At 59.8% G+C, this 57,477-nt stretch carries 52 protein-coding genes and 1 pseudogene; 37 read left to right on the top strand and 16 right to left on the bottom strand.

Annotated elements, in window-relative coordinates:
* Positions 1-116: 116 nt before the first annotated feature.
* The 6 genes and pseudogenes from E1K68_RS14535 (at position 117) to E1K68_RS14515 (ending at position 4,282) form a co-directional block, all read left to right on the top strand.
* Positions 117-1,484: an epoxide hydrolase family protein gene (locus E1K68_RS14535; protein ID WP_212614309.1), complete on the top strand. Its 1,368-nt coding sequence runs from the start codon at positions 117-119 to the stop codon at positions 1,482-1,484.
* Between the two features lie 62 nt (positions 1,485-1,546).
* The gene (locus tag E1K68_RS14530) at positions 1,547-2,620 is read left to right on the top strand and encodes an alpha/beta hydrolase (protein WP_212614308.1); all 1,074 of its coding nucleotides are present in this window, start codon (positions 1,547-1,549) and stop codon (positions 2,618-2,620) included.
* Positions 2,621-2,644: 24 nt separating this feature from the next.
* Complete coding sequence (locus tag E1K68_RS14525) at positions 2,645-3,139, top strand: cytochrome P460 family protein (protein ID WP_120248040.1); 495 nt, start codon at positions 2,645-2,647, stop codon at positions 3,137-3,139.
* 25 nt (positions 3,140-3,164) lie between these two features.
* Positions 3,165-3,941, top strand: coding sequence for an alpha/beta hydrolase (locus E1K68_RS14520; protein WP_212614307.1), 777 nt, complete (start codon positions 3,165-3,167; stop codon positions 3,939-3,941).
* Between the two features lie 12 nt (positions 3,942-3,953).
* Positions 3,954-4,031: pseudogene (locus tag E1K68_RS27840) on the top strand (creatininase family protein); the annotation flags it as partial.
* Positions 4,032-4,114: 83 nt separating this feature from the next.
* Positions 4,115-4,282 (top strand): aldehyde dehydrogenase family protein, encoded by a 168-nt coding sequence (locus tag E1K68_RS14515; RefSeq protein WP_346344353.1) that lies wholly within the window; start codon positions 4,115-4,117, stop codon positions 4,280-4,282.
* Positions 4,283-4,381: 99 nt separating this feature from the next.
* On the opposite strand, the gene E1K68_RS14510 is transcribed toward E1K68_RS14515, so the two are convergent.
* Positions 4,382-5,593: a cytochrome c biogenesis protein DipZ gene (locus E1K68_RS14510; protein ID WP_212614306.1), complete on the bottom strand. Its 1,212-nt coding sequence runs from the start codon at positions 5,591-5,593 to the stop codon at positions 4,382-4,384.
* A gap of 30 nt (positions 5,594-5,623) precedes the next feature.
* Positions 5,624-5,884, bottom strand: coding sequence for a DUF2790 domain-containing protein (locus E1K68_RS14505; protein WP_034135643.1), 261 nt, complete (start codon positions 5,882-5,884; stop codon positions 5,624-5,626).
* A 304-nt stretch (positions 5,885-6,188) separates the two neighbouring features.
* On the opposite strand from E1K68_RS14505, the gene E1K68_RS14500 reads away from it, so the two are divergent.
* From E1K68_RS14500 to E1K68_RS14490, 3 genes are read left to right on the top strand one after another with little or no spacing between them, the layout of a single operon-like run.
* Positions 6,189-6,929, top strand: a complete 741-nt coding sequence (locus E1K68_RS14500) for a response regulator (protein ID WP_014718447.1) — start codon at positions 6,189-6,191, stop codon at positions 6,927-6,929.
* Positions 6,926-8,233 carry a HAMP domain-containing sensor histidine kinase gene (locus E1K68_RS14495; RefSeq protein WP_212614305.1) on the top strand — a complete coding sequence of 436 codons (1,308 nt, stop codon included), beginning with the start codon at positions 6,926-6,928 and terminating at the stop codon, positions 8,231-8,233. The genes E1K68_RS14500 and E1K68_RS14495 overlap by 4 nt, the downstream gene beginning before the upstream one ends.
* Positions 8,234-8,245: 12 nt before the next feature.
* Complete coding sequence (locus E1K68_RS14490; RefSeq protein ID WP_309298518.1) at positions 8,246-8,401, top strand: DUF1810 family protein; 156 nt, start codon at positions 8,246-8,248, stop codon at positions 8,399-8,401.
* Here E1K68_RS14490 and E1K68_RS14485 read toward each other — a convergent pair.
* The 3 genes from E1K68_RS14485 to E1K68_RS14475 all read right to left on the bottom strand — a co-directional run bounded on the left by E1K68_RS14485 (position 8,392) and on the right by E1K68_RS14475 (position 11,361).
* Positions 8,392-9,444, bottom strand: a complete 1,053-nt coding sequence (locus E1K68_RS14485; protein ID WP_212614304.1) for an AraC family transcriptional regulator — start codon at positions 9,442-9,444, stop codon at positions 8,392-8,394. The two genes, E1K68_RS14490 and E1K68_RS14485, sit on opposite strands and share 10 nt — an antisense overlap.
* A 3-nt stretch (positions 9,445-9,447) precedes the next feature.
* Positions 9,448-10,446 carry an AraC family transcriptional regulator gene (locus E1K68_RS14480; protein ID WP_244858811.1) on the bottom strand — a complete coding sequence of 333 codons (999 nt, stop codon included), beginning with the start codon at positions 10,444-10,446 and terminating at the stop codon, positions 9,448-9,450.
* A 303-nt stretch (positions 10,447-10,749) separates the two neighbouring features.
* Entirely contained in the window at positions 10,750-11,361 is a 612-nt protein-coding gene (locus E1K68_RS14475; protein ID WP_212614302.1) for a helix-turn-helix domain-containing protein, read from the bottom strand.
* A 119-nt stretch (positions 11,362-11,480) separates the two neighbouring features.
* On the opposite strand from E1K68_RS14475, the gene E1K68_RS14470 reads away from it, so the two are divergent.
* The 3 genes from E1K68_RS14470 to E1K68_RS14460 are packed head-to-tail and all read left to right on the top strand — an operon-like array spanning position 11,481 to position 17,204.
* Positions 11,481-12,632, top strand: a complete 1,152-nt coding sequence (locus E1K68_RS14470) for a MexC family multidrug efflux RND transporter periplasmic adaptor subunit (RefSeq protein WP_212614301.1) — start codon at positions 11,481-11,483, stop codon at positions 12,630-12,632.
* Positions 12,633-12,659: 27 nt separating this feature from the next.
* Positions 12,660-15,791, top strand: a complete 3,132-nt coding sequence (locus E1K68_RS14465; protein WP_054918955.1) for an efflux RND transporter permease subunit — start codon at positions 12,660-12,662, stop codon at positions 15,789-15,791.
* Between the two features lie 3 nt (positions 15,792-15,794).
* On the top strand, positions 15,795-17,204 hold the full coding sequence (locus E1K68_RS14460) for an efflux transporter outer membrane subunit (RefSeq protein WP_212614300.1): 1,410 nt from the start codon (positions 15,795-15,797) through the stop codon (positions 17,202-17,204).
* A gap of 98 nt (positions 17,205-17,302) precedes the next feature.
* Here E1K68_RS14460 and E1K68_RS14455 read toward each other — a convergent pair whose 3' ends face one another.
* Both E1K68_RS14455 and E1K68_RS14450 read right to left on the bottom strand, forming a co-directional pair.
* Positions 17,303-17,869, bottom strand: coding sequence for a helix-turn-helix domain-containing protein (locus E1K68_RS14455; protein ID WP_212614299.1), 567 nt, complete (start codon positions 17,867-17,869; stop codon positions 17,303-17,305).
* Between the two features lie 207 nt (positions 17,870-18,076).
* A complete protein-coding gene (locus E1K68_RS14450; RefSeq protein ID WP_212614298.1) occupies positions 18,077-18,658 on the bottom strand; it encodes a TetR/AcrR family transcriptional regulator in 582 nt (193 codons plus the stop codon).
* A gap of 405 nt (positions 18,659-19,063) precedes the next feature.
* Between E1K68_RS14450 and E1K68_RS14445 the strand changes: the two genes are divergently transcribed.
* The 12 genes from E1K68_RS14445 to E1K68_RS14390 all read left to right on the top strand — a co-directional run bounded on the left by E1K68_RS14445 (position 19,064) and on the right by E1K68_RS14390 (position 35,467).
* On the top strand, positions 19,064-20,488 hold the full coding sequence (locus tag E1K68_RS14445) for a DUF1329 domain-containing protein (RefSeq protein WP_212614297.1): 1,425 nt from the start codon (positions 19,064-19,066) through the stop codon (positions 20,486-20,488).
* Positions 20,489-20,509: 21 nt separating this feature from the next.
* A complete protein-coding gene (locus tag E1K68_RS14440) occupies positions 20,510-22,153 on the top strand; it encodes a DUF1302 domain-containing protein (protein ID WP_346344350.1) in 1,644 nt (547 codons plus the stop codon).
* An 8-nt stretch (positions 22,154-22,161) separates the two neighbouring features.
* Positions 22,162-24,564, top strand: coding sequence for an efflux RND transporter permease subunit (locus E1K68_RS14435; RefSeq protein WP_212614295.1), 2,403 nt, complete (start codon positions 22,162-22,164; stop codon positions 24,562-24,564).
* 10 nt (positions 24,565-24,574) lie between these two features.
* Positions 24,575-25,519, top strand: a complete 945-nt coding sequence (locus tag E1K68_RS14430; protein ID WP_212614294.1) for a YCF48-related protein — start codon at positions 24,575-24,577, stop codon at positions 25,517-25,519.
* A 243-nt stretch (positions 25,520-25,762) separates the two neighbouring features.
* Complete coding sequence (locus E1K68_RS14425) at positions 25,763-27,046, top strand: acyl-CoA dehydrogenase family protein (protein WP_200647855.1); 1,284 nt, start codon at positions 25,763-25,765, stop codon at positions 27,044-27,046.
* 54 nt (positions 27,047-27,100) lie between these two features.
* Positions 27,101-28,234, top strand: a complete 1,134-nt coding sequence (locus tag E1K68_RS14420) for a DUF5938 domain-containing protein (protein ID WP_212614293.1) — start codon at positions 27,101-27,103, stop codon at positions 28,232-28,234.
* 10 nt (positions 28,235-28,244) lie between these two features.
* A complete protein-coding gene (locus tag E1K68_RS14415; protein ID WP_212614292.1) occupies positions 28,245-29,804 on the top strand; it encodes an AMP-binding protein in 1,560 nt (519 codons plus the stop codon).
* Between the two features lie 13 nt (positions 29,805-29,817).
* Positions 29,818-31,056, top strand: coding sequence for a thiolase family protein (locus tag E1K68_RS14410; RefSeq protein WP_212614291.1), 1,239 nt, complete (start codon positions 29,818-29,820; stop codon positions 31,054-31,056).
* Between the two features lie 11 nt (positions 31,057-31,067).
* Positions 31,068-32,435: an FAD-dependent oxidoreductase gene (locus E1K68_RS14405; protein WP_054896439.1), complete on the top strand. Its 1,368-nt coding sequence runs from the start codon at positions 31,068-31,070 to the stop codon at positions 32,433-32,435.
* A gap of 191 nt (positions 32,436-32,626) precedes the next feature.
* On the top strand, positions 32,627-34,099 hold the full coding sequence (locus E1K68_RS14400; RefSeq protein ID WP_212614290.1) for an FAD-dependent oxidoreductase: 1,473 nt from the start codon (positions 32,627-32,629) through the stop codon (positions 34,097-34,099).
* A 9-nt stretch (positions 34,100-34,108) separates the two neighbouring features.
* Positions 34,109-34,765, top strand: a complete 657-nt coding sequence (locus E1K68_RS14395) for a c-type cytochrome (protein ID WP_212614289.1) — start codon at positions 34,109-34,111, stop codon at positions 34,763-34,765.
* A gap of 39 nt (positions 34,766-34,804) precedes the next feature.
* Positions 34,805-35,467: a hypothetical protein gene (locus E1K68_RS14390; RefSeq protein WP_200647853.1), complete on the top strand. Its 663-nt coding sequence runs from the start codon at positions 34,805-34,807 to the stop codon at positions 35,465-35,467.
* Positions 35,468-35,554: 87 nt separating this feature from the next.
* Here E1K68_RS14390 and E1K68_RS14385 read toward each other — a convergent pair whose 3' ends face one another.
* The 6 genes from E1K68_RS14385 to E1K68_RS14360 form a co-directional block, all read right to left on the bottom strand.
* On the bottom strand, positions 35,555-36,211 hold the full coding sequence (locus tag E1K68_RS14385) for a c-type cytochrome (RefSeq protein WP_212614288.1): 657 nt from the start codon (positions 36,209-36,211) through the stop codon (positions 35,555-35,557).
* The gene (locus E1K68_RS14380) at positions 36,211-37,689 is read right to left on the bottom strand and encodes an FAD-dependent oxidoreductase (RefSeq protein ID WP_212614287.1); all 1,479 of its coding nucleotides are present in this window, start codon (positions 37,687-37,689) and stop codon (positions 36,211-36,213) included. The genes E1K68_RS14385 and E1K68_RS14380 overlap by 1 nt, the downstream gene beginning before the upstream one ends.
* A gap of 186 nt (positions 37,690-37,875) precedes the next feature.
* Entirely contained in the window at positions 37,876-38,538 is a 663-nt protein-coding gene (locus tag E1K68_RS14375) for a TetR/AcrR family transcriptional regulator (RefSeq protein WP_198715793.1), read from the bottom strand.
* A 90-nt stretch (positions 38,539-38,628) separates the two neighbouring features.
* Positions 38,629-39,045, bottom strand: coding sequence for a RidA family protein (locus E1K68_RS14370; RefSeq protein WP_212614286.1), 417 nt, complete (start codon positions 39,043-39,045; stop codon positions 38,629-38,631).
* Between the two features lie 13 nt (positions 39,046-39,058).
* Positions 39,059-39,892 (bottom strand): phytanoyl-CoA dioxygenase family protein, encoded by an 834-nt coding sequence (locus tag E1K68_RS14365; RefSeq protein WP_212614285.1) that lies wholly within the window; start codon positions 39,890-39,892, stop codon positions 39,059-39,061.
* 613 nt (positions 39,893-40,505) lie between these two features.
* Complete coding sequence (locus E1K68_RS14360) at positions 40,506-40,676, bottom strand: hypothetical protein (RefSeq protein WP_003191211.1); 171 nt, start codon at positions 40,674-40,676, stop codon at positions 40,506-40,508.
* A gap of 20 nt (positions 40,677-40,696) precedes the next feature.
* On the opposite strand from E1K68_RS14360, the gene E1K68_RS14355 reads away from it, so the two are divergent.
* Positions 40,697-40,888 (top strand): hypothetical protein, encoded by a 192-nt coding sequence (locus E1K68_RS14355; protein WP_003191212.1) that lies wholly within the window; start codon positions 40,697-40,699, stop codon positions 40,886-40,888.
* Positions 40,889-41,136: 248 nt separating this feature from the next.
* On the opposite strand, the gene E1K68_RS14350 is transcribed toward E1K68_RS14355, so the two are convergent.
* Positions 41,137-42,750, bottom strand: coding sequence for a methyl-accepting chemotaxis protein (locus E1K68_RS14350; protein WP_212614284.1), 1,614 nt, complete (start codon positions 42,748-42,750; stop codon positions 41,137-41,139).
* Positions 42,751-42,908: 158 nt separating this feature from the next.
* Between E1K68_RS14350 and E1K68_RS14345 the strand changes: the two genes are divergently transcribed.
* Positions 42,909-44,120: a multidrug effflux MFS transporter gene (locus E1K68_RS14345; protein ID WP_212614283.1), complete on the top strand. Its 1,212-nt coding sequence runs from the start codon at positions 42,909-42,911 to the stop codon at positions 44,118-44,120.
* A 96-nt stretch (positions 44,121-44,216) separates the two neighbouring features.
* On the opposite strand, the gene E1K68_RS14340 is transcribed toward E1K68_RS14345, so the two are convergent.
* Positions 44,217-45,131, bottom strand: coding sequence for a tyrosine-type recombinase/integrase (locus tag E1K68_RS14340; RefSeq protein WP_003191216.1), 915 nt, complete (start codon positions 45,129-45,131; stop codon positions 44,217-44,219).
* Positions 45,132-45,239: 108 nt separating this feature from the next.
* Positions 45,240-46,052: a hypothetical protein gene (locus E1K68_RS14335; RefSeq protein WP_212614282.1), complete on the bottom strand. Its 813-nt coding sequence runs from the start codon at positions 46,050-46,052 to the stop codon at positions 45,240-45,242.
* Positions 46,053-46,463: 411 nt separating this feature from the next.
* Here E1K68_RS14335 and arnC point away from each other — a divergent pair, with 411 nt between their 5' ends.
* The 11 genes from arnC to E1K68_RS14280 all read left to right on the top strand — a co-directional run.
* Positions 46,464-47,498, top strand: coding sequence for an undecaprenyl-phosphate 4-deoxy-4-formamido-L-arabinose transferase (arnC, locus tag E1K68_RS14330; protein WP_003191219.1), 1,035 nt, complete (start codon positions 46,464-46,466; stop codon positions 47,496-47,498).
* Positions 47,495-49,486 (top strand): bifunctional UDP-4-amino-4-deoxy-L-arabinose formyltransferase/UDP-glucuronic acid oxidase ArnA, encoded by a 1,992-nt coding sequence (gene arnA / locus E1K68_RS14325; RefSeq protein WP_003191221.1) that lies wholly within the window; start codon positions 47,495-47,497, stop codon positions 49,484-49,486. Before arnC ends, arnA begins: the two co-directional genes overlap by 4 nt.
* Positions 49,486-50,370 carry a 4-deoxy-4-formamido-L-arabinose-phosphoundecaprenol deformylase gene (gene arnD / locus E1K68_RS14320; protein WP_003191222.1) on the top strand — a complete coding sequence of 295 codons (885 nt, stop codon included), beginning with the start codon at positions 49,486-49,488 and terminating at the stop codon, positions 50,368-50,370. Before arnA ends, arnD begins: the two co-directional genes overlap by 1 nt.
* Positions 50,367-52,022: a lipid IV(A) 4-amino-4-deoxy-L-arabinosyltransferase gene (arnT, locus tag E1K68_RS14315; RefSeq protein WP_169856899.1), complete on the top strand. Its 1,656-nt coding sequence runs from the start codon at positions 50,367-50,369 to the stop codon at positions 52,020-52,022. Before arnD ends, arnT begins: the two co-directional genes overlap by 4 nt.
* Complete coding sequence (arnE, locus tag E1K68_RS14310) at positions 52,019-52,366, top strand: 4-amino-4-deoxy-L-arabinose-phosphoundecaprenol flippase subunit ArnE (protein WP_034135650.1); 348 nt, start codon at positions 52,019-52,021, stop codon at positions 52,364-52,366. The genes arnT and arnE overlap by 4 nt, the downstream gene beginning before the upstream one ends.
* Positions 52,363-52,776, top strand: coding sequence for a 4-amino-4-deoxy-L-arabinose-phosphoundecaprenol flippase subunit ArnF (gene arnF / locus E1K68_RS14305; RefSeq protein WP_003191227.1), 414 nt, complete (start codon positions 52,363-52,365; stop codon positions 52,774-52,776). The genes arnE and arnF overlap by 4 nt, the downstream gene beginning before the upstream one ends.
* Entirely contained in the window at positions 52,773-54,155 is a 1,383-nt protein-coding gene (locus E1K68_RS14300; protein WP_212614281.1) for a UDP-glucose/GDP-mannose dehydrogenase family protein, read from the top strand. The genes arnF and E1K68_RS14300 overlap by 4 nt, the downstream gene beginning before the upstream one ends.
* A complete protein-coding gene (locus E1K68_RS14295) occupies positions 54,156-55,778 on the top strand; it encodes a glycosyltransferase family 39 protein (protein WP_212614280.1) in 1,623 nt (540 codons plus the stop codon).
* 320 nt (positions 55,779-56,098) lie between these two features.
* A complete protein-coding gene (locus tag E1K68_RS14290; protein WP_268939248.1) occupies positions 56,099-56,287 on the top strand; it encodes a type VI secretion system contractile sheath small subunit in 189 nt (62 codons plus the stop codon).
* 165 nt (positions 56,288-56,452) lie between these two features.
* Positions 56,453-57,163: an HPP family protein gene (locus E1K68_RS14285; protein WP_003191232.1), complete on the top strand. Its 711-nt coding sequence runs from the start codon at positions 56,453-56,455 to the stop codon at positions 57,161-57,163.
* 130 nt (positions 57,164-57,293) lie between these two features.
* A partial coding sequence (locus E1K68_RS14280) for an enoyl-CoA hydratase/isomerase family protein (protein WP_212614279.1) occupies positions 57,294-57,477 on the top strand: 184 nt, incomplete at its 3' end.

The following is a 57,477-nucleotide window of genomic DNA, read 5'->3' as shown; positions in this document are numbered from 1 at the left end:
TTTAAATGAACCCATCGAGAAGGCGCAAACCTTCTCCAATGGATGACTCATTTAACTCGCGGCTATCTCTGCGCGTTTCGCGACGTTGTCGACCAATGACTTATAGGAAATTCAAAATGCCTGTAGCTACGTTCGGTTTCACCTGGCGCCATTGTCTGGCTTCTTCCGTGAGAATGGGCGCTTTGGGGTTGGCCCTGATAGCCGGCAGCGGTGCGGCCGGGGCTGCTGGCCCGGCCGCCGATGCGTCAGTTGCCAGCTCGGCCTCGACCAGTCCCGAATCGATTAGACCTTATCGAATTCACGTCGATGAAGCGCAATTGACCGATCTGAAAAAGCGCATTGCGGCGACCCGCTGGCCGGACAAAGAAACCGTCCATGACGTGTCCCAAGGCGTGCAGTTGGCCCAGGTCCAGGCGCTGGTGAAGTATTGGGGCAGCGGCTATGACTGGCGCAAGGCTGAAGCGAAGCTCAATGCGCTGCCTGAATTCATCACGACTATCGACGGCGTCGATATTCAATTCATCCATGTTCGCTCGCCAAACCCCAACGCGATGCCGCTGCTTCTGACACACGGATGGCCTGGCTCACAGTTTGAGTTCCTGAAGACGATCGGCCCGCTGACGGATCCCGTTGCTTACGGCGGTAGGGTTGAAGATTCGTTCGACGTGATCATTCCATCGATTCCGGGACACGGTTTTTCCGGTAAGCCGACTGAATTGGGTTGGGGGCCGGATCGAGTCGCGAAGGCTTGGGATGTGCTCATCAAGCGTCTGGGTTATACCCACTATGTTTCCCAGGGCGGAGATCACGGTTCGGTCATATCGGATGCATTGGGCCGCCTGAATCCGCCGGGGCTGTTGGGCATTCACTTGAACATGCCGGCCACCATCCCGCCCGAATTGGTCAAGCCGATCAATAGTGGTGACCCGGCCCCTGACGGGCTGACTGAGCCTGAACGCAAGGCGTTTGATTCCTTGAGCACCTTCTTCGGCCGCAATGCAGCATACGGCGCGATGATGGTGACGCGCCCGCAGACTATCGGTTACCTGCTGGCCGATTCGCCTACCGGAACTGCGGCGTGGATGTACGAAAAAATCGCCGCGTGGACGGACAGTGATGGCCAGCCTGAACGGGTATTGACCCGTGACGAGATGCTGGACGATATCAGCCTGTACTGGCTGACGGACGCAGGCGCATCGTCATCGCGTTTCTACTGGGAAAACAACAACAACAATTTCAGCGCTGCCGCGCAGAACACCGCAAGCATCAAGGTGCCGGTGGCGATCACGGTCTTCCCGCACGAGATCTATCAGGCGCCAAAAAGCTGGGCGCAACGCGCTTACCCATCACTTTCCTACTACAACCAGGTCAACAAGGGCGGCCACTTCGCTTCCTGGGAGCAACCTCAATTGTTCAGCGAAGAGTTGCGGGAGGCCTTCCGGCCGCTGCGCGCCAAGCTGAGCGCAACGAAGACAGCCCAGTAGCTCACACGCAATCCAGCCAACACACCGGGCCGCTATTCGGCGGCTCGCTACGGAGAAACACCATGGAGATGACCTTGCTGAACAATCAAAATAAATCCAGCCGCCTGCGGGGTCTTGCCCCATCGCTGTTGGCAGCAGCGGTGCTGCAATTCGCGGCGGTGGCTGTCGGTTTTTCCCAAGCCAGCGCGGCTGATGTGCCCGCGTCCACCATTGGGGCTATCACCCCGGGAGCTCACACCTTTCTCGGTGCTCTTAAGCATGTGAAAGCGGGGCTGCTGGACGTTTCTTACGCGGAACTCGGCCCAGCCGATGGCCCTGTGGTCGTTTTGTTGCACGGCTGGCCCTACGATATCAACGCATACGCTGATGTCGCTCCTGCTTTGGCGGACAAGGGATATCGAGTGTTGATCCCTTCCGCGCGTGGTTATGGCGATACGCATTTTCTCTCGGTCAAGACAGTTCGCAATGGTCAGCCTGCTGCGCTGGCGACCGACCTGATCGACTTCATGGACGCGCTGAAGATCAAGACGGCGGTGCTGGGTGGGTTTGACTGGGGCGCCCGTACTGCAGATATCGTTGCCGCACTGTGGCCGGAAAGAGTGAAAGCCCTGGTCGCTGTGAGCGGTTACCTGATAGGCAGCCAAGAGGCGGGCAAGGTGCCATTGCCGCCAGCCGCCGAACTGCAGTGGTGGTACCAGTTCTACTTCGCGACCGAGCGTGGTCGCCTGGGCTACGAGAAAAACACCCATGACTTCGCCAAGCTCATCTGGAAGCTGGCGTCGCCACAGTGGAATTTCGACGACGCCACTTATGAGCGCAGCGCGGCGTCCTTGCAAAACCCTGATCACGTGGCGGTGTCGATTTTCAACTATCGCTGGCGCCTGGGGTTGGTCAAGGGCGAGGCCAGATACGACGCGCTGGAGAAGAAACTCGCGGCATTTCCATCCATCAGCGTGCCCACCATCACCCTGGAAGGTGATGCGAACGGCGCACCGCACCCACCTGCCGAAGCGTACGCCAAGCGCTTCACTGGCAAGTATGAGTACCGATTGATCACCGGTGGTGTAGGCCACAACTTGCCGCAGGAAGCGCCGAAAGCCTTCGCCCAGGCGGTGATCGACGCCGATCATCTTTGAAAACCGGCTGAGAGGAGGGCGATGATGAAGCTGAAATTTCTGGCCGCGATGTCGGCTGCCATTGCAATCGCAGCGTTGACCGCTACCGGTGTCGCCTCGGGCGACGCCTCACCGATCTATGGCGTGAAATTGCCGGAAAACTACCGCCTATGGCCGCTGATTGCGCCTGCGCAGGAAGCGGCCCCCCTGAACGAACTGCGAGCCGTGCTGGGCAATGACTTGGCCATCAAGGCTTATCAGGATTCAACGCTGCCATTCCCCGACGGCACGGTGCTGGTAAAGCTGGCCTGGAAACATGTGCAGTCCCCGGAATTCGAGCCGGCGTCCATCCCGGGGCCGGCCACGACCGTGCAGGTGATGGTCAAGGACTCGAAAAAATATGCAGCAACCGGTGGTTGGGGATTCGGGCGGTTTATCAACGGTAAACCGGCCGATGAAGCCCAACACGCAACCTGCTTCGCCTGTCACCAGGCGCGTGTGCGCAATCACGACTTTGTCTTCACGCGCTTCGCTCCCTGATTTCCCGTCAAACCCGGAGTTAACAATGAAAAAAGTATTAACCGCACTGGCCGTCGCCGTCAGCCTGAGCATGGCGACACACGCCTGGTCGCAAACTGAAAAACCCACGATTGTGCTCGTACATGGCGCCTTTGCCGATGCGTCGAGTTGGAATGGCGTGGTGACGATTCTCGAGAAGGACGGTTACCCGGTGGTTGCCGCTGCCAACCCATTGCGCGGTGTAAAGAGCGATGGTTCGGCAATCTCGGCATTGCTGACGAGCATTCATTCGCCGGTGGTGTTGGTCGGCCATTCCTATGGCGGCAACGTTATCAGTGATGCGGCCAACGATCATGCAAACGTCAAAGCCCTGGTTTACGTCAGTGCGTTTGCACCTGAGGCCGGGGAAACCGTCGCCGGGCTGGCCGGCAAATTCCCGGGCAGCACGCTGGGCCCAACGCTGGCTGCGCCTGTACCGCTGGCCGATGGGGGCAAGGACTTGTACATCCAGCAGGACAAGTTTCACAACCAGTTCGCCGCTGACGTCCCCGCGAAAGAGGCGGCATTGATGGCCGCCACCCAACGCCCGGTAACGGAAGCGGCGCTCAACGAAGCGTCCGGCAGCCCTGCCTGGAAGCATATTCCGTCCTGGTACATCTACGGCGACAAGGACAAGAACATTCCCCCGCAAGCCATGGCATTCATGGCCAAGCGCGCCGCTGCCAAAGCCGTGGAAGTGGTCAAGGGCGCTTCCCATGTGGTGATGGTTTCGAACCCGGAACCGGTTGCCCGCCTCATCGAAAAAGCCGCTACGGCGAAATGACACGCCAAAGGCGAAGCGGCGTTTCCAGCACTCTACGCCGAGGCGAGTTTTGCACGTCGCACGGCGGGTTTCGTTTTGAAGTTGTGCAACGCTGAAACGCGGGAGAGGGGGGTATTCGACGCGGCCAACGCCTGGGCATACCGGGCGTTGTGCTTATCGCGGGCAACCGGACCGTGCCCAACCTGGCGACCCAGCTGCAGGTCGGCTCGGTGTTGATCAACAGAATTTCGCCAGAGCTGCTGGCGCCGTTCGGCGGGGTAAAGCAGTCCGGTGTCGGCCGGGAGTTTGGAGTCTTTGGGCTGCAAGCATTTCTTGAGGCCAAAAGCATCGTGTCCGATTAGCCTGGGGTGGGTGGGAGAGTGTGGTCGCGCAACCCAGGCCACAGCAGAAAAAGCTAATGGCCCACAGCGCGTTGCCTGTGGGCCATGGATTTTCAAGGGTTACGCGGCTGGAGCTTTCGCCTCCTGCAGCAGTTGCTGAATCATCTTTTCCTGCGTCTCGTAGCGACCTTCTCCGAAGTGGGTGAAACGCACTTGCCCTTTGGCGTCGATCAGGTAGTGCGCGGGCCAGTACTGGTTATCGAAGTTGCGCCAGATCGCGTAGTTGTTATCGATGGCTACCGGGTAAGTGATGCCGAGCTTTTTCACCTGATCCCTGACATTGCTGATGATGCGTTCAAAACCGTATTCCGGGGTGTGGACGCCGATTACCACCAAGCCATCCTTCTCGTACCTCTGCGCCCAGTCCTTCACGTACGGCAGGGTGTGCTGGCAATTGATGCAGTCGTAAGTCCAGAAATCGACGAGCACCACTTTACCTCTGAGCGATTCACTGGTCAGTGCGGGCGAATTGAGCCATTCCACCGCGCCGGACAGCGACGGCATCGGGCCTTGGGCGTTGTCGAGGGTGGGTTCGGCCTTGGCCTTGCTTACCAGGTACTCGACGACTTTGGGGACGCTTTGCATCACGCCTTTTTCCAGCACGCTGACGCCTTCGGACGACGCCCCGGCCAACAGCGTCTTGTCGGCACCGGTAGAAATCGTCAGCGCTGCGGCCAAGACCGCAAAACCGGTGGCGCGCCGCAGCCAACCTGTGACCGGAATCGAGGCCTTCAGGCGATTGACTAAACCGCGTCCGGCGAAAATCAGGGTACCCAACGACAGTGCACTGCCCAGGCCGTAGGCCACCAGCAGCAGGCTGGTTTGCGCATTGGCGCCTTGCAGCATGGCGCCGGTAAGGATCACCCCGAGGATAGGCCCGGCGCACGGCGCCCAGAGCAGGCCCGTGGCGACGCCGATCATCAGCGAACCCAGCGGCCCGGACATTTTGCGCGTCTTGGGGTCAAGGCGATTGCCCAGTAACACGAACGGGCTGGCCAGCCAGCCACTGATTCGCGCCGAGATCAGCGACAAGGCAAACAGCGCCATCACCACCAGTGCCACATGACGCCCGGTGTTGTTGGCCTGAATCACCCATTCACTGCTGACCACGGCCAGGCTGGAAATCAGCGCGAAGGTCAGGACCATGCCACCAAGGGTAAGCAGGATCGATGAGCGTGTGCGGTCGATACCCGCGAACAGAAATGGCACGACCGGCAGGATACAAGGGCTGAGGACGGTCAATAAGCCGCCCAGGAATGCGATGAGGAACATAAGGGTCTCCTGATGAAATGTGGGCCGGGCTCAGTTATCGCTGTGGCACTCGGCAAATTTGCGGTAGTTCAGGATCTCGGTCTTGCCCTGCGAGTTCAGGTAGGTCAGTTGGGCATCGACAATGCCGCAGGCCGCCCCGGCATCCTGTGTCAATGCCACCACTTTCTGGATGTCCAAGTGCGTGCCGTAGGTGTAAATCTGCGGCGTGACGTCGGCTTCGGCGCGGGCCGAGAAGGTGCAGATATTCAGGGCGGCAAACAGGCAAGTGGCATAGAGGGTATTGGTGTTCATGGTCGTTTCCTCAAGGCTTCAAGGGTTGGGTCGTTCAGTTGAGCCGAGGCGCTTGGGTTGGCCTCGATGTGGCTCATTAGAAGCCCGCGAGGTATCTCGCCTGTGTCAAAAACAGGCGCAGATAAATCGGTTCGTATCAGGACCCCGCCCCGATACACAGCCATACAAAACCTAGGAAATTGTTGTTTTTGCCTCTGCATGTATCCTTTGCCAGAGCAGATACACTGCAATACAAACCGCCGCGGGCGAACGGACTCAGCCTCTATAGACTGAGCCGCAATTCCCATTGACAGAGGCTTGGCCCATGGAACACGTTGATCACATCCTCATCGTGGACGATGACCGTGAGATTCGAGAGATGGTAGGCAACTACCTGAAGAAGAACGGCCTGCGCACGACCGTGGTTGCCGATGGCCGCCAGATGCGCTCGTTTCTCGAGGCCACGCCGGTAGACCTGATCGTGCTTGACATCATGATGCCCGGCGACGATGGCCTGGTGCTCTGCCGCGACATTCGCGCCGGCAAACACAAGGCCACGCCGGTGCTGATGCTGACCGCCCGCAACGACGAAACCGACCGCATCATCGGCTTGGAAATGGGCGCTGACGATTACCTGGTCAAGCCGTTCGCCGCCCGTGAATTGCTGGCGCGCATCAACGCTGTGCTGCGCCGTACGCGCATGCTGCCGCCCAACCTGGTCGTTACCGAAACCGGAAGGTGGCTGGGGTTCGGGCGCTGGCGCCTGGACACCTCCGCCCGCCATCTGCTTGATGAAGACGGCACCATGGTCGCCCTCAGCGGCGCTGAATATCGCCTGCTGCGGGTGTTCCTCGACCATCCGCAACGGGTACTCAATCGCGACCAGTTGCTCAACCTGACCCAGGGCCGTGACGCCGACCTGTTCGACCGTTCCATTGATCTGCTGGTCAGCCGCCTGCGCCAACGCCTGCTTGACGATGCCCGCGAGCCGGCTTACATCAAAACCGTACGCAGCGAGGGGTATGTCTTCTCGCTGCCGGTGCAAGTGCTTGGAGCACCGGCATGAAGCCTTCGCTGCATTGGCCTCGTACCCTTATCTCGCGGCTGTCGTTGATCTTTCTGGTAGGGCTGACCCTGGCGCAGGCCTTGTCCTTCGGCGTGCAGTATTACGAGCGTTACGAAACCGCGAAAAACACCATGCTAGGTAACCTGGAAACCGATGTGTCGACGTCCATTGCCATCCTTGACCGCTTGCCCGCCGAGGAACGCATGAGTTGGTTGAAACAACTGGATCGACGCAATTACCGCTATTTGCTCGACGAAGGCTCGCCAGGCGTCGCTCTGCGTGACACGCCGATTGCAGTGACCTCGATCAAGGAGGCCATCGGCAAGGATTACCCGATGACCGTGACAGACATTCCCGGGCCTATCAAACATTTCCAGGTCCATCTGAAACTGGCCGACGGCAGCCCGGTGACCATCGACGTGCGCCCCTCGATGGTGCCGTTGTCGCCGTGGCTGCCGGTGGTTTTGCTGGGCCAACTGGCCTTGATGATTCTATGCGCGTGGCTGGCTGTGCGCATTGCCATACGCCCGCTGACCCGGCTGGCCCAGGCCGTGGAAAACCTTGATCCCAACACTCACCCGGTGCATCTGGATGAACAAGGCCCGACCGAAGTCGCACACGCTGCCATCGCCTTCAATGCCATGCAGGCGCGCATTGCGGCCTATCTGAAAGAACGCATGCAACTGTTGGCGGCGATTTCCCACGACCTGCAAACCCCGATCACGCGCATGAAGCTGCGTGCCGAATTGATGGACGACTGCGGCGACAAAGACAAATTGTGGAACGACCTCGGCGAGATGGAACACCTGGTGCGTGAAGGCGTTGCCTATGCCCGCAGCGTGCATGGGGCCACCGAGGAAAGCCGCCGTACCGATCTTGATTCATTCCTCGACAGCCTCGTGTTCGACTACCAGGACATGGGCAAGGACGTGCAGCTCAGCGGCAAAAGCAACGCAGTGATTCACACGCGGCCCCACGCGCTACGCCGAGTGCTGGTAAACCTCACGGATAACGCGCTCAAATTCGCCGGTGCCGCGCAGCTGCGGGTCGAGCCGGAGGAGGGCGACAGCCTCTCGGTGACCGTGATGGATCGTGGTCCCGGCATTGCCGAAGAGGAGCTGGCCCGTGTGATTGAGCCATTTTACCGCGTGGAAAATTCGCGCAACCGCAGCACCGGCGGCACGGGCCTGGGGCTGGCTATCGCCCAACAACTGGCACAAGCCCTCGGCGGCTCCCTGACCTTGAGAAATCGCGAAGGCGGCGGATTGTGCGCTGAACTGAGATTACCGACGCGCTTATCGTAGGAGGCGCGAATCATGCAGGATACGTTCAATCTGTCCTGTTTCGTCGAGGCTCTGCGCCCGGTGTTCAGTCGGGTCATGGACGAGCTGCGCGCGGGCCGCAAGGCGAGCCATTGGATGTGGTTCGTCTTCCATCCATTGCAGGGACTGGGTCGCTCCGCTCAAAGCTGATCTTTCATCCGGCTCGTGATCAATAAAGGCTGCCTGCACACCCCCGACTGCCTGCACCACTCAAGCGCAGACATACCAAACCAGCGATGAAACGCCCGCGAAAAAGTGCTGACATCGGCGTAACCCAGCAGATGCGCCACGTCTGTAAGACTGATTGTCGGAACCACCAGGTAATTGCGCGCCAGTTGCTGGCGAGTCTCATCCAGCAACTGCTGAAAGGACGTATTTTCTTGAGCCAAGTGGCGCTGCAAGGTTCTTGGGTTGACTGCCATGCAATCGGCCACCTTGTCGATCGTTGCACGTCCGCTGGGCAACAAGTTACGCAGCAATTGCCTGACGTAGCCAGGCATCACGTCTGTCGACAAGCGCTCTATACCTGATAGATGTCTAGCGAGAATCTGATGTAATGCTTCGCTGGCGCGATCCAGTGGTTGCGCCAGCACGCATGCGTCAAATAGCAGACCAGTGTGCGCTGCTGAGAATGTTGGCGTGATACCCAGTGCCTGGCGATAGCCCAACTCATCTGCAAGAGGCAGATGACGGAGCATTACCGCCTCAGGTTGCCATTGATCCCCGGCCAACGTGAGCATCAGTTTTAAACCGACACCACAGGCCAGTTCTTCTGCTTGAGGCAATCCGACAATCGACATCTCATCGGTTCGATAACTCAGCAACGCGACGCCTTCCACAACCTCCAAATCAACCTGTGCCGCGCCGTTGTACCGCCCAAAATTCGCGCGCAGCTCGAGCAATGCATCGCCGATGGTTCGAGCATTGTGGATCAGGAAAAACATATCACCGAAGACGTCGACACCTTGGTGGAGCCCGAACTCCAGGCCGAACAATGCGTTGTTCGAACGCTGCCGGCACATTTGCAACAAGCTGCAATATTGTTGGAATGAGAGGATATCTTCCGGGTGCTGCAGCGACATCGCAGGCACAGAGGCCTGTCGCAGTATACGGCTCGGGTCCAAACCCTGCCGCCGGGCAAATTGATCGAACCCTGTCAGACTGATTGCACGAATGAATGGATTGGACGCCATGTTTTACCCAAGAGTTTGTTGCATGCGCTGTTTCCACTTCTGCGGGCTGACGCCATTCCAGCGCGTGAAAGCCCGGGAAAAGGTGCTCAGGTCGGCATAACCCAACATACCTGCCACCTGTGTCAGGCTGATCGATGAGTCGCAGAGGTAGCGTGCGGCCATCGTCTGGCGCGTTTCGTCCAGCAGCTCCTGAAATCGCGTGTTTTGTGCCCGAAGATAGCGTTGCAAGGTGCGCGGGCTGATCATCATGTACTTGGCCATGTCGCGAAGCGTGACCGGACCATTGGCAAGCTCATTGCGTAGCCTTTTTTGCACATAAGACGGTAGTTCTTGCAGTGTTACACGCGCTAACTCGTCGATTTGTTGCTGGGCTAATAGTTGACACCTGACGTCTGTAGCTCCGAGAGGTCTGGCCAGTAACGACTCATCGAAAACCCAGGCATTGACGGCGCTGTCAAAGCGCGGAGTGACGCCCAGCAGTGTGCGATAGGCAATGCGATTGGCCGGAGCACTGTGGCGCAACATCAGAACTCTCGGTTTCCAGGCGTGCCCCAGCAGTTCGCGGAGCAAGCATGCGGCAACTCCCATCGCCAGCTCCACTGTCTGACGTACTGAGGCCAATGTACCGTCAATGACTTCGTACACAAGAAGGGCACTGCCGCCTCGGCGTTCAAGGCGCACTAGTGCGCCGTCACTGTGTATATGGAAATAGCGTGTCAGCAGATTCAGCGACTCGCCCACATTGGCCGCGTTACGCATGGCGTACAGCAGAGTGCCTAGACTTTGTGTGCCTTGGTGCAAGCCTAACTGTAAGCCGAACAAGGGATTGCTCGACCGTAACGCACATAACTGGACCAACGCATTGAATTGCGCGCCAGATATTTGAGCGTTCAGCGGCTCTTCGGGCAGGTCTACCTCCGCCAGCGCCGAAATCGGATCAATCCCCTGACTGGTAGCAAACGCCTTGAAACCAAGCAAAGCAACACCACGCACTGTGGACATCATCTGAGCCTCGCGAATGAAATACAGCCTTTGGCCTGAGAAGTATTGGCACGATATGCAAAATCTCTGGCGCGATATGCAAAGCTTTCACCCTTGTCCCGAGACCACACTCGAACGACCAATAACAAAAGACCTGCGTTCGGCCCAAGGCTGGACGATGGAGGTATACGATGCGTCGGTTTCTGTTCGCTTTGCTGGTGATCGCACTGATTTCGGGTGCGCTGTATGTTCAGCCACGGCCCGCTGACCACAATGTTGTTCATCATGCCAATCACCCGCCGGTTGCCAGCATCAGCGATGCCTTCACGCATTTCTGAGGACTGAAGCGTTCTCCTGCACAGTGGCGTGCTCGCGAAACTCGCCACTAGCGAGTGCTCCGTGCAGGAACATTTGCTCCAGCGTTCGGGCCGACTCGGCGTTGGCTGCACGCCCGCGCTGTTCGGCATCCACCAAGCCGTAGACCAGGGTGATGAACAGCTCGGTAAAAATCGCTGCGCTAATGTCGATGCGAAACAGTCCTCTTTGCTGACCTCTGAGGAAGAACTCGTCTAGCGCCGCCAGGTAAAACTGCCAGCGTGTGTCACCCCGTTCGAAGTCGAGGAAGTCTGGGCGGTATTGCGCCATAAGAAAGGCAAGCAATTCGCGATGAGCCAAGTGCTCGCGGATCAATCGACGCAGCGCGTCCAAGGGCTGCAGATGCTGCAAACCGGCGCTGCGGATAATCAGATTGAGCGTACTTTCGGCGTACTCCTCCAGTCTCTGCCCTAGATTTTCCCGTGTCCCACAGTAGCGGTGCAGGGTCGCTTTGCTCATGCCCGCCAGTTGCGCCAGCTCTTTCATTGTCGCCCGGGGGCGATTGACAACCGCCATAGTCAGCGACTTGAGCATTTGTTCATCATGGGAATTGGGTGTCATCACCACGCCTTTAGCGATGTTTATACAGGGATCACAATATTCTCATATGAGACAATGTTGACTCATTAGAGTTTGCAAAGTAGCATCCGCACCAAGTTCAATCAAGCCTTGGGTGAGAGATGGGAAATTTGCGTGCGATAGGGATGGCAGGCTCGCTGGCAGCGGCCATTGCGCTGGCCGGGTGTGGGCCGTCGAATGAGCAAGCGGACGTGGCCGAAGTGGTGCGCCCTGTAGAGGTGCTGGCAGTAAAGACGGAGCCTCTAGCTCTGACTTCGGATTTGCCGGGCAGGGTAGAGCCCATGCGAGTCGCCGAGGTGCGCGCGCGCGTGCCAGGCATCGTGATGCAAAAGCGTTTTGAAGAGGGCGCGGATGTCAAAGCCGGGGACCTGCTGTTCCAGATCGACCCGGCGCCGCTAAAGGCGGCCTTGTCGCGAGCAGAGGGTGAATTGGCCCGCACCCAGGCCGTCGCACTTGAGGCACAGGCGCGGGTCAAGCGCTATGAACCGTTGGTGAAGGTCGAGGCGGTCAGCCAGCAAGACTTCGACAGTGCCATGGCCGACCTGCGCAGCGCCCAGGCGGCCACGCGCTCGGCTCAGGCCGATCTGCAAAGCGCGCGCTTGAACCTTGGTTATGCTTCGGTGACTGCACCGATTTCCGGTCGTGTCGGCCGTGCACTGGTAACCGAAGGTGCGTTGGTCGGTCAGGGTGACGCGACGTTGATGGCGCGGATTCAACAGCTTGATCCGGTCTATGTTGATTTCACTCAGTCGGCCGCCGACGCGCTGCGCCTGCGCGAATCGCTTAAGGACGGAAAACTCTCCGCTGATGACAGCAAGACGTTGTCGATTCGTGTCGACGGCACCGCTTTTGAGCGTCAGGGCGCACTGATGTTTACCGATATCGCCGTTGATCGCGGCACAGGACAGGTGTCATTACGCGGCAAGTTCGCCAACAGCGACGGCGTGTTGCTGCCGGGCATGTTCGTGCGCGTGCGCACGCCTCAAGGCACCGACAAACAGGCCATTCTCGTGCCCCAGCGCTCGGTGCAGCGCGGCAGCGATGGCGGCGCGCAGGTCATGGTGGTCGGCGCCGACGGCCGCGCCGAAGCGCGCAATGTGGTCACCGGTTCCATGCAGGGTTCGCGCTGGCAGATCAGTGAAGGCCTGAAGGCTGGCGATCAGGTGATTGTCAGCGGACTGAGCGGCCTGCAACCAGGTGCCAAGGTCGTACCCGCCCAAGCCCAAGCTCAGTCGCCTGAGTCGCACCAGTAAGGGCGCCGTCGCCGCGAGGATATTCCGATGTCTCTGTTTTTTATCAAACGCCCGAACTTCGCCTGGGTGGTAGCGCTGTTCATTTCTCTGGCCGGTCTGCTGGTCATTCCGATGCTACCGGTAGCGCAGTACCCCAACGTCGCGCCGCCGCAGATCAAGGTGACGGCGACCTATCCCGGTGCCTCTGCGAAGGTGCTGGTGGACTCGGTCACCAGCGTGATCGAAGAGTCGCTCAACGGTGCGAAGAACCTGCTGTATTTCGAGTCGACCAACAACTCCAACGGTATCGCCGAGATTGCGGTGACGTTCCAGCCGGGCACTGATCCGCAGCTCGCTCAGGTTGACGTGCAAAACCGCCTGAAAAAAGCCGAAGCGCGGATGCCGCAAGCCGTGCTGACCCAAGGTCTGGAGGTGGAGCAGACCAGTGCTGGTTTCCTGCTGATCTATGCGCTGAACTATAAGGAAGGCACCCAGCACAGTGACACCACCGCACTGGGCGACTACGCCGCGCGCAATATCAACAACGAGCTACGCCGGGTTCCGGGCGTCGGCAAGCTGCAGTTCTTCTCCTCTGAAGCGGCGATGCGCGTCTGGCTCGACCCGCAGAAACTGGTGGGCTACGGGCTATCCATCGACGACGTCAGCGCGGCCATCCGTGGCCAGAACGTGCAAGTGCCGGCTGGCAGCTTCGGCAGTACGCCGACCAGCAGTCAGCAGGAACTGACCGCCACCCTGGCGGTGAAAGGTACTCTGGATAATCCGGAAGAATTCTCTCGTATTGTCCTGCGTGCCAACGAGGACGGTTCGACGGTCAAACTGGGCGACGTCGCCCGCGTGGAAATCGGTCAGGAGAGTTACAACTTCAACTCGCGCCTGAATGGCAGACCCGCCGTGGCAGCGGCGATCCAGTTGTCGCCGGGCGCCAACGCGATCCAGACTGCAACTGCGGTCAAGCAGCGCCTGGCCGAACTGTCGGCCTACTTCCCGGATGATGTGGAATATTCCGTTCCTTACGACACCTCGCGTTTCGTTGATGTAGCGATCGAGAAGGTGATTCATACCCTGATCGAAGCGATGGTCCTGGTATTCCTAGTGATGTTCCTGTTCCTCCAGAACATCCGCTACACCTTGATTCCGTCGATCGTGGTACCGGTGTGTCTGCTGGGCACGCTGCTGATGATGTACGTGCTGGGCTTCTCGGTGAACATGATGACCATGTTCGGCATGGTGCTCGCCATCGGCATTCTGGTGGACGACGCCATTGTCGTGGTGGAGAACGTCGAACGGATCATGGCCGAGGAGGGCTTGTCGCCGGTCGACGCCACGGTGAAAGCGATGGGGCAGGTATCGGGCGCGATCATCGGTATCACCCTGGTGCTGTCGGCGGTGTTCATGCCGCTGGCATTCATGTCCGGCTCGGTCGGTGTGATCTACCAGCAGTTCTCGGTATCGCTGGCGGTGTCGATTCTGTTCTCCGGGTTCCTCGCGCTGACGTTCACCCCGGCGCTATGCGCCACGCTGCTCAAGCCGATTCCACAAGGGCACCATGAAAAGCGCGGCTTCTTCGGCGCCTTCAACCGTGGCTTTGCCAAGCTCACCGATCGCTATTCAGTCCTGAACAACGGGCTGGTGGCGCGTTCCGGCCGGATGATGTTGGTGTACCTGGGCATTATCGCCATGCTCGGTTACTTCTACCTGCGCCTGCCGGAATCGTTTGTGCCGGTGGAGGACCAGGGCTACATGATCGTCGACGTCCAGCTGCCGCCGGGCGCGACCCGTACCCGTACCGAATCGACTGGCGAACAACTGGAGCGTTACCTGGCTACCCGTGACGCGGTTCAGTCGACGTTCCTGGTGTCCGGCTTCAGCTTCTCCGGGATGGGCGATAACGCAGCGCTGGCATTCCCGGTGTTCAAGGACTGGTCGGAACGTGGCGAAGATCAATCGGCCATGGCAGAAGTCAATGCGCTGAACGAGCAATTTGCCGTGGCCAACGACGGTGCGGTGATGGCCGTGCCACCGCCGCCGATTGACGGTCTGGGCAATTCCGGTGGTTTCGCCCTACGCCTGCAGGATCGTGCCGGCCTGGGTCGGGAAGCGTTGCTCGCTGCTCGTGATCAGGTGCTTGGTCAGGCCAACGGCAACCCGAAAATTCTCTACGCGATGATGGAAGGTCTGGCGGAGTCGCCGCAATTGCGCGTAGTGATCGACCGTGACAAGGCGCGCACCCTGGGGGTGAGTTTTGAATCAATCAGCAGTGCGTTGTCTGCCGCTTTCGGTTCGGAGGTAATCAACGACTTCACCAATGCCGGCCGCCAGCAGCGCGTGGTGGTGCAGGCCGAGCAGGGCGACCGGATGACTCCGGAAAGCGTGCTCAAACTGTACGTACACAACAGCGCGGGCGATCTGGTGCCGCTCAGTGCTTTCGTCACCACGCATTGGGAGGAAGGTCCGGTGCAGGTAGTGCGCTACAACGGTTATCCGTCGGTGCGCATCGTCGGTGATGCCGGGCCGGGCTACAGCACCGGTGAAGCCATGGCAGAAATGGAGCGTATCGCCGCGCAGTTGCCGGCCGGTTTCAGCTACGAGTGGACCGGTTTGTCCTACCAGGAGAAGGTCTCCAGCGGTCAGGCCACGCAACTGTTTGCGCTGGCCATTCTGGTGGTGTTCCTGCTGCTGGTGGCGCTGTACGAGAGCTGGGCGATTCCGTTGACCGTGATGCTGATTGTGCCGATCGGCGCCATCGGTGCGGTACTCGCGGTGATGGTCGCTGGCATGCCTAACGATGTGTACTTCAAGGTCGGTTTGATCACCATCATAGGTCTGGCGGCGAAGAACGCGATTCTGATCGTCGAGTTCGCCAAGGAACTCTGGGAAAAAGGTTACAGCCTGCGCGACGCCGCGATCGAGGCTGCACGGCTGCGCTTCCGGCCAATCGTGATGACCTCCATGGCCTTCATTCTCGGTGTGGTGCCGCTAGCACTGGCGACCGGGGCAGGGGCTGCAAGTCAGCGGGCAATCGGTACCGGGGTGATCGGCGGCATGCTCAGCGCGACACTGCTGGGTGTGTTGTTTGTACCGATCTGTTTTGTGTGGGTGCTGTCGATGTTGCGCAGTAAACCGGCTCCCATTGAACAACCCGCTTTGGCTCAGGAGTGACACATGCGTATTTCAGGATTTTCTACGCTGGTGATCGCCATGTTGTTGGCCGGTTGCTCGTTGGCGCCGACCTATGAGCGGCCCGTCGCACCGATTGCGGACAACTGGGCGGGCGAGTCGTTGAAACAGGGCGCTCCGATCAACCAGTTGGCGTGGCAGTCGTTCATCGTCGATCCCGACCTGCGCCGTCTGGTGGGTGTTGCGCTGGATAACAATCGCTCGTTACGCCAGACCCTTTTGGACATCGAGCAGGCCCGGGCGCAGTACCGCATTCAGCGGGCCGATCGGGTTCCGGGGCTGAATGCAAGCGCGTCCGGCAATCGCCAGCGCTTGCCGTCGGACCTAGCCAGTGACGGCCGGGCAGGGGTGGCCAGCCAGTATCAGGTCGGTCTGTCGCTGCCCGAATACGAGCTGGATCTGTTTGGCCGGGTAAAGAGCCTCAGTGACTCTGCGCTGCAGGAATACCTGGCCACCGAAGAAGCAGCCCGCGCCGCGCAGATCGCGCTGATCGCTGAAGTCAGCCAGGCCTATCTGGTTCACGACGGCGCCCAGCGTCGGCTGGAGTTGACCCAACAAACCCTGAGCAGCCGCGAATACTCGTTCGCGCTGATCAGTCAGCGCCGCTCCAGCGGCACGGCGACAGCGCTGGATTATCAGGAAGCTCTGGGGCTGGTGGAACAGGCGCGGGCCGAACAGGAACGCAATCTGCGTGAGAAGCAGCAGGCGTTCAACGCGCTGGTTTTGCTGCTGGGCACAAAGGACGCGGGCAAGGTGATTCCCGAGCGGCTGACGACGCAGCCGATGCTGGTGCAAGACATCGCTGCGGACACCTCGTCGACGCTGATCGAGCGCCGGCCGGACATTCTTGCGGCCGAGCATCGACTGCAAGCGCGCAATGCCGATATCGGCGCGGCACGGGCGGCGTTCTTTCCGCGTATCAGCCTGACCGGCAGCTTTGGTACTTCCAGCGCGCAGATGTCCGGTCTGTTCGACGGCGGTTCGCGCTCCTGGAGTTTCGTACCGAACCTTTCGCTGCCGTTGTTCGATGCTGGTCGCAACAGTGCCGGGCTGAGTCTGGCCGAAGCCCGCAAGGATTCAGCTGTGGCGGCCTACGAAGGCACGATTCAGACGGCGTTCCGCGAGGTCGCCGATGCATTGGCTGCCACCGACACCTTGCGCCGGGAGGAGGCCGCGCGCCGCGCACTGGCCAATACCAGCACTGAAACCCTGAGTCTGGCCAAGGCCCGATATGAAGGCGGTATCGACAGCCACCTGCGTTATCTCGATGCGCAGCGCACCAGTTTCGTCAATGAAACAACGTTTATCGAGGTCAGCACGCAACGCCAGATTGCTCTGGTCGATCTGTTCCGTTCGCTGGGCGGAGGTTGGTCCACGCCGACAACCGTTAGATAACGCCTGACAAGAGCTCCTTTGGTTGGCGCATCCAACCGCCTTTGCCCCGTAGACCGAAAGGTCTCGGGGCTTTTTTTTCCAGGAAAACCGAGTAAGGCTTACAACGTACTCGCTGCGCCGGCCGCGCCATGCAGGAACATCTGTTCCAGCACATTGGCCGAGTTGGCACTGGCCGCGCGCCCACGGCGCTCGGCATCAACCATGCCGAAAATCATGGTCAGGAACAGCTCCGTGAAAACCGCGGCGGTGACATCGATGCGAAACGCGCCCAGTTGCTGGCCACGCAGAAAAAAAGCATCCAGAGCGTCAGCATAAGTCTGCCAGCGGTCGCCCTCACCATTGACCGCAAACGTGTCGGGGCGGTACTGAAAGAGCAGGAAAACCAGCATTTCCCGATGCGCGAGATGCTCGTTGATCAAACTGCGCAACGCCTGTACCGGCTCGCCGTGCAACAGGTCGGTGGTGGTGGTGATCTGGTTCAGCACCGTCTCACCGTGGCTTTCCATCATCTGCACCAGGTTGTCACGGGTGCCGCAAAAGCGATGCAGCGTAGCCTTGCTGACGCCAGCCGCTTCAGCCAGTTCCTTGAGTGTCGCCCGAGGGCGATCAACGATGGCCAAGGCCAGCGCCTTGATGAGTCGTTCGTCTTGAGGAGTCAGGGTCATCAGTCGGTCTCGAATCGAATTTCAATCCGCCGAATTGTGCAGGAAAAGCTCATTACTGCAACGAAAACCACCGAAATAGAGTAAATGACTTCATCTGAGACAGTTTTTGTTCATCACGGAATCGGCGTTGCGCACCGTTCGAATGTCATGAACTGTAAAAAGCCTGGCGCGATCTGATCCCCATGCGGCGCCTGGGCAAGGATCGACTCAGTGACTGGCCACCAACAAGGCCAGCGCAGTGCAAGCAGTCTCGGTTTCGGCTCGTAATCGATCCAGATCACCGTGGGCCGACCAGGCAATGGTCAGCCCGTCTACCAGTTGGATCAGCAAGCGGCTGGTCGCCTTTAAAAACGCTTCGCTCAACTCCGTTCCCATGGCACGCTGCAGCGCCTGCTCGGTGGCTTCAATGGCCACCGAGTAAATCTTGCTGGCCATTTGCGGGTCATTGCGCATTGCCCAGAAGAACAACTCGGTCTGCGCCCTGGCCGCATCCGGGTGATCGATGAACCAGGTGATCAATTGCCGCAGAACTTCGGCTGCCGTCGCCGCAGCAGTGGCCCCGGCCGGTACCTGTTCCAGCGTTTGCGGTGGGAGGCTGAACAGCGATTCGTAGACGGCATAAAACAGGTCGTTCTTGGTATGGAACACGTAATGCAACGAAGCCAACGGACAGCCGGCTTGCGCCGCAATACGGCGGGTCGTGGCATTGGCTACGCCGTGCTCGGCGATCACTCTGATCGTTGCTTCGACGAAATCCTGCCGGCGTAATTCAGCGCCCATTCTGGCCATGGTTCAGCAATCTCCCTTATTCCTGGCGCCCCCGAAAACGAAGAGGGCGATGTCGACGCTTGCGGATCCTACAGCAACAAATCGCCAGACGTCATGAATGAAAACGATACGTGAAACGGTTGCACCAATAATGGTAACAACTGTTTCGTTATTTCCCGTATTGGTGCGTTCCGACGAAACAAACGGGAACATTCTCCGGCAGTTTCCTCGCACCGTCGTTCCGGTGATCGCGCAATCGCTTGATAAGAAACAACTAATTTCTGCCTTGCGGATCTTGGCACCGGGCTTGCTTTGATCACATGACTTGGTCAGTTGATCAAGTCATGTGATTAGGTTAGCGCAGACAACGGGTTGCCACCGTCAAGACGACCCCGTTGCTGATCAAGGCCCACGAGGATCCTTCCCATGAACACAGTGATTGAGCGCCCCCATAACAATTTTTCTACCGGCGTCGTAATCCGGCACCTGGTCGCAGCCGTCGCCGCCTCAGCGTTTTTCTGTACGGCTCAGGCGGCAGACAAGGATCCTGCATTGCTCGGCAGCAAACTGACGCCGCTGGGAGGCGAGGCCGCCGCCAGCGCCGACGGGGTGATTCCCGCCTGGACAGCGCCCGGTCCTCAAGGTGGCAGTTGGAGCCACGGCCAGGTGCGCGGCCAGCAATGGAAATTCAAGGATGACAAACCGCTGTTCAGTATCGACTCGGGCAACGTCGCGAAGTACGCCAGCAAGCTTTCACCTGGGCAGGTGGAAATGTTCAAGAAGATTCCGGGCTACCGCATGGACGTGTACCCGACGCGGCGCAGTTGCGGCGTGCCGGATTTCGTCGCGGACAACACCAAGAAGAACGTTGGTTTCGCCAAGCTCGACGGCGACGGCCTAGCGTTGCAGGAAGCCTACGTGCCGGGCATTCCGTTTCCATTTCCAGTCTCGGGCGCCGAGGTCATGTGGAACATGAAAATGCGCTATCGAGGCGTGGGTTTCGATATGTCGAAGACCGTGTCCGGCATTTCGCCACGCAAGGGCAGTGAAGATTGGCTGCGAACCTCCACCGACTGGTTCATGTACACACCATGGGGCGTGAAGGGCAGCGCGCTGTTCTCGTCATTCGATCGTCTGGAAGTCGCCACTTACTTCAGCTACACCGACCCCGCCGCACTGGCCGGACAAGCCGGGGTGGTCACGACCAAGGCCGGCGAGCAAGCCACCACGTTCTATTACTTCCCGGGCCAGCGCCGCGTGCGGCGCATGCCGGCGTATTCCTACGACGCACCGCAAATCGGTCTGGACAATCAATACACCATCGATGAATCCAACGTGTTCTTCGGTCCCATGGACCGCTTCGACTGGAAGCTGCTGGGCAAGCAGGAAATGCTTGTGCCCTACAACTCGTTCGGGGCCTACGACAACTCGGCGAAGATCGAGGAGGTGGCCAAGCGCGACTTCATCGCTCCCGAATCACGTCGCTATGAGCTGCACCGCGTGTGGGTGGTCGAGGCGACCGTCCGCCAAGGCATGCGACATCAGGCGCCGAAGCGTCTGTTTTACATCGACGAAGACAGCTGGAACGCGCTGATGGCGGTGGACTACGACAAGCAGGGGCAAATCTGGAAGGTCCGCGAGGGTTACACGATCCCGGTGTACGAGACCGGCACCTGCGACATGGAAGCCCAGGCGCAATACAACCTGGTTGACGGTCGCTACCTGTACGACATGACCTCCATTGGCACCGGCAAGAACGACCATCGCTGGCTGACCGACGGGGCGAGCAATCCGCGCCTGAAACGCGACTTCTACACCTCCGACAACCTGCGCGCCACCAGCGAACGCTGATAGCGGCTTTCGGGAACAGACATGAAAAAAATAGTCAGTAGAACCTCAGGTCTTGTCATCGCGTGTGCAACCCCATTTGCCATGGCGTTCACCTTTGAAACCGAAAACATTCGCGGCTCATTCGACTCCACCCTCGCCGTGGGCATGGGGCTGCGCACCGAGTCGCGCGGCTGCAACCTTATCACCAGCGGCCCCGGCGGGCACAATCCACCCAGTGGCTGTCTGGCGCCCAGCGCCGGGATTGGTGATCAGGGTGACTTGAATTACGACCGGGGCGACCTGTTCACCAATTACATAAAAGGCACCCATGAGCTGGTGCTGAAATTTCCCGAGGACTACACGTTCATGGCGCGCGGCAGCTGGATCCGCGACTTTGCCGCAACCGACACCAGCGGTGCGCTATCGGCTAACCGGCCCGAAGGTGTCGGTAGCGACGGCCTCACCCGCGGCGCCCGAGACGATCTGGAGTTCAAGGCGCGTCTGCTGGATCTGTGGGTGAGCAAGAGTTTCGATGTCGGTGACCAACGTGTTCGCGCTCGTCTGGGTAATCAGGTGATCAACTGGGGCGAGAGTCTGTTTGCTGCTGGCGGCATCAACAACACCAACGCTTACGATGTCATGGCATTGTCGCGTCCCGGTACCCAGCTCAAGGAAGCCTTGCTGCCGGCCCCGATGTTGAGCCTGGCGTCGGGGCTTGGTGCCGGGGTGAATATCGAGGCGTATTGGCAGTTCAATTGGAACAAAAGTGAGTTGCCGCCCGTGGGCAGCTATTGGTCCACCACCCATGCGCTGGGCGAGGGCAGGGGTACCTACGGGTACGATGAAAAAGAGGCGCGCAACAGCGGCCAATGGGGCGTGTCGCTGCGCTGGCAGCCTGACAACACCGATCTCAACCTGGGTCTGTACGTGATGCGTTATCACGACAAACTGCCGTCACTGAGCGTGCAGGTGGATCCGCAAACCTTCGCCGTGTCGCCGACCTGGGAATATCCGGAAGACCGCATGATGTACGGCATCAGCGCCAACATGCCGGTCGGCGACTGGGCCTTGGGCACCGAGTTGTCCTACCGCCCCAAGGATGCGGTACCGCTCAACCCGGTCATCGACGCCTGCGCCGCCAACGGTGGCAAATGCTGGAAAGACGCAAAGAAACTGCAATGGCACCTGACCGGCATCTACAGCATGACGCCGTCCAACTCGCCGACCTTGCTCGAATTCACCGGTGCCAGCACCGGTACTTTGTTGAGCGAACTGGTGGTCGTGAAATACCCGGGCCTGCATAACGACTACGCCGGAGAACCCATCGCCGCCGGCCTTAATACCTGGCAACTGGACCCGGCCATCGCGCCGAGCGCCAAGGGTAACAAAACCTCCTCTGGCATCAGCCTCGATTTGAGCCTGACCTATGACAACACGCTCATTCCTGGCTGGCAGGTCACGCCGGGCGTGTTCTACTCGCGCTCGATCAACGGACGCACCCCGAACCTGTCGGCCACCTTCACCGAAGACGCCAGCAGCATGAACCTGTACCTCAATTTCGTGCGCAATCCGGCGAGCTGGCAGATCTCGGCCAACTACGCAAAGTTCATGGGCGGCAAGACCCCTTACGATCAACTGCTGCGTGATCGCGATTACGTCGGCCTTGTGGTTTCCCGAACCCTGTGAGGCGCGCCGTGAACAGTTCCCTGAACCTTAAGCAAAGCACTTCGCGCGGCGTGTTACCGCGCATCGAACAATGGCTGTTCTCGCACCGCATGCTGACGTTGGCGAGCCTGGCGCTGTTCACCTTGGGCATGGCTTGGTTTGCCGTGCAGTTGCGCATGGAAGCCGGGTTTGAAAAGCAGTTGCCCATCGGCCACGAATACATCGAGACCTTTGAGACCTATCGCAATGACTTGCTCGGCGCGAATCGGTTGACGGTGGTGGTCAAGGCTCGCCAAGGGACGATCTGGAGCCAGGCAGGGCTCAAGCGTCTGTATGACGTCACCCAGGCGCTGATCTTTCTGCCCAACGTGTCGCGCAGCAGTGTGCGTTCGTTGTGGACGCCCAACGCGTTCGTCAATGAAATCACCGAAGAGGGCTTTCGTGCCGACCCGCTGGTACCAGGGACGGTAACGCCGGAAAGTCTCGATGATACGAGCATAGCCATGATCGCCAACTCGACGGCGCAGGGTGGTTTTATCGGAACGCTGGTGGCTCGCGACCAAAGCAGCGCGATGATCACGGTCGACCTCAACGAGTTCGATACTAACGGCCAGCGCCTGGACTATGTGGCTTACAACCAGATCCTGGAGCAGCAGATTCGCAGTCAGTTCGAGGACATGGATTTCGAGATCCAGATCATCGGCTTCGCCAAGCAGATCGGGGACATTGCCGTGGGCGCTTCGGCGGTTTTCGAGTTCTGTCTGCTGGCCTTGTTGCTGACAGCGGCTGCGGTGTTCTGGTACTGCCATTCGCTGCGTTTCACCTTGCTGGCGGTGGGTTGCTCGCTGGTTTCGCTGATCTGGCAGTTCGGCGCTTTGCGTCTGCTCGGCTATGGCCTCGATCCGTTGGCGGTGCTGGTACCGTTTCTGGTGTTTGCCATAGGGGTGTCCCATGGCGTGCAGCAGATCAACTTCATCATTCGCGAGATCGCCTGCGGCAAGTCGGTGGAGGGCGCTGCGCGTGCCAGTTTCAGTGGGTTGCTGATTCCCGGCACACTGGCGTTGGTCACTGCATTCGTATCGTTCGTGACGTTGCTGTTGATCCCGATACCCATGGTGCGGGAACTGGCAATCACCGCTTCACTCGGGGTGGCGTTCAAGATCGTCACCAACCTGGTGATGCTGCCCGTGCTGGCCTCGATGCTCAGGGTGCAGGACGGTTACGCCGCAGCCGAGGAAGTTTCTCGCCAGCGCCGTGCCCGATGGTTGCACGGTCTCGCCCGTTTGAGCGAATGGCACAACGTGCGCTGGGTGCTGGGTATGGCCGTGCTGATCTTTGTCACGGCGGCGTGGCAAAGCCATGATCGAGTCGTCGGTTCTTTACAGGCCGGAGCCCCGGAACTGCGCGAGGATGCGCGCTTCAATCGGGATGCGCTGTCGATCGCCAGCAATTACGACATTGGTCTGGACTGGCTCAGTGTGGTCTTCGAGGTCAAGGTCGATGGCGGTGCGAACGACTGCGAGAACGTCGCTCTCGGCCAATATCAGGACCGTTTTGTCTGGGCCATGCAAGGTGTGCCTGGTGTGGTCTCGGTGACCTCGTTTTCCAACAGCCTGCGCCAGTTCAACGAGGGCTATAACGAGGGCAACCCGAAAATGAACGCGGTGCCCGTCGACCCGACCAACTACTCATCGATGGCCGCCGAGGTGGCTCGGGTACCCGGCATGATGCGGCCTGATTGCAGTATGACCGCGGTGCATTTGTTTCTCGCCGATCACAAGGCAACCACCATTCACCGAGTGATCGCCGCGGCCAAGGCTTTGCGCAGCCAGTTCACTCAGGCCGGCGTGAGTGTACGTCTGGCGTCCGGTAACGCTGGCGTGATCGCGGCGATCAACGAAGAAGTGGAACGCAGCGAGCTGCCGATGATGCTTTATGTCTACGGCGCTATCGCACTGCTGGTGTTCGTCGTCTACCGCGATTGGCGCGCCGTGCTGGTCTGCTGCCTGCCGCTGACCCTGGGGACCTTCATCGGCTACTGGTTCATGAAGGAGCTGCAGATCGGCCTGACCATTGCCACCTTGCCGGTCATGGTGCTGGCGGTCGGCATCGGCGTGGATTACGCGTTCTACATCTATAACCGTCTGCAGCTGCACCAGGCCCTCGGACAGCCGATTACCAAAGCCGTCGAGCATGCATTGCAGGAGGTCGGCGTCGCTACGATTTTTACTGCTATCACCCTGGCGGCGGGCGTCGCCACCTGGGCGTTTTCCGATCTGAAGTTCCAGGCAGACATGGGCAAGCTGTTGGCCTTCATGTTTCTGGTCAACATGATCATGGCCATGACCGTTCTACCCGCGTTCGCCGTATGGCTGGAGCGGACATTTCCGCGGCGGCGCCCAGTGCGCCTGATCGGCTCACTGGTGCATTGAGGAGACAGTCATGCGAAAACTGATGCCTTTACTGGTCCTGATGTTGCCGACGCTGTTGCAAGCGTCATCCTTGTCGGCGGTTCCGGCGACCGTGACGGCCAGCGCCACGGCCGCGACGCTGTTGAGCGCTGCCCGAGCCGGGGAGCGAACCGTTGCCGTCGGCGATCACGGCGTGGTGCTGTTGTCGGATGACCACGGTGGGCATTTCCGTCAGGCGACATCCGTGCCGTTGTCCACCCCTCTGACGGGGGTGTCCTTCGTCGATGCCCGTCAGGGTTGGGCCGTTGGTCACTGGGGGGCGATTCTGGCCACTGCTGACGGCGGCGATACCTGGCAGGTGCAGCGCCTTTGCAGTGCAGAAGATCGGCCACTGTTTGCCGTGCACTTTTTCAGTCCGCAGCAAGGGGTGGCGGTGGGGCTGTGGTCGCTGGTGCTGACCACCGATGACGGCGGCAAGAACTGGACCGAGCAGCGACTCGAAGCTCCGCCGGGTTCGAAGCGGGCTGACTTGAACCTAATGGGGCTGTTTGCCGATGGGCAAGGGCGCTTGTACGCCACCGCCGAACGCGGCCAGTTATTGCGCTCAGATGATCAGGGCAAGCACTGGCGCTATGTGGATACTGGTTATAGCGGCACGCTGTGGACGGGGGCGGTGCTGGGCGACGGCTCGCTGCTGGTGGGCGGGCAACGCGGCACGTTGCTGCACGGCTCCGCCGATGGCGCACGCTGGCAGCGCGTGCCGCTGCAAAGCAAGAGCTCGGTCACCGCCGTCGATGTTTCCGGGCAAACAGTCATCGCCGTAGGTCTGGACGGTTTGATCGTGCGCAGCGACGACGGTGGCCAAAGTTTCCATGAACAATCCAGCGGCGACGGGGTTTCGCTCACGGCGACCCTGCTGAACAGGGATAGCTCGCCGATCGTGTTTTCCCGCAGAGGCGTCGTTTCTCAGCGCTGATACCCGCGGGGATGTCGGGAGGCGGGCGCCATGCCGGTTTCCTGGCAGTTCAGCGCGATTTTTCTCAAACAAACTGCTGATTTCCGGCCGATTTACACGTGCCTGAAGAAGTCTCTGTAGACTCAAAATAATAAACATAACGAATGTTGCGTTAAATAATTTTGCTTGTTAGAGTCGATGACAAATAACAAGACGCAGCATGTTGCACGCGCAGCGGCTGCCACTCTCGATGGAGGTACTTTGATGATCTCGCTCAAGTCGACACTCACCCTACCAGCCGCCGGACTTACCGGTTTCGAAACCCCGCTGACGGAAGAGGAGGCTGCGATTCAGGCCTCCGTGCACCGCTTCGCCAAAGAAGTGTTGCGACCATTGGGTCGCGAGCTGGATCGCATGACCGCCGAAGAGGTGGTTGCCCCTGGCTCGCCTTACTACTCGCTGTTTGCCGAGTTCGCCAAGCTCGGCCTCGACCCGGCGCTGTTGGCGCAGTTGCCACCGGACATGGCGGTGCGAATCGAATCGCTGATCGGTGAAGAACTCGGCTGGGGCGACGCCGGACTGGCGATCTCTTTGGGCTGCGCCGGTTTCCCTCTGCAAATGGCCGTTGCCGCCGGCAATGCTGAACTGGTCGAACTCTGCCAGGGCCGGATCGGCTGCTGGATGGCCACCCAACCCGACCGTGGCAGCGACAACCAGATCTTCGACATGACGCGGGACTGGCCAGCGGGCAAGCCCGGCAATATCGGCAACCTGACCGCCAAGGTGGTTGGCGATGAAGTCATCCTCAACGGCCAAAGCTCGGCGTGGGTCTCCAACGGCGTCATTGCCCAGGTGGCACTGGGCTTGATCTGCGCCGATTACGGTGACGGTTTTTACGATGAGAACGGCCGGCCGCACGGGATTGCGCTGATTATTCCGCTCGATCTGAAGGGCGTGTCCAAAGGCAAGCCGCTGGAAAAAATCGGGCAACGATCCTTGCCTCAAGGCGAAATCTACTTCGACAGCGTACGAGTGCCTCGGCGCTTTGCTATCGCCGAGCGCGACAACTACTACGGCGCCGTCAGTTCTTCCTGGTCGTTCGCCGGCACCCACATGGGCCAGGTGTTTACCGGTGTCGCACGAGCTGCCTTCGAAATGGCGCTGCAGTACTGCCATGAGCGCCGCCAGGGCGGGCACCCATTGATCGACCACCAGATGACCCGTCTGCGCCTGGGCGATATGTTGCGCCGGGTCGAAACGGCCCGTGCGGTCGCCCGACGTTCACTGAGCTTCGCGCGCCTGTCGCCGCAAACCCATCCGTACGCCACCGCCTCCGCCAAAGTTACGGTGACCGAAGAGGCGATGGCCGTTGTGCAGGAAGCTTTCCGCCTGTTCGGCGGCAATGGCACCACCCGTGAATACCTGATCGAAAAACTCTTGCGCGACACCCAGTCGTCATTGATCGAGGACGGCGAAAACCGGGTCCTGACCATGCGCCTGGGGCTGCTCGCCCAGCAGCTGTACGCCGAAGGCTGGGCCAACAACTGATTCTGCATTCACCCGACATCACTCATCCAAAAACAACAAATGAGGTAAATCCCGATGGCCAAATATCCTGTCGTTGTCTACGGCGCCAGTGGTTACACCGGCATGCTGATCATGGACTGGTTGATCGACCAGCACATCCCGTTCACCGCCGTCGCTCGCAACGCCGCTCGTGCTCAGGAAATGATGGCGCAACGCGTGGTCGGTCTGGAGTCGGCCACTTACGAAATCGTTGAATGCGCCCACGAGGTCGACGCGCTGGTCTCGGTGTTCAAAGGTGCACGCGTGGTATGCAACACGGTCGGCCCGTTCATCAATTTTGGCCTGACTGCCGTAGAAGCGGCCTTGAAAGCTGGCTGCCATTATCTGGATCCAGCCGGAGAGCAGGCGCACATTCGAGCCTTGCGTGATCAGTTCGGCGAGCTGTATCGCCAGGCCGGGCTGCTGCTATCGCCATCGCTGGCGTACATGTACACCTACGCCGAGATCGCCGCCGAATTGGCCCTGGAAACACCGGGCGTCGATTCGCTGGAAACCGCGACCCTGACCCGCGGCCCCCGTACCGGTGCCGCTGGGGTGACTGTCGGTTCAACGGCGACCATTTTCGAGGGCGTCCGTTACCCCGGTGCCTACCTGTGGGAGAAGGAACTGGTGCCTTATGCGCCGAACACAAGCTTCAACGTGGTTTGTCCTGATCTGCTGGAAGCTGTGTTCTGCCTGCCTTGGGGCGGCACTTCACTACCGGTATTTTACGAAGAGGATGGCCGGGTACGCAGTTGCATGTCCTGTGTCGGCTTCTACGACAACCCGGTGATGAAAATGGTCCACGGCCTGGGTGAGAAGTGGGAAGCCGAATACAAGCACCTGCCCAAAGAACAGCAGGACGCGGTGATCCAGAGCCTCGTGCAATCGACCACCCCGAGCATGCCACCGCGTGAACGCAGCACTCTGCAACGCACCGTTGACTTCGCAATCGGTCGTGGCCAACTGACGGCCGTGCGTGCCACCGTGCATGGCATCACGCCTTACATCGCCACCGGGGCCTTGCACGCCGCAGCCGTGGTCAAACTGTTGAATAACGACACCGCCAGAACCGGTTTCGCCTCGGCCTCGAAAGCCTTCGGTCATCGCTATCTGCTGGGCTTCCTCGAGCAGCGTGGCCTGGCCCGCGCAACCGTTACTCAACTGTGAAGTGACTAACATGGCGATTATTGATTTCTTCGACCGTGGCTGGCGGATCAATCCGCACGGCGCGGCGTACATCCAGGACGATCGGGTGTTCACCTTCACCGAAGTCCGCAACCTGTCTAGCCGGATCGCCAATGCGCTGTTAGCCGCCGACCTGCCCGGCGGCACCAAGGGCGCAGTCTGGTCGGCCAACGATGCGGTGGCCTGGACCTGCACCCTGGGGCTCTGGCGCGCCAACCTGTGCTGGATTCCCGTCGGCGCACGCAACAGCGCCGAAGAGAACCGTCACGTGCTCGATGCCTTCGACTGCGAGGTGCTGTTTTTTCAACGAGAGTTCGCGCCGATCATCGACGCGTTGCGTTCGAGCCTGCCGAAAATCCGGTTGTGGATCTGCATCGACGAGCACTTGCCCGGGGCGCCGTCGCTCAAGTCCTGGATCGCGGATCAGCCGGCCACGGCACCGAAGGTCGAGTATCAACTCGATGATGTCGTGGCGCTCTCGCCAACCGGCGGCACCACGGGGCTGCCGAAAGGGGTGATGAACACTCATCGCAGCATCCAAACGTTCTGCGCGCACTTTATGATCAATTTCCCATATGCCGATGAGCATCCGCCGGTCAACCTGGCGGCGGCGCCGATGACGCATACCGCCGGCACGCTGTCCCTGCCGTGCACCTCGCGCGGAGGCACCGTGGTGATCATTACTAAGCCGGATCCGGCACTGATGCTGGCAATGATTCCGAAGTACAAGGTCACCGAGACCTTTCTACCGCCGACGGTTATCTATCGACTGCTGGATGTTCCGGATCTGGCGCAGAAGATCGATTTCAGCTCGTTGAAGTATTTTCTGTACGGCGCGGCACCGATGTCGGTGGACAAGCTCAAGCAAGCCATCGAGACCTTTGGCCCGGTAATGGCCGGCGGTTACGGTCAGACGGAAGCCCCGGCCTCGATTTCCAACCTGCCGCCCGCCGAACATTTGCACGGTGGACGTCTTGCAACGGACGAGCGTTTGTCATCGGTAGGCCGTCCTAATCCGCTGGTTCGGGTGGAAATTCTCAGCGACGCCGGAGACATTCTCGGCCAGGGCCAAACCGGAGAAATCTGTGTGCGCGGCGATCTGGTGATGAAGGGCTACTACAAGGATCCGCAGAAAACCGCAGAAACCATCGTCGATGGCTGGCTGCACACCGGCGACATCGGCCATTTCGATGTGCACGGCTACCTGCACATTACCGACCGCAAGAAAGACATGATCATCTCCGGCGGATTCAACGTTTACCCGAGTGAAGTCGAGCAAGTGCTGTGGAGTCATCCGGCGGTGCAGGACTGCGCCGTCATCGGTGTGCCAGATGAGCAATGGGGCGAGGGCGTGAAGGCCGTGGTCGAGTTGAGCGCCGGGCATACCGTCACTGCTGAGGAGTTGATCGAGCTGTGCAAGACCCGGCTCGGTTCGGTCAAGTCGCCGAAAACCGTGGATTTCATTGATGCATTGCCACGCAGCCCGGTCGGCAAAGTACTGAAAAAAGATCTGCGTGCCCATTACTGGCAAAACGTTGAGCGGCGTATCTGAGGGAAATGATCTGATGGAACCTATTTACATCGCCGGCATTGCCATGACCGAGTTCGGTCGCCACTTGGACCGAAGCCTTCAGGATCTGGCGCTGGAGGCCTTGCAAGGCGCACTCGCCGATTCCGGTGCCCTGCGCGCCGATATCGGCGCGGTGTTCTACGCCGGGATCACTAACGGTCATCTGCAAGGGCAACTGTCGATTCCCGGGCAGGTGCTGTGCAGCAAGATCGGCCTCGAAGGGGTGCCGGTGTACAACGTCGAAAACGCCTGCGCCTCAGGCAGTACCGCAGTTCATCTAGCGGTGCAGAGCTTGCGCTCAGGGGCTACCGACGTGGCATTGGCGCTGGGTGCGGAAAAAATGAACGTGCCGGACAAAGCGCGCGCGCTGGCCCTGTTCGAAACCGGCTGGGATGTTTCCACCGCCGAGGAAAACTACGCGACGCTGGTGAAAATGGGCGAGGGCATCGTGGTGCCGCCGGGCTCGGAATCCAATCGTCCGTACAGCAAGTTCATGGCCATCTATGCCGCCATGTGTCGCTGGCACATGAAGACCTACGGCACCACTCAGCGACAGATTGCTGCGGTGTGCGCCAAGAACCATCAACACTCGGTGCACAACCCGTATTCGCAATTTCGCAAGACCTTCACCATTGAAGAAGTGCTCGCCGCGCCGCCGATCACTTATCCGATCACGCTGCCAATGTGTGCGCCGTTATCCGACGGCGCGGCCGCCGCGATTCTCTGTACCGAGGCGGGATTGAAACGCATTGGTGCCGACCCGAAACGTTGTGTGCGGATCGCCGCCAGCGTGATCCGCAGCTTCACCCTGCGTGGGCTCGACGAGCCGCACAAGCACGTCAGCCTGTTGGCAGCGCGTGAAGCCTACGAAATCGCCGGCCTTGGCCCGCAGGACATGCACGTGGCCGAAGTGCACGACGCCTCGGCCATGGGCGAAATCATCCAGGCGGAAAACCTCGGGCTTGCGCCGCTGGGGGAGGGTGGGGTGTGTGCCGAACGCGGCGATTTCACCCTGGGTGGTCGCCTGCCGATCAATCCCTCTGGCGGCCTGGAATCCAAGGGCCATCCGCTGGGTGCGACAGGGATCGGTCAGTTGTACGAGCTGACCACCCAGTTGCGCGGGGAGGCCGGTGCACGCCAGGTACCCGGTGCGCGGCATGCCATCCAGGAAAACGGTGGCGGTCTGCAAGGTGTAGAGGAAGCAGCCGTCGCTATTCACATCCTGAGTCAATAGGAGCACATCACATGTCCATGACCTACCAATCACGAGAGCTGGAAAGCCACTTCGCCGGCGGGCATTTCCGTCGGCTGGGTGGCTGGGTCGAAACTCCGGCTGATCTGCAACCCGAGCTTGAGGGCGATGTCAGCGCGGACGTCATCGTGATCGGTGGCGGTTTCGCCGGGCTGTCCACCGCCCTGGAACTGACGGCGTTAGGGGCCAAGGTTGTGGTGCTGGAGCAGGCGTTTGCCGGTTTCGGCGCCAGCGGGCGGAATGCCGGCTATCTGGGCGGCAGCGTCGGCATTGAGTTCGAGTTATTCTTGAAACGTGTTGGCAAGGAAAAAGCGCAAAAAATCGTCAAATTCTATGACGAAGCTGTCGCCTACGTCGAAGGTCGCTTACGCGAATTGGAGATCGACTGCGACTACAACGCATCGGGCATCATCAGGGCGGGCATCCATCCGTCGCAGGAGAAAAGGCTGCGCAAAAGCATGGCCGTGGGCCACGAATTGGGTTCGCAAACCGAGTTTCTGGATCAGGCACAAATGCGCGCGCGGGGCATTCCACCGGCCTTTCTGTTTGGCTGCCTGCAACGCCACGGCGGTACGCTGGACCCTGGCAAATATGTGATGGGCCTGCGCCGCGCTGCACTTCAGGCGGGAGTGAGGCTGTATGAAAACACCAAGCTTGAGTCGTACTCCGACGGGTCGACGATCACCTGCCGGACGCCACGCGGGCAGGCGAGCGCGCCGATAGTGGTGCTGGCCACCAATGCCTATACGCCGCAACTCGGTCTTCTGCGCGACAAAGTCGTTCCATTTCGAGTGTCGGCGGTCGAAACCGAGCCATTGACACCACAGCAGTTGGCATCGCTGGGCTGGGCAGGGCGGGAAGGGTTGACCACGCCGCACCTGGTGATGGAAAGCCATCGCCTGACCGCACGCAATACGCTGCTGATGACCACTAAACGGCTGGGTTATGCCTACGGCTCGAAAACCCCGAACATTCCCGATGAGGTGACCTACCGCGCGTTGCAAGACAACCTTGGCGTGCGTTTCCCGACGTTACGCGGTGTCGGCATTCAAGCGTGCTGGAGTGGTTACGTCAGCATGGCCTACGACGCGTTGCCGGTGGTGGGCGAAACCGGGTCGCACCACAACATTCTCTATACCGCGGGTTGCTCCGGACACGGCGTCGCATCGCAGTCGCTGATCGGTCACCTGCTGGCGGAAAGAATCGGCGGTATCGAGCATCCGCTGCTCGCCGCGTTGCGGCATAAAACCCCGAAAACCCTGCCCGAACCGCTGCAGTGGTGCGCCGTGAATGTGGCGCTGGGAGGAGCACATCTGCTGGACGAATACACCAACCGCAAAGTTGCGCGCCCTCATGCCTGACGGCTGAGGCTCATAGAACCAACACGCTGAGTTTGCGTGGTGACGCTGACCTTGAAGTCCTGGGGCCGGCAGGCGTTCGCCTGCAGAAAGACAAACGAATGTTTGCGTTTTCGTCACCACTTTTTTACTGCCGCACCCACGCTCGGCCACGGGCGTTCAATCCAACAATAACGTGATGTGAGGCAACGAACATGAGCACTGACGCCCCTCCTGATTTGAAGCGCAGGCAATTACTCAAACTGGCCGGTGCCACTGCCGCCGTGGGATCGATCGGTTTGAACATTGGGCTGGCCAATGCCGCCGATGCGCTGCTCAAAGCCAACCCGGACGATGTGTTTGATGTGGTGATCATCGGTGCCGGCCTGGCTGGTTTGACCGCCGCCCGTGACCTGCATCTGGCGGGTTGCGAGTCGCTACTGGTGCTTGAAGCGCGTGATCGTGTCGGTGGCCGCACCCTCAATCATGACTTGGGTTCCGGCTACATCTCCGAGGCCGGAGGCCAGTGGATCGGCCCCGGACAAACCGCCGTAGCGGACCTGGCCCGTGAGCTTGAGGTCGGCACCTTTCCCAGTTTCTATGAGGGGGAAACCGTGATCCTCGGTGGCGATGGACGTGTCGCCGTCGATTTGAAAGGCACCTTCGGTACCGACGAAAGCGTCTCGGCAAAACTCAGCGAGCTGTCGCGTGATGTGCCGTGCGGCGCGCCATGGAAATCCCCCCGAGTGGCCGAACTGGACAAGCTCTCGGCAGGCGACTGGCTTGCTCAGCAAAACATCAAACCGCAAGACCGCGCAGGGTGGAATGCCAGCTTTCTCCTGACCTGCGGTGTCACGCCGGCGAAGATGGGCTTCTTGCATTTTCTATCGATGATCAATTCGGCCGGCAGCGAATACATGCGGCTCGATTCAATCAAGGACAGCGCGCAAGGCACGCGGATCGTCGGCGGTTCACAGGTTCTCAGCAGCAAAATGGCGCAATTGCTGGGTGACAAGGTTCGCTTGTCGTGCCCCGTGCGCAAAATTGCTGACTGGAACGGCGACATCGTCAGACTGCAAACGGATCAGGGCGAGATCCGCGCCCGGCGCGTGATCATGGCGATTCATCCAGCACTGTGCCAACGCCTGCAGTTCGATCCAGCGCTGCCCGAAGCCCGCGCCGCTCTGCAGCGAGCCTGGCCGGCGCACTCGCCGGCGCGCAAGACCGCAATGGTCTACCCGCGGCCTTTCTGGCGCGACAAAGGCTTGAACGGCCATATCATTCAGGTCGGTGGGCCGGTCATCTGGGCATACGACAACTCGCCGCCAAACGGCGAAATCGGTGTGATCAATGCGTTCATTTTGAATGCCGCAGCCCCCACCGACCTCGAGGCCGCGAAGCGTATGCAGACCGAAATCTATGCACGTGCCCTGGGGGACGCAGCGCTCGAGCCGGTTTCCTATCACGATCATGACTGGGCGCATGCCGACCCATGGACCATTACGTGCGTGTCGCCGATTCCCCCCGGTTTCTGGACGACACATGGCGAGGCATTGCGTCCGCCCTGCGGCAATCTGTTCTGGTCGGGCACCGAAACCGCTGACATCTGGGCAGGTTACATGGACGGTGCCGTGCGCGCCGGACGCCACAGCGCCTTACAGGTGCTCAACGCGTTACGTAGGGTGTAGGAGGCGGCAATGAAAAAAATCTTAGCACTTGGCGTCATGGTGGTCATTGCGATGCTGTTGGCGATTTTTGGCCGCGATCTGCTCGACCTGTATCGGCTGCAGAGTTACATCACCACCTCCACTGAGACCTACCAGGCCGAACGCGGAAACTGGCCTCATCTGACCGATGCCTGCACCGGTTGCCATGGCAGCCACGGTAACTCGCTGAACTCGACGTATCCGAGCCTGGCCGGGCAACCCGCCGCGTATCTGTCCGCCCAGTTGCGCAATTTTGCGAGCGGACAACGGCTTGCGCCCAACATGGGGCCGTTGGCGATGACCCTCAGCCCGGATGAAATTGATCTGCTGGCGAAGTTCTACGCCCGGCAATCGGTCGGTGCCCATGGGGCTGTCAGCTCTGACGAGGGTCTGAAGGTTCAAGGCAAACAACTGGTGCAAACCCGAGGCTGCACCGCCTGCCATGGTGCACAACTGATGGGCCACGAAGCCTACCCACGCCTGGCTGCACAAGGGCAGGACTACCTTTTGGCCCAGCTCAACGCTTTTGCCAGCGGCGAGCGCATTGAGCCCAGTGGTGCCATGCAAGCCATGTCCGCGGCGCTGTCAGCGCAGGAGCGCCAAGCGATTGCGGCTTATCTGGCCGCACTCGTTCCTCAACCCCGCTAATCCATCAAATTATCTGTCAGCTGTACCGAGGCTATCGTTATGGAACCGAGAAATATTGTGCTGTGCCTTGCCTGTTTCTTGCTGCTTGCCAATGGGCTGACCTTCGGCATCAGGTTTTTGAAGAAAAGAAACCTGTTACTGGCTCTGGAGTGGTTTGTGGTTGCCTTTTCCGCAACAAACTTCCTGGTTTTTTTCCTGACGGGATCGGAGCATGCGTACCTGATTTCATACTTTTGCGACGCGTTCTCCAGAGCCTTTGGGATTCCGCTGATTACCGTGCTCGGGCTAATGGCGGTGACGCATGCCTACAAGCCGTCTGTGGGCAAGGAACTCATGATGTTTGCCGGCGCTATGCTGGGCACACTCGCGTTGATCTCGACCAAGGTTCTGGTCACGCTCCTACCGTATTTCTACGTGCTGATGTGGGTGATGTTTTCGGTCTACCTGGTGTATTTCGCGGTACGCCTGGCAAATGTCGGCGAGTCACTGCACGCGATCGGTGTGATGTTTGGCATGCTCGCCTCACTGACCATTGCCTGCATCTACGATTTTTACAAGATTCCCGGCGACGACAGCAATGTGCTGCTGAACTTCTACGTGCTTGCACTGACCACCTGGGCTTATCTGCTGGTGCACCTGTATTACGCGTATTGCGCGCTGGAGCGCGCGAAGGGCGCAATGGCAGTTCTGCAAACGCGCTAGGGGGTAGTTGAAGTGTTCGAAGCCGCCGATCTGGCGGCTTTTTTGCGTGATGCAGAGGAGGGCGGGGGCATCCTTGCCCGTGCAGGATCAAGGGTTCAGCTTGGCCAGATAATGCGCGACGGCCTTGATGTCTTCATCGGACAGGGTGCTCGCCATGGCATTCATGGCCTGCGTCGGATCGGTGCGTTGGCCACGCTTGAAAGCGCTCAGTTGATCGCTCAGATAAAGCTGCCCTTGTGCGGCGATACGCGGAGCCAGGGGACCGCCAGAGAGTTTTTCGCCGTGGCAGGCTGCACACCCATTGGCGGCGACCACACGCTGACCGCGCTGGTCCAGGGCATCATCCTTCGTCGGGACTTCAGTCACGCCAGGTTTCTGTTCGGAAAAATAGCCGGCCAGACGCTTGATCTGCTCGCCCGTCAGATTGGCCGCCAGTGGCTCCATCTGTGCGCTGTGGCGACGTCCTTCGGCAAACGCGTGCAACTGGTTTTCGATGTACGCTGCGGTCTGCCCTGCAAGCGCTGCGTATTGAGCGTCGCGCGGTTGACCGTTTGCGCCATGGCAAAGCGCGCAGGTGTCCTGTAACTGTGGCCACGCACCGCCATTGGCTTGGTATGCCGCGTCGTGCTGATCCACGGCCTGCATGAAACGATAGTCCGCCAACAGTTCCGGTCCATACATCGCAATTGATCCGGCCAACGCTGCGCTCACGACGATGGTTCCAACCATCATAATCCGCTTCATCAGGCGTTCCTCCGTGGTTGAAGCAACGCCTGCAGCGCTTCCATTGCCGCGCGATGTCCGGCGCGGACTGCACCGTCCATTGCCCCGGCCCAGATCTGCGCAGTCTCGGTACCCGACCAGATCATGCGCCCGACCGCCGGCGTCAGATACTCGCCCCATTGCGTCCAGAAACCGGGGGGCATGGGGGAAATACAACTCAAACTCCACGGGTCGATCTTGCCCCAGTCCAGATCATGAAACTGAATCGGGTGCAGGGCTTGTTCGCCCATGGCGCTGGCGTAAATCGCCGACAGGGTGTCCTGCGCGGTTTTGGGATCATGGGGTAATTGGCCAGTTCTGACGAAGCCGCTGAGCACCCCCAGGCTGCCGTCCTCCGGCGAATTGTCAAAGGCCCAGATCAGCGGACCTTCCACTTGCACGATCTGGCCGTTGAGGCCTTGGTCGCGCCAGAACGGGCGCTCATAGACGTGCACGGTCTTACGCATCGGTGCATGGGCCGGCCAATGCCGATGCAGCTCGGCACGCCCGGAGGGCAGGGGTGGATCGAAGACGATCTGATTGCACAGCGCCGGGCTCAGCGCGGCAATCACCTGCCGCGTGCGCATGATGCCCTGATCGGTATGCAACTCGACGACATCACGATCCCAACCGACAATCTTGCGCACTGGGCACGCCAATCGGACTTTTTCTCCGAGAGCTTGCGCCATCTTCAAGCTGAGGATTTGCGAGCCGCCTACCAAACGTGATTCCTGTGCACCCCCTTGGACACCTTCGAGCTTTTCGAGACGGCAGTCAGAGGAGTTGATCATCGCCAGGTAATGCAGGAGCCCCATGCCCGCCGGCGTGGTACCGAAGGTGAGGCTCACGGACATATTGAAGCCGATCTTGTCGACATTGCTAATGCCTTGCCCGGCCAGCCATTGGCCAATCGAGAGTTTGTCCAGCTCAACCGCATCCTTGGCTTTCCACGGCGCTTCGCTGGGGATGCCTTCGGCGAGTTTGTTCAGTTTTGCGACGATGTCAGTATTGGAATTTGGACCATCGCTGACGTCCGCTTGGACTCTTACCTCGTCTATCAGATAGACCGCCTGGCCCTTGTAGTACGTAGGGAAGGTTACGACATCAAGCTGTCTGGCCAGATCGGCGATTGACGTTTGGCCGGGGCCGATCCATTGACCACCAGCCTCGCAGATCACGCCATTACCTAGGTCATGGTTAAGTGTTCGACCACCGACGCGATCACGGGCTTCAAGCACGACAAACGACTCGCAGCCAGCGGCCTGGAGGTCTCTGGCAGACGTAAGCCCGGACAGGCCTGCGCCAATGATCACCACATCCAATATCGAGGTGTCTTGGGTTTGCGCCATCGCACGCCCGGTGACACCGAGCCCTCCGGCGAGGGCCGCGCCTCCGATCGCTTGCAATAACAATCGTCGCTGTCGTGATTGCGTCGACAGTTCATCGAGATCCGCATCCATCTTCACCTCCGTCTTTTATTTATAATCACAGATGTTATGTGAATATATGACGGAACAGGAATTCAGCAAAGTGAAATCGGCGCAATGACGATTAACCGAGGGGTGGAGAGAAAGGCGGGCGCCATTAAGCAGGATTCGCTGCGCAAATGAAGCGAATCTTCTTGATGCCTGAGGGCAGGGTATGGTTTAGCGAGCGGGGCTGATCAGCGTGATGACCGCATCCATCAAGGTCTTGCTGCGTTTGGCTTCAAATCGCTCTGGCTCGATTGGCAACATCATCATCCAGCCGTCACTCAGCGCGCTGAGCTGATCGGCGAGCAGATCGGCAGCAATGTCTTTGCGAATGATGCCCTGAGTTTGTCCTTTGCCCAGAATGCTTGCGAGATTCTCGCGAAAGCGCGAGTAACGTTTCTGGATTACGTCGGCAAACACCGGTTCGTGCCTTGCGTGGGCGAGCATCTGAAACAAGGCCAGCCAACGCGCCGAGTCGTTGGCTTGAGTCAGGTTCAACCACTGCTCGATCATTGCCCTGACATCGACCTTTTCCTGATCGGCATCCAGCAAGTGATCGAACTCGTCAAACAGACTCTGCGCCGCCGCCGTGATCATTTCTTCTTTATTGGCAAAGTAATAGGTCACGGCGCCAGTGGTGCAGCCGGCATGACTGGCGACTTTGCGCAGAGACGTCCCGGCATAACCCTCCTGGGCAATGACTTCAATCGCTGCAGTCAACAGTTCACCGCGTTTTTCCAGACGATTACCTACCGGACGGCCGCGACGTGGGGCGGGCGCTGAATCACTGTCAATGGAGTGCTGACTATCCGTGGAAGGCGCTTGAGCATCATTCATGAGAGAAAGTGATTCCGTTGGTTGAAGGCGTTGAGCCGGCAGCGGCTGCGAACGCCATTTTGGCTTGGCACGTCGCGATCATGCAATCGTTCAGATTCGACCGCTGCCAATCACCGCGACGGCCCGAACTTCCACGCGCAAGCCCGGCATTGCCAGTTGTGAAATGCCGACAGCGGTCCAGGCTGGATAACGTTCAGGGAAGTATTCGTCCTTTACCTGTCCAAAAGCGTGCACTTCGGCCTGCAGATCGGTATGAAACGTCATCAACTCGACTACATCGGCCAGGCTTGCACCCGCAGCTTCGAGGATGGTCCGCAAAGACTGAAGCGCCAGATGGGATTGCGCCTGGATGCCTTCGGCTGGAACCATGGCCTCGTCGATACCGACCTGGCCGGACACCCAGATCATGTTGCCGACGCGTGTCGCCTGGGAAAAGTGGAAGTTGTCGTAGATTGCCTGGGTGTGACCAGGGTTGAAGGACTGACGCTGCAGGTCTTGAGTGTTCATGGCAATGCTCCTTTTATATTAATTGGCGGAACGTTGGGTGGCGGAAGCCGTCTCCCGCTTTCAGGGTCGACAGCTCTTCAGTAAACAGCACGCCTTGCTGCGGGTAACCGCTTGCGCTGTTTTCTGGTAAAGGATGGAAGGTGGCGTCGTCGCCAAAGAAACGGAAAACGAAGGTGTGACGATCCGGGAAGGCTTCATCCACCGGAGCGCCACCATGCAGTGAACCCGGATGCAGCAAGACGATATCGCCGGGCTCGGTAGCCCACGAAATGATGTCGAATGATTCGGGATCGTTTTGGCGCAGCGCCTCGATATCCGGCAGGCGTGGCAATGCGTCGCCGCCATGCAGCGGCTGAGTCGGATCGTTTGGATCGCGAAACGTAGTGCCGTCGTAGCGTGGTCCTTTGTGTGAACCTCGAACGATTTCCAAAGCGTTTTTCTTCGGCACTGATTCAAAACTGACCCAAGCATTGGCCCAGTGGTTTCCGGCCCACGGCAGATAAGACGTGTCCTGATGCCAAAGCGTGCGAGATCCGCGCCCACCTGCTTTGAGAAACACCTCTTCGGCGAAGTACCACACGTTTTCCGAGCCCCAGAGCTGCGCAAACAGCTGGCCAAAGGGCAGGGAGGTTACGAGTTCTTCAAGACGCGCCTTGGCGACGGGGTTGGCATTATCAACATGGGACTGTTGCTCAGTCCCGTCGAACATTCGGGTTGCATGAGGGCCGTGATTCTCGACTGCCCAGTCATAGGCTGCCCGGCACTCAGCCAATTGATCTTTGTTCAGAAAACCTTTGATCAGGACGGCCCCGTCTTCCAGGAACGCCTTTCGCACAGAGAGTTGCATGAGAGCTTTCTCCTCGAAAATGCCACGTGGCAATTTCGATGCTAGCAGCCCTCAAAATTAAACACAACGATAGTTATGTTAATTATGAAGAGCCATTACGATGACAGAATCTTGAAGATCTGTGCATACCAGAAACGGCGCCGTCACGATCAAAGATAAGGGTTTCAGCTGCGCAGTCCTCACTCGGCGCCAAGCATCACCTTGTCTGAGCGCACAGCCCCGGCTTTTTGCGTAGCTATAGAAAGCCTGGATCGCTCGCAGATGCGCCGCCGCAGTATTGAAAGCGCGGTTCCTGAGTCTGAGTTGGACGTACATAAAGGGGCAAGCATGGGCAACGGTGCCACGTCATCAGCTTGCACGAGCAGCGGTAGTCGTTGACTTGAAGAGAAACGGCACATGGGCATGGCCCGTTGAAAGAGTAGGCGTAAAAACGAATTCGTCGAATCAGTGACTTACGTGGCTTATGAACGTATCTCACATAGTATCTCATTTAACATAATATACATTATGCGTATCGTCCTATACGTAGCTGAGGGGTTCTGGAGGCTGCTTTTCACCAAGTGATCAGCGTTAAGGTGTTGCTACTAGCAACACATGTTCAGGACGATGACTCCTAGGCTTGGCCATCTGTCTCGATACGAATCTTGGCGCGTGCAACAACGGCCATCGCTTCGGCAATGAAAGCCGCGTCACCGGTGTCGTGTGCATCAGCCAAAAATACAGCTATGGCCTCTGAATCAACCAGCGCGTCTGCTGGGTCATAATCATAAATTGGCTCTGTCATCTGATCACCTAGAGAAAATAATGAACCCGAAGCCCAAGGCTAAAAATACGAGCTGGAAAGTCAAATGCCAGGATGCAGCTGATAGCACTGGCGATTTGATCATACCGCTGACTGACGATCTCCTGTCGGCCATCAAGTTGGCCAGCGGCGACACACTCGACATGGAAGTAAAACCTAACGGCACGATAATGCTGACTCCAGTTCGTGCGTAGGATCAATTGAGCCATCCACCGGCTTGATGGTTGCAGCCCATAAACGACGTGACTTGTTACCGATTACACGTGATTTCACGGGGTGCTAATTTCTAATCGTTGAGAGATAGCGTTCAAATTTGGAAGATAACGAGCAAGGATGAGCTACCCCTAGTTCATCTGTTGAGCTACCCTCCTCTTTTTTAATAGCCTTTAAGCATAACTATACTAAATGACTATTTAGTATAGTTATATCTGAGTATCATCCATCAAAGCCTAAACCGATCCACCGACTGCGAAAGCTTCCCCGCCAAACTCGACAATTCATCCGTCGTCGACGCCGTCTCGCCAATCACCCGACTGTTACTTTCCGACATCCCCGCAATCCTCTCCACCTGATGAGCAATCTCATTACTGGCCAGGCTCTGCTCACTAATAGTGCGGGAAATATCGTTGACCAATTCAGTGGTACTCAGCGTAGCCTGGAGAATCTCGCGAATGGCGCGTTCCACTTCGGCAGTCACTGCCATGCCCTTATCCACCTGGGCAACGCCCTCCTCCATGCTGATTACCGCTGCTCGGGTGTTCTGCTGGATGCTCCCAACCATGCTGGCGATTTCCTGGGTGGAGGCGCTGGTGCGTCCGGCCAGGCTGCGCACTTCGTCGGCCACGACCGCAAAGCCGCGCCCTTGTTCACCGGCGCGGGCGGCTTCGATGGCGGCGTTCAGGGCCAGCAGGTTGGTCTGGTCGGCAATCCCCTTGATCACCTGGATAATGCTGTAGATCGCCTCGGACTCCTCGTCCAGCGTGCGGATCACTTGGGCTGACTGTTGGGCAGAACGGGCGATGCCATCCATGTCGCTGACCACCTGGTGGATAACCCGGCCGCCGTCCTTGGCCAGGGTTTCAGCCTGGCTGGCCATGTCCAGGGCACGTTGGGCGTGACGGGTGATTTCTTCGATGCTGGCGGTCATTTCGCTCGCGGCGGCGGCCATGGTGCTGGCGGCGACGCTTTGTTGCTGGCTGCTGCCTGCCACTTCATGGCAACCCTGGCTGAGGCGCTCGCTCATGCCATTGACGCCATGGGCGTTGCTGCGAACCACTTCGATCATGCCGCGCAAATCCCGCTGCATCGTCGCCAGGCTGCGAATCAGTGCACTGGCTTCGTCCTGGTTCTTGGGTTCGGCAATCGGCTCGCTCAGGTTGCCATGGGCAATGCTCTGGGCAATACGGCTGGCGGTGCGCAACGGCCCCATGATGCTCAGGGTCACCCAACGTCCTTGTGCCAGCAGCAACAGCAGGCTCGCCCCCAATACAATAATCAAGGTCCAGTTAGCGTTACTGATGGTTTGCCGGGTACCGGTGCTGGTGAGTTGGGTATTGTTTTCGATCAGTTCGCTCAACGCCGCCATTTGTTCTTCCAACTGGCTGAACGCGGCATTGAAGGTCTGCAGTTCCCCTCGTGCGGCCTCTGGATTCTCCAGGGCCAGCGCGACGATGCGCTCGCCGGCACTGATGTAGGTGTCCAGGCTGGGTTTGATTTTTTCCAGGCTGGCCTTGATCGAGGCGTCCAGCGGCAACTTGAGGTTTTCCGCCAGAACCTCGCGGAAGTGTTCGGCATGCTCCTTGATCGAGCTGTTGACCTCGGCCGGCGTACTGGTGCTTTTGCCCAGCCCGACCAACATGGCCGACAGCACATCGGCACGCAGGGCGTCGTGCATCATGTCGGCTTCCATGTGGTTGCGCAGTACCGTCATGCTGACGTCGTTGTCCTGTACCGCATCGGCCATCCGCGTATTACCCAGGTAGCCGGCCAGGCTCATGATCAAGGCGGTGAGCAACCCGGTCGCAATCAACAGCACCAAGCGTAATTTGATCGTCATAGTGATATCCCTGTGCCAGGACCGCCGGTTGGGAGCCCAACCGTTTCAGTGTCGCTGCTAGCTGTATCGGCAGCTGGTGCTTGTTAGTGAAGCCTAAGTTTGCGGATCTGCGCGGTTCCCTTAAGCTGACCGTCCGTTGCTCTACCTGGACCTGCCAAATGCCTCAACGTATCGCCCGTCTCGCCCTGTTGCTGGGCTTGATCACCGCTGTCGGCCCGTTTGCCATCGACATCTATCTGCCAGCGTTGCCCACCCTGGGCGCCAGCCTCCAGGCCACGCCGGCGGCGGTGCAGATGAGTTTGACGGTGTTCTTTATGATTATCGGTGTGTGCCAGTTGTTCTACGGCCCCCTCAGCGATGTGTTCGGGCGTAAACCACCGATTTATGCGGGTTTGGTGATTTTTGCCATTGGCAGTGTTGGCTGCGCGCTGGCACCGACCATCGAAGTGTTGATCGGCTTTCGTGCGGTGCAGGCGTTCGGTGCCTGTGCGGGGATGGTGATTCCACGGGCGATTGTCCGCGACCTGTACACCGGCCATGAAGCGGCGCGCCTGATGGCGTTGTTGATGCTGGTGATGAGTGTTTCACCGATCCTCGCGCCTTTGGCCGGTAGCCTGGTGATTTCGATCTGGAGCTGGCGCGAAGTGTTTGCCGTGTTGGCGGTGGTGGCCGTGCTGTGTCTGGTGATGACCGCCGTACAACTGCCAGAAACCCACCCGGCCGAGCGCCGCCTGGGCAAGACACTGGGCCAGGCGTTCGGCAGTTATGGCGCCCTCCTCCGCGACCCGGTCTTTACGGGTTTGTCGGTGGTGTGCGGGTTTGGCCTGGCCACCTTTTTCGTGTTCATCGGCAGCGCGCCCTTCGTGTACATCGAATTTTTTGGCCTGACACCGACCCAGTTCAGCCTGTGCTTTGCGCTCAACGCTGCTTCGTTTTTTGCCATGAGCCAATTGACCGCCCGCCTCAGCGCCCGCTTTGGCCTGGCGCCGTTGATTCGCTGGTCGGTGGTGGGCGTGGCGGCGGTCATGAGCTTGCTGGCGGCTACTACGCTGTGGGGTGACAGCCTGGGCTTGATGATGGGGCTGTTGTTTATCGGTTTTGGCTTTCTTGGCCTGCTATTGCCGGCGGCCGGGGTACTGTCGCTGGAGGATCATGGTGCGGTGGCGGGTTCTGCGTCTGCACTGCTGGGTGCGATCCAGATGGTCACGGCGGCTGTGGCGATGACCTTGGTGGGGATCTTTGCCGACCATACACCGGCGCCGATGTTGATCGGCATTGCGCTGTGTGCGCTTGCCGCGATGCTGACCACCTTGTGGACGTTGCGGCGCTTGCCGGCTCACCTGGTTTCAAGCGTCCCGCCTTCCTCCTGAGCAGAGGAGCAGGCAGATTCAACATTCTGGTTGCCTGTGAGGCCCTCTTCGCAGGCAAGCCAGCTCCCACATTTGAATCGTGGTGTATCCACAAGCCTACAAATCAAACCGATCCACCGCCCGCCGCCGCTCATTGTCGTCACGCACGTCATAGCTGGCGGTGGTCTGGATATTGGTGTGATGCGCCAGTTTCTGCGCAATCGACAAATCATGCTCCTCGATCACCCGCGTGATAAACGAACGACGGAAATCATGGGGCATGATCTTGACCCCCACCTGATCACCACGCTGGCGCGCGATGTAGTAAATCGCATGCTTGGTGATGCGTTCCCGGGTGATATGGCTGCCTCGACGGATGCGGTTAAACAGGAAGCTGTCGTCCTGCTCACCTTCCTTGAGCTGCTCGCGACGAAACGCCAGCCAGGCCTGAAGTTTGGCAAACGCCCAGTCCGGCGCGTACTTGACCAACTCTTTGTTGCCCTTGCCGATCACGCGCAAGCTGCGCTCGTCAAAGTTGACCTGCGCCAGGTCCAGGTTGACCGACTCCGACTTGCGCATGCCCGAGCCATATAACAGGCCGATCACTGCGGCATCCCGCAGGCCCTGGGGCCGAGGGTCGGCGGCGCAGACGTCGAGCATCTCGCGGATCAAGGTGCGGCGCAGGTTGCGGCCCTGGCCCAGGCGCGTGCCGGGTGTGGCCTTGACCGAGCGCATCTTCAACAGGTGGTCCTGGCTGATCAAGCTCATGCGCCACGCCTCGTTCATCACCCCGCGCACCGCATTCACATACAGCGACGAGGTGTTCGGCGCAAAGCCGTCCTCACGCAAGGCAGCGACCAGCGCAATAACGTGTTCGGGCTGCAGCAGGTGCCAGTCAATCTCTTCGAGGTTGTGGTCTTCGAAACCCAGGCGGTCGGCGGCATCCTGTAGCACGTAGCGCATGGTCAGTTGGCTGGAAGGCGCCAGGCGGGTGAGGTAAAGGGTCAGTGGGTTGCAAATGGACTCGGTCAAGGTAGATCAGCCTTTGGATTAAATACACAGAGCAACTATTTGATTAGTCGATGTATTTAGTGGATTGGCGAAGGCCGAGTCTAACCCAGGACCGGCCCTGGCACAAAATCACGGGGCGGTGTCGTCCTCCTCGCTGGCGGCCTGGGGTTGGGCCTGGGACTGGCTCCAGTCGGCGTCCTGTTGTTGCATCAGCGCGAACCACTGCTGGCGCATAAAGGCGAGGTAACTGTCCGGCGCCTTGGCAAAGTCCTTCTCGTCGCCATAGCAGCCCGGCAGTGGCAGTTCGGTGCCCTGCTCCTTGTATTGGTTGACCAAGGCTTGCTGCGCCGCGACACTGCAGTCAGTCGGCAGTGGCATACCGCGCAAGGCGCCGGCGTCCTCATCCCACCAACTGGCGCCCACGCGGTCGAGGCCGCGCAGACGATACTTCTCGGACTTGCCAACATGCATGATCAGCTTGAATTCGTTGGGGCTGACGTCACTGGTGCAGGCCCGCGAATAACCGACCGTGGCCTGGGTGTTGCCGTCGCCCAGCAGGTCGGTGACCTTGGTGGCAGCCCGGTCAAAGCGCAGCCCGGCGTCGAATTCGCAGTGCTGCACATCGTCGTACAGCATCCACACGCGCTTGGGGCGCTCGCCTCCCAGCACGTATTGCGCCGCGTAGACAAAGGCCGACTGGGTACCATCGTCATCGCGCTCACCCACTTGCTCGGCGAGTACCAACAGGTTTTTGCCCTGGCGGTCATCCCAGGTATAAGCGGCGACCTGCTTGCCGCGCACTTCCACCCCGTCCGGCACCTGGTCCAGTGGGGTCAGCGCGACGCCCTGATCGGCCCGCACGCTGGTGACACAGGCCACCGTCATCAACAATCCCATCAGCGCTGGCCGCAACTGGCCGCGTAAAAGCTGCACGCTATTCATCCGAGTACCCTGGCAAGAGAGGGCTTACTTTACCGGCACTTGAGCGCTAATGCAGAGAAGATTGTTGAAGGGCGAGCATTGGGCTGATCGCCTCGCTCAGATTGAACCAAGCGTCTTGCACGAAGCACCGATATCGCCCTGTGAGGCCTACATGTAACGCCTTGATTACTTAGCTGAACCCTAGCTGTCTACCTGTCAAATAAACGGGTTTTTCATCCGCCTTTCATATTCGTTGAACATTTTTGCGCTTAACCTTGTACCCAACACTTCAGAGCAATCCGGGGTTTATCGACTAACCTGTTGATTACGCTTTATCTTTAGCTCCGCGTTGTAGTCTGCGGGCTGTAGTTTTGCCCAATAATCACTGCCGTTTTCGCGCTCCAAGTTGCTCCAGCCCGAGGTCATGAATCTTTGAAACCCTACCCTATTCATTGCGTGTCGATCGTTATCCCGGTCTACAACGAACAAGAAAGCCTGCCTGAGTTGCTGCGTCGCACCACGGCAGCCTGCAAGCAACTGGCTTACGAATACGAAATCATCCTGGTGGATGACGGTAGCCGCGACAATTCGGCCCAATTGCTCGAAGACGCCGCCGCAGAAGACGGCAGCAATGTGGTAGCGGTGATCCTTAACCGCAACTACGGCCAGCACGCGGCGATCATGGCCGGCTTTGAACAGTGCCGTGGCGAAGTGGTGATCACCCTCGACGCCGACCTGCAGAACCCGCCGGAAGAGATCCCGCGCCTGGTCGAGCAAGCTGCCCTGGGCTACGACGTGGTCGCCACCGTGCGTAATAACCGCCAGGACTCGGCCTTCCGCCGCTGGCCGTCGCGCTTGATCAACCTTGCCGTGCAGCGCTCTACCGGCGTGGCCATGACCGACTACGGCTGCATGTTGCGCGCCTACCGCCGCACCATCGTCGATGCCATGCTCGCCTGCCGTGAGCGCAGCACGTTCATCCCGATCCTGGCCAACGGCTTCGCCCGCCACACCACGGAAATCCTGGTGCACCACGCCGAACGTGAGCACGGCGAATCCAAATACAGCGCCATGCGCCTGATCAGCCTGATGTTCGACCTGCTGACCTGCATGACCACCACGCCCTTGCGCCTGCTGTCCATCGTCGGTTTCAGCCTGGCGGCACTGGGCGTGCTGTTTGCCTTTGCCCTGATCGTCATGCGCCTGGCCTTCGGCGCCGACTGGGCCGGTGATGGCCTGTTCGTGCTGTTTGCGGTGTTGTTTGTGTTCACCGGTGGCCAGTTCATCGGCATGGGCCTGCTGGGCGAATACCTGGGCCGTATGTACAGCGATGTACGTGCCCGCCCACGCTTCTTTATTGAAAAAGTGCTGCGCAACCAACCGGCAGCACCGGCTCCAGTCGTCGTGGTCGACGGCCTGGTGTCTTCCCATACGTCTACTTCTTCTTCGGATCAGGTCCAGTCATGAGTTCAAAAGCTGTTGTATTCGCCTACCACGATATTGGCTGCGCAGGCATTGAAGCGCTGCTCAGCGCCGGTTACGACATTGCCGCCGTGTTCACCCATGCCGATGACCCCAAGGAAAACAACTTCTACGGTTCCGTCGCCCAACTCTGCGCCCGCAATGGCATCCCGGTACATGCTCCGGAAGACGCCAACCACCCGCTGTGGATCGAACGTATTGCCAAGCTGAACCCGGAGTACATCTTCTCGTTCTATTACCGCAACCTGCTGAGCGAACCGCTGTTGGCCACCGCCCGCAAAGGCGCGTTCAACCTGCACGGCTCGTTGCTGCCTAAGTACCGTGGCCGCGCCCCGGCCAACTGGGTGCTGGTCAACGGCGAAACCGAAACCGGCGTGACCCTGCATCGTATGGTCAAGCGTGCCGATGCCGGCGCCATCCTGGCCCAGCAGACTGTCGCCATCGAACGCAGCGATACCGGCCTGAGCCTGCACGCCAAGCTGCGTGATGCGGCCACGGCTCTGCTGCGTGATGCCCTGCCACAGCTGGCCCAGGGCAAGCTGAGCGAAACCGCTCAGGACGAAAGCAAAGCCACCTATTTCGGTCGTCGCACCGCCGCCGATGGCAAGCTGGACTGGAAACAGCCCGCCGAGCAACTGTTCAACCTGGTGCGTGCGGTGACCCAGCCGTACCCGGGCGCCTTCTGCGCCGTGGGCGAGCACAAGCTGATCGTATGGCAAGCCGACGTAGTCAAGGGCAACGAAGGTCTGGCGCCTGGCCGTGTGATCAGCGTCAACCCGCTGCGCATTGCCTGCGGTGAAGATTCCCTGGTGGTCAAGTTCGGCCAGCGCAACGAAAACGGCCTATACCTGGCAGGCCCGTCCCTGGCCGATGAACTAGGCCTGGTGGATGGCTCTGTACTGCGCGGCGCCGAGTCGGGTCGCAAGCCGCGCCGTACCCGTGTGCTGATCCTGGGCGTCAACGGCTTTATCGGTAACCACCTGTCCGAGCGCCTGTTGCGTGACGACCGCTACGAAGTCTACGGCCTGGATATCGGCTCCGACGCCATCGAACGCCTGCGCAGCCACCCCAATTTCCATTATGTGGAAGGCGACATCAGCATCCACACCGAGTGGATCGAGTACCACATCAAGAAATGCGACGTGGTGCTGCCGCTGGTGGCCATCGCCACGCCGATCGAATACACCCGTAACCCGCTGCGCGTGTTCGAACTGGACTTTGAAGAAAACCTCAAGCTGGTGCGCTACTGCGTCAAGTACAACAAGCGCGTGATTTTCCCGTCGACCTCCGAAGTCTATGGCATGTGCCAAGACCAGTATTTCGACGAAGACACCTCCAACCTGGTGGTGGGCCCGGTCAACAAGCAACGCTGGATCTACTCCGTCTCCAAGCAACTGCTGGATCGCGTGATCTGGGCTTACGGCGACAAGGGCCTGAAGTTCACCCTGTTCCGTCCGTTCAACTGGATGGGCCCGCGCCTGGACCGCCTGGACTCGGCGCGTATCGGCAGCTCCCGCGCCATTACCCAGCTGATCCTGAACCTGGTGGAAGGCACGCCGATCCGTCTGTTCGACGGTGGTGAGCAAAAGCGTTGCTTCACCGACATTGCCGACGGCATCGAAGCCCTGGCACGCATCATTGATAACGACAATGGCGTGTGCGACGGCCAGATCATCAACATCGGCAACCCCGAAAACGAAGCCAGCATTCGCCAACTGGGCGAAGAACTGCTGCGTCAGTTCGAGGCTCACCCGCTGCGCCACAACTTCCCGCCATTCGCCGGTTTTCGCGACGTCGAGAGCAAGGCGTTCTACGGCACGGGCTACCAGGACGTGGCACACCGCAAGCCGAGCATCGAAAACGCCAAACGCCTGCTGAACTGGGAGCCGAGCGTAGAGATGAGCGAAACCATCGGCAACACGCTCGATTTCTTCTTGCGTGAAGCCATGCTTGAAATTGCGGATAAAAAGTAATGCAGGCAGGTCTTCGCATCGACGTCGACACCTACCGTGGCACCCGTGAAGGTGTGCCACGGTTGCTCGACTCCCTGGCCGAAGCCGGGGTCAAGGCGACGTTCTTCTTCAGTGTCGGGCCGGACAACATGGGGCGCCACTTGTGGCGCCTGATCCGCCCGCAGTTCCTGTGGAAGATGCTGCGCTCCAACGCTGCCGGCCTGTATGGCTGGGACATCTTGCTGGCCGGCACCGCCTGGCCAGGCAAGCCGATTGGCCGCGACCTGGGGCATTTGATGCGCCAGGCCAAGGCCGCCGGGCATGAAGTCGGCCTGCACGCCTGGGACCACCACGGCTGGCAGGCCAACACCGGGCGTTGGAGCGAGGCACAGCTGGTCGAGCAGATTCGACGCGGCGTAGACACCTTGAGCGACATCCTCGGCGAGCGCATCGACTGTTCAGCGGCCGCCGGTTGGCGCGCCGATGAGCGCGTGGTGCAAGCCAAGCAAGGCTTCAACTTTCGCTACAACAGCGATTGCCGGGGCACCAGCCTGTTTCGACCAACCTTGGCCGATGGCAGCGCGGGCACCCCACAAATTCCGGTAGACCTGCCGACCTTCGACGAAGTCGTCGGGCCGGTGGTGGCTGCCAACGATTTCAACCGCTTCATTCTTGATCGGTTCAACGCGTCAAAGCTGAACGTCTACACGATCCACGCGGAAGTAGAAGGGATTCTGATGGCCAATGATTTTCGCCAGTTGCTCGCCCAGGCCGGGCAGCGCGGCATCGAGTTCAAAACCTTGGGCGAGCTGTTGCCCACGGATGTGACCACCCTGCCCCAGCAACAGCTGGTGCGCGGCGCCTTGAGCGGCCGCGAGGGTTGGCTGGGAGTGCAGCAGGCATGATCCGCCGCTGGGCTTTGCCCCTGCTCCTGCTGGCGTTCGCCGTGTTCTACCTGCTGCCGTTGGCCACCCATGGCCTGTGGATTCCCGATGAAACCCGCTATGCGCAAATCAGCCAGGAAATGCTGCTGACCGGCAAGTGGGCCGCGCCGCACTTCATGGGCATTCGCTACTTCGAGAAGCCCGCCGCAGGCTATTGGATGATCGCGCTGGGCCAGGCGATCTTCGGGCAGAACCTGTTTGGCGTACGGTTTGCCTCGGCCTTGAGTACCGGCTTGAGCATTCTGCTGGTGTATCTGGTCTCTCGCCGGTTGTGGAGCGACCCGCAAAAGAGTTTGGTCAGCACGCTGCTCTACATGAGCTTCGTCAGCGTGGCCGCGCTGGGCGGCTATGCCAACCTGGACCCGCAGTTCACCTTCTGGATCAATCTGACGGGCGTGGCCTTGTGGTTCTGTTTCGACAGCACCACGCGGCGTGCGCGCTTGTGGTCCTGGGCCTTGCTGGGCCTTGCATGCGGCATGGGCTTCATGACCAAGGGCTTCCTGGCGTGGTTGCTGCCGGTGCTGGTCGCCCTGCCCTACGCCGTCTGGCAAAAACGTTTTGGCGAGTTATGCAAGTTTGGCCCTGTTGCCGTGGTGGTGGCGATTGCCGTCAGCCTGCCGTGGGCGTTGGCCGTGCACCTGCAAGAGCCGGACTACTGGCATTTCTTCTTCTGGCACGAGCACATCCAACGCTTTGCCGGTGAAGCCGCCCAGCACGCCGAACCGTTCTGGTATTACCTGCCGTTGTTGGTAGGGTTCGCACTGCCGTGGGTCGCACTGCTGCCGTCCACGCTCAAGCAGGCCTGGCTGCAACGGCGAGTACCGAAAACCGCGTTCCTGCTGCTGTGGTTGTTGATGCCCCTGGCCTTTTTCAGCCTGGCCAAAGGCAAGCTGCCCTCCTACATCATGCCGTGCATGTTGCCCCTGGCCTTGCTGATGGGCTCGGCCCTGAGCGACAAACTGGCTCTAGGCCGCGGCCGCGTGCTGCGCATCAATGGTTGGTTGAACCTGGCGATCGGTGTGCTGGTATTGCTGGCCCTCAGCTGGTTCCAGTTGAAGAAGCCAGTATACGAACCGGGTGAGGAAACCCTCAGCCTGGTGCTGGTGTTCATCTTCTTGTTCGGTTGGATCGTGGTCAATCTGCTGCAAGCGGCACGCCCGCTGAAATTGTGGGCCGCGCCGCTGATCGGCAGTGGCTTACTGGTGCTGCTGGTGCCTGCCGCATTGCCCCACTCGGTGGTTTACAACAAGACCCCGGACCAATTCATCATCGATCACATCGACGAGTTGCAGCCCAGCGTTGCCCTGCTGAGCAACGACCTGGGCGCCGCCTCGGCGTTGTCCTGGCGCCTCAAACGCCCCGATATCACGCTGTACAACACCTCGGGTGAGGTCAAGTACGGCCTGGCTTACGAGGACACCGCGCCGCGTCTGGTCGACCGTAACCGCATCCAGTCATGGATGGCCGAAACCCGTCGTACCGGCGCGGTGGGCGTGGTGATGCGCGTCAATAGCACCGGTGAAAAAGAAGAACTCGCACTGCTGCCCACCGACGGCAAACGGTATGCACAAGGCAAGATCGTGATCCTGATTTTCCCGCAGGTCGCGCCATGATCACCCTGCTGCTACTGCTTACGGCCTGCCTGCTCACTTGCATGGGCCAGGTCTCGCAAAAGTTTGCTGTGGAAAGCTGGCGCGGCGTGCCGGATGGCTGGGCATCGAAACTGCGCTCGCCGTGGTTGTGGTCGGCGCTGGTGTGCCTGGGCCTGGGCTTGCTGGTGTGGCTGCTGGTGTTGCAGCGCCTGGAAGTGGGCATTGCCTACCCCATGCTCAGCCTGAATTTTGTGCTGGTCACGCTGATGGCGCGCTTTGTGTTCCACGAGCCCATTGATGGCCGTCACTGGCTGGGTGTGGGGCTGGTGATTGCCGGCGTGGTCTTGCTGGGGCGTCAGGTATGAGTCGCGTGCGGGGTTTCGCCCTGGCCCTGGGCAGTGTCGGCCTGGTGAGTGGTGCCCAACTGGGCATGCGCTGGAGTATGACGCGCCTGCCGCTCCCCTCTGAATGGCTGGCCGCCTTCACGGATAACAGCATCGACCTGGGCGCCCTGGGCGTGGTGATCCTGGCGATCGTCGCCTATGCGCTGTCGATGCTGTGCTGGCTCGGCGCACTGAAGCACTTACCCCTGGGCCGCGCCTATTCGCTGCTCAGCATCAGTTACGCGCTGGTGTATTTGCTGGCCGCCAGCCTGCCAGTGTTCAACGAAAATTTTTCGCTTTCAAAAACCCTGGGGGTGGCCTTGGTCATCCTCGGTGTACTGGTTATCAACTCTCGTCGTGCTAGCACCTCAAGTCCCAGGAATACCCCATGAAAATCAGTGTATTTGGTAGTGGTTACGTTGGTCTGGTCCAGGCCACTGTATTAGCCGAAGTCGGTCACGATGTCATTTGCATGGACGTTGACAAGCACAAGGTCGAATCGCTGCAGAAAGGTCATGTGACCATCTTCGAGCCGGGCCTGGCAGCCATGGTCAAGGACAACCTGGAAAGCGGGCGCCTGCGCTTTACCCACGACGAAAAACTCGCCGTCGAACACGGCGAAGTGCTGTTTATCGCTGTGGGCACGCCGTCGGATGAAGACGGTTCGGCCGACCTGAAATACGTACTGTCGGTGGGTGATGCGGTTGCCCGCCACCGCGTGGCACCGGTGATCCTGGTGGAGAAATCCACGGTACCGGTCGGCACCGGCGACACATTGCGCGACCACATCCTCAATAACCTGCGCGCCGCCGGCCGTGAGCTGCAGTTCGATATCGTCTCCAACCCGGAGTTCCTCAAGGAAGGCTCCGCCGTTGCCGACTGCCGCCGCCCGGACCGGATCATCATCGGCTGTGAACGTGAAGAAGTACGTGACGTGATGCGCGACCTGTACGCGCCGTTCAACCGCAACCACGACCGCATCATCTTCATGGACCTGCGCAGCGCCGAACTGACCAAATACGCCGCCAACTGCATGCTGGCCACCAAGATCAGCTTCATCAACCAGATCGCCGAGCTGGCCGAACACCTGGGCGCCGACATTGAGTCGGTGCGCCTGGGCATCGGTGCCGACTCGCGCATCGGCTACCACTTTATCTACCCCGGCTGCGGTTATGGCGGCTCGTGCTTCCCCAAAGACATGCGCGCCCTGATCCACAGTGCCAAGCAGGCCAACTGCTCCAGCGACCTGCTCGAAGCCGTGGAAGCCATCAACCAGCGCCAGAAGAGCAAGCTGTTCGAGCGCATCAACGCGTTCTTCCAGGGCAACCTCAAGGGCAAGACGTTCGCTCTGTGGGGCCTGGCCTTCAAGCCCAACACCGATGACATACGTGACGCCCCCAGCCGTGTGCTGATGGAAGCGCTGTGGGCCGCTGGCGCCAATGTGCGTGCGTTCGACCCGGAAGCCATGCAGGAAACCCAACGCATCTACGGGGACGACCCGCGCCTGATGCTGATGGGCACCCCGGAGTCCACCTTGGGCGGCGCCGATGCGTTGATCGTGTGCACCGAGTGGCAGCAATTCAAGGCACCGGACTTTGACCTGATTCACCAGCGCCTGAAAAACCCGGTGATCTTCGACGGCCGTAACCTGTACGACGGCGAGCGCCTGGCGCGCAAAGGCTTCAAGTACTTCCCCATCGGCCGCGGCGACTCCTGCGAGTTACCGATCCCCCAGCAAAACTGGGTGGAACAGGTCAAGGACGCTTGCTAGGTGAACATCGCCTTACCGTCCGCGCAGCGTGCAACGATCCGTCACCAGTCGCTGGGGCTTGGACTCTTGGCGCTGGTGCTGTTTATCGCCGGCAACTGGCACCAGGCGATCATCGGTTTTGATTCGCGCTTCGTGGTGTTTGCCCAGGAAATGTTGCGCCATGGGCCCAGCTTCTTCCCCACCACCTATGGCCAGCCGTATGCCGATTACCTGGCGACGTCGACCCTGCTGACGTGGCTGCTGTCGTTGCCCTTGGGCCAGGTCACCAGCCTGACGGCGTGGCTGCCCACGGCGGTGGCGTCGGCGCTGATCGTGGTGCTGGTCTATCGCCTCACCGCGCCCTACTCGCCACGTTGGGGCCTGCTGAGCATTGCGATGCTGCTGCTCAGCAGTACGTTTGTCAGCGAAACCCGCGCAGTCTCCCTGGATCAGATGCTCGCCGCCGTGGCGTTGGCGGTGTTCTACCTGGGCTATGCCCATGACCATTTCGCCGCCGCCAAACGCCTGCATTGGGTATTTTTGCTGTTGCTGCTGGGGTTTGCCATTCGTGGCCCGATTGGCCTGGTGATCCCCACGGGCGTGTTGTGCAGCTACTTCCTGATCAACCGCCAGTGGCGCCAGCTGTTCAGCTTCGGCCTGCTGGCACTGGCGCTGCTGGCGGCGTGCGTCGGCCTGTTGCTGCTGCTGGCCAAGCTCAGCGGTGGTGAAGACTTCATGCATGACGTGATTCGCATGCAGTTCCTTGGGCGCATGGATGGCAGCGAAGGCTCCGGCGGCGTGCTGTATTACTTCACCAGCTCTTTGGGCAATTACGCCCTGGCCTATCCACTGGCATTGTTAGTGCTGCTGGCGGTGCTGGTGGGCGGTCAACGTGCGCCGGACCCAGCGTTGAAGCTGGTGCTCTATTGCGCGGCAGCGGGTGTGCTGGTGATGTTGGGCCTGTCGGTACCCCAAGCCAAGAAAGCGCGTTATATCCTGCCGATGTTGCCGATGGCCGCGATCATTGCCGCGTACCCCTTCCAGGTCACGCAAGGGCGACTGTTTGCCTGGCTGCGCGCCTTGATGCTGGGCATCTGGACGCTGTTGCCAGCGTTGCTGGTCATTGGCCTGGTGGTGGCGCGACGGCACTACCCGGAGCCGCTGGCCGACCTTGCGCTCATCTTCGTCGTGCTTGGCGTGCTGCAGGTGCTGGCCCTGCTGGTATTGGTCCGCTCGCGGATGCGCACCTACGGCCCCGCCCTGGCCGCCGTGCTCGCCCTGTGGAGCACCTACATCATGGTGGTCGAACCCCTGGAACGTCAGGTGTACGACACTCGCACCTTCAGCCTCGCCGTCAAGGCGCAAGTTCAGCTGCAACCGGCGCCGCTGGTATTGCATGCACTGGGCAAAGACGCGAAAGCCATCAAGTTCATGGTCAACTTCGATTGCGACAAGGTGCCGTTGTTTACTCAATTGCCCGCCGAATTGAAACCGGTCCAGGCGCCGGCATGGATAGTGATGAGCCAGACCGACTTCCAGGCGCTGGACGATCCGCGCCTGCGCTCAATCACGCCGACGCTCACGGCAGCGTTCGACAAAAACTCCTATGTGTTGCTGCATTTGGCAAAAACCTCGACGCCCTGAGTGCTTTTCCGGCTGCATTGTAAGAAAGAGCGCCCACTCTTCCACGAGTGGGCGGCTTTCATCATAGGTACCAAGAAAGTGCCTACATTTGTTTGCGTAATGGCTGGTGCACTTTCCCTTCCGGTGCTCGGAGCCCAACTGTAGACTCGCTGCCACGTGCACTCACTATCTACCACCCGACCGTCAGGACCAACCTGTAACGCTTGGGTCAGGGCACTTCACAACAACAAGGACGTTGTAGGCTGCCCGCGCGCGATGGCTTACTTCATTGAGAGGACAATGCCGTGCGAGATGACCTGTTAACCGTACCTTTACCCAGGCTGGATCGTTTGATGGCGTTGCGTGACGCACTGGTGGCGTTGAAGGGGCCGCTGGCCGACGATCCCAGGCTGCGCGAAGACCTGCAAGAGCGCCTGTTCAATGAAGAAACCCACAGTCGCGTGCTGGGCAAGATCAACCCAACAACGGCCACAGCCACCGGGCCGATCACCTACGGCGACGCCGTTTAACTGCATTTGTTTTGCATTTAACATTCATTAATATGCAGTAGCGCCACTGAATCAAGCGCGGCACACTGCACAGGTTCCTTCCCCCAATGTTGGAACCTTCAAAGGGCTGTTCCGGGAAACCAGGCAGGCCTTTTTTTTCGCCCGCCGTTTATGGACCGTCTTTCAATGCTCGCTCGCTGGTTACCCGCTGCAATCAACACCCGTCCCGCCGAATGGAGCCGTGCAGCCATCGGCATGGCCCTGGGCACGCTATTGAGTGTCTGGGCGTGTGCCCAAGTATTCGGCATGGAGGTGGCCCTGCACCTGCTCGGCCCTCTTGGCGCCTCGGCGGTGCTGTTGTTTGCCGTGTCATCGGGCGCGCTGGCCCAACCCTGGTCGATCATCGGCAGTTACCTGTGTGCAGGCGTCGTGGCGCTGCTGGTCGCCCGCGTCCTGGGGCGCACCTTGGGCAGCGCGTGCCTGGCGGCGGGCATGACAGTGGTCCTCATCTGCTGGCTACGCTGCCTGCACCCGCCGGCCGGCGGCTTGGCCATGACCCTGGTGCTGGCCGACCCGGCATCCGTCGCCCTTGGCTGGTACGAACTGGCGCCGGTGATGCTCGGCGCTGGCGCCCTGCTCGCCTGTGCGCTGGCCTATAACAATGCCACGCGCACGCGTTACCCCAAGGGGCTTGCCGAGCCTGCACCGGTTATCCTGGGCACTGCCACCGCCGTCAGCGAGCCGAGCATCACGGCAGCCGACCTCAAGCTGGCGCTGGCCGAGATGGAACAGTTCTACGACGTCGAACCGACAGAGCTGGAGCAACTGATCCACGCCGCCGAGGGCCATGCCCGGCGTCGCAGTATCGGCGAGGTTCTGGCCAGCCGGGTGGTTTGACCGACACTGCATAAATGCAACAACGACCTGCACGATTCCGGGTTGTACGGGGCAAATTTGCACTGGTACGATCACGAGAGCGTTCACCCGCGAACATCTTTATAAAGACAATAAAAGCAGGGAGTTAGAGATGACTGCTCAGGTTTCATCCCAAGCAAGCCACGCCGAGGTCCAGCAGGACGCTGTCCTGGCAAACGTGCGCAACCATATCGGCCACCTCACCCTCAATCGTCCCGCCGGCCTGAATGCCATCACCCTGGACATGGTCCGCCAGTTGGCCGCGCACTTGCAGGCCTGGGCCGATGACCCCGAGA

The organism is Pseudomonas sp. B2021, assembly GCF_018135665.1.
GTDB lineage: Bacteria > Pseudomonadota > Gammaproteobacteria > Pseudomonadales > Pseudomonadaceae > Aquipseudomonas > Aquipseudomonas lactis.
This window is presented reverse-complemented; position numbering and strand designations above follow the sequence as displayed.

Excerpts from the sequence above, each read along its gene's own strand:
- E1K68_RS14535 (WP_212614309.1), top strand. The coding sequence starts at position 117 with ATGCCTGTAGCTACGTTCGGTTTCACCTGGCGCCATTGTCTGGCTTCT.
- E1K68_RS14530 (WP_212614308.1), top strand. The coding sequence starts at position 1,547 with ATGGAGATGACCTTGCTGAACAATCAAAATAAATCCAGCCGCCTGCGG.
- E1K68_RS14525 (WP_120248040.1), top strand. The coding sequence starts at position 2,645 with ATGAAGCTGAAATTTCTGGCCGCGATGTCGGCTGCCATTGCAATCGCA.
- E1K68_RS14520 (WP_212614307.1), top strand. The coding sequence starts at position 3,165 with ATGAAAAAAGTATTAACCGCACTGGCCGTCGCCGTCAGCCTGAGCATG.
- E1K68_RS14510 (WP_212614306.1), bottom strand. The coding sequence starts at position 5,593 with ATGTTCCTCATCGCATTCCTGGGCGGCTTATTGACCGTCCTCAGCCCT.
- E1K68_RS14505 (WP_034135643.1), bottom strand. The coding sequence starts at position 5,884 with ATGAACACCAATACCCTCTATGCCACTTGCCTGTTTGCCGCCCTGAAT.
- E1K68_RS14500 (WP_014718447.1), top strand. The coding sequence starts at position 6,189 with ATGGAACACGTTGATCACATCCTCATCGTGGACGATGACCGTGAGATT.
- E1K68_RS14495 (WP_212614305.1), top strand. The coding sequence starts at position 6,926 with ATGAAGCCTTCGCTGCATTGGCCTCGTACCCTTATCTCGCGGCTGTCG.
- E1K68_RS14490 (WP_309298518.1), top strand. The coding sequence starts at position 8,246 with ATGCAGGATACGTTCAATCTGTCCTGTTTCGTCGAGGCTCTGCGCCCG.
- E1K68_RS14485 (WP_212614304.1), bottom strand. The coding sequence starts at position 9,444 with ATGGCGTCCAATCCATTCATTCGTGCAATCAGTCTGACAGGGTTCGAT.
- E1K68_RS14480 (WP_244858811.1), bottom strand. The coding sequence starts at position 10,446 with ATGTCCACAGTGCGTGGTGTTGCTTTGCTTGGTTTCAAGGCGTTTGCT.
- E1K68_RS14475 (WP_212614302.1), bottom strand. The coding sequence starts at position 11,361 with ATGACACCCAATTCCCATGATGAACAAATGCTCAAGTCGCTGACTATG.
- E1K68_RS14470 (WP_212614301.1), top strand. The coding sequence starts at position 11,481 with ATGGGAAATTTGCGTGCGATAGGGATGGCAGGCTCGCTGGCAGCGGCC.
- E1K68_RS14465 (WP_054918955.1), top strand. The coding sequence starts at position 12,660 with ATGTCTCTGTTTTTTATCAAACGCCCGAACTTCGCCTGGGTGGTAGCG.
- E1K68_RS14460 (WP_212614300.1), top strand. The coding sequence starts at position 15,795 with ATGCGTATTTCAGGATTTTCTACGCTGGTGATCGCCATGTTGTTGGCC.
- E1K68_RS14455 (WP_212614299.1), bottom strand. The coding sequence starts at position 17,869 with ATGACCCTGACTCCTCAAGACGAACGACTCATCAAGGCGCTGGCCTTG.
- E1K68_RS14450 (WP_212614298.1), bottom strand. The coding sequence starts at position 18,658 with ATGGCCAGAATGGGCGCTGAATTACGCCGGCAGGATTTCGTCGAAGCA.
- E1K68_RS14445 (WP_212614297.1), top strand. The coding sequence starts at position 19,064 with ATGAACACAGTGATTGAGCGCCCCCATAACAATTTTTCTACCGGCGTC.
- E1K68_RS14440 (WP_346344350.1), top strand. The coding sequence starts at position 20,510 with ATGAAAAAAATAGTCAGTAGAACCTCAGGTCTTGTCATCGCGTGTGCA.
- E1K68_RS14430 (WP_212614294.1), top strand. The coding sequence starts at position 24,575 with ATGCGAAAACTGATGCCTTTACTGGTCCTGATGTTGCCGACGCTGTTG.
- E1K68_RS14425 (WP_200647855.1), top strand. The coding sequence starts at position 25,763 with ATGATCTCGCTCAAGTCGACACTCACCCTACCAGCCGCCGGACTTACC.
- E1K68_RS14420 (WP_212614293.1), top strand. The coding sequence starts at position 27,101 with ATGGCCAAATATCCTGTCGTTGTCTACGGCGCCAGTGGTTACACCGGC.
- E1K68_RS14415 (WP_212614292.1), top strand. The coding sequence starts at position 28,245 with ATGGCGATTATTGATTTCTTCGACCGTGGCTGGCGGATCAATCCGCAC.
- E1K68_RS14410 (WP_212614291.1), top strand. The coding sequence starts at position 29,818 with ATGGAACCTATTTACATCGCCGGCATTGCCATGACCGAGTTCGGTCGC.
- E1K68_RS14405 (WP_054896439.1), top strand. The coding sequence starts at position 31,068 with ATGTCCATGACCTACCAATCACGAGAGCTGGAAAGCCACTTCGCCGGC.
- E1K68_RS14400 (WP_212614290.1), top strand. The coding sequence starts at position 32,627 with ATGAGCACTGACGCCCCTCCTGATTTGAAGCGCAGGCAATTACTCAAA.
- E1K68_RS14395 (WP_212614289.1), top strand. The coding sequence starts at position 34,109 with ATGAAAAAAATCTTAGCACTTGGCGTCATGGTGGTCATTGCGATGCTG.
- E1K68_RS14390 (WP_200647853.1), top strand. The coding sequence starts at position 34,805 with ATGGAACCGAGAAATATTGTGCTGTGCCTTGCCTGTTTCTTGCTGCTT.
- E1K68_RS14385 (WP_212614288.1), bottom strand. The coding sequence starts at position 36,211 with ATGAAGCGGATTATGATGGTTGGAACCATCGTCGTGAGCGCAGCGTTG.
- E1K68_RS14380 (WP_212614287.1), bottom strand. The coding sequence starts at position 37,689 with ATGGATGCGGATCTCGATGAACTGTCGACGCAATCACGACAGCGACGA.
- E1K68_RS14375 (WP_198715793.1), bottom strand. The coding sequence starts at position 38,538 with ATGAATGATGCTCAAGCGCCTTCCACGGATAGTCAGCACTCCATTGAC.
- E1K68_RS14370 (WP_212614286.1), bottom strand. The coding sequence starts at position 39,045 with ATGAACACTCAAGACCTGCAGCGTCAGTCCTTCAACCCTGGTCACACC.
- E1K68_RS14365 (WP_212614285.1), bottom strand. The coding sequence starts at position 39,892 with ATGCAACTCTCTGTGCGAAAGGCGTTCCTGGAAGACGGGGCCGTCCTG.
- E1K68_RS14360 (WP_003191211.1), bottom strand. The coding sequence starts at position 40,676 with ATGACAGAGCCAATTTATGATTATGACCCAGCAGACGCGCTGGTTGAT.
- E1K68_RS14355 (WP_003191212.1), top strand. The coding sequence starts at position 40,697 with ATGAACCCGAAGCCCAAGGCTAAAAATACGAGCTGGAAAGTCAAATGC.
- E1K68_RS14350 (WP_212614284.1), bottom strand. The coding sequence starts at position 42,750 with ATGACGATCAAATTACGCTTGGTGCTGTTGATTGCGACCGGGTTGCTC.
- E1K68_RS14345 (WP_212614283.1), top strand. The coding sequence starts at position 42,909 with ATGCCTCAACGTATCGCCCGTCTCGCCCTGTTGCTGGGCTTGATCACC.
- E1K68_RS14335 (WP_212614282.1), bottom strand. The coding sequence starts at position 46,052 with ATGAATAGCGTGCAGCTTTTACGCGGCCAGTTGCGGCCAGCGCTGATG.
- arnA (WP_003191221.1), top strand. The coding sequence starts at position 47,495 with ATGAGTTCAAAAGCTGTTGTATTCGCCTACCACGATATTGGCTGCGCA.
- arnD (WP_003191222.1), top strand. The coding sequence starts at position 49,486 with ATGCAGGCAGGTCTTCGCATCGACGTCGACACCTACCGTGGCACCCGT.
- arnT (WP_169856899.1), top strand. The coding sequence starts at position 50,367 with ATGATCCGCCGCTGGGCTTTGCCCCTGCTCCTGCTGGCGTTCGCCGTG.
- arnE (WP_034135650.1), top strand. The coding sequence starts at position 52,019 with ATGATCACCCTGCTGCTACTGCTTACGGCCTGCCTGCTCACTTGCATG.
- arnF (WP_003191227.1), top strand. The coding sequence starts at position 52,363 with ATGAGTCGCGTGCGGGGTTTCGCCCTGGCCCTGGGCAGTGTCGGCCTG.
- E1K68_RS14300 (WP_212614281.1), top strand. The coding sequence starts at position 52,773 with ATGAAAATCAGTGTATTTGGTAGTGGTTACGTTGGTCTGGTCCAGGCC.
- E1K68_RS14285 (WP_003191232.1), top strand. The coding sequence starts at position 56,453 with ATGCTCGCTCGCTGGTTACCCGCTGCAATCAACACCCGTCCCGCCGAA.